Annotated in this window: 56 protein-coding genes and 1 pseudogene (2 of these 57 cut by a window edge); 36 read left to right on the forward strand and 21 right to left on the reverse strand. The window is 55.7% G+C overall.

Annotated elements, in window-relative coordinates; translation table 11 throughout:
- The 8 genes from U1140_RS00245 to rpmB form a co-directional block, all read right to left on the reverse strand.
- Positions 1-1,293 carry the 5' portion of a cytochrome b/b6 domain-containing protein gene (locus U1140_RS00245; RefSeq protein ID WP_369845405.1) on the reverse strand. It extends 246 nt beyond the left edge of the window, so only the first 1,293 of its 1,539 coding nucleotides appear in the window; its start codon is at positions 1,291-1,293; its stop codon lies off the left edge, out of view.
- A 4-nt stretch (positions 1,294-1,297) separates the two neighbouring features.
- Entirely contained in the window at positions 1,298-2,269 is a 972-nt protein-coding gene (locus U1140_RS00250) for an electron transfer flavoprotein subunit alpha/FixB family protein (protein WP_369845407.1), read from the reverse strand.
- Positions 2,270-2,281: 12 nt separating this feature from the next.
- The gene (locus U1140_RS00255; RefSeq protein WP_369845410.1) at positions 2,282-3,103 is read right to left on the reverse strand and encodes an electron transfer flavoprotein subunit beta/FixA family protein; all 822 of its coding nucleotides are present in this window, start codon (positions 3,101-3,103) and stop codon (positions 2,282-2,284) included.
- A 220-nt stretch (positions 3,104-3,323) separates the two neighbouring features.
- Positions 3,324-3,989 carry a TetR/AcrR family transcriptional regulator gene (locus tag U1140_RS00260; protein ID WP_369845412.1) on the reverse strand — a complete coding sequence of 222 codons (666 nt, stop codon included), beginning with the start codon at positions 3,987-3,989 and terminating at the stop codon, positions 3,324-3,326.
- A gap of 309 nt (positions 3,990-4,298) precedes the next feature.
- Positions 4,299-4,553 carry a 30S ribosomal protein S18 gene (rpsR, locus tag U1140_RS00265; RefSeq protein WP_306515506.1) on the reverse strand — a complete coding sequence of 85 codons (255 nt, stop codon included), beginning with the start codon at positions 4,551-4,553 and terminating at the stop codon, positions 4,299-4,301.
- A 15-nt stretch (positions 4,554-4,568) separates the two neighbouring features.
- The gene (gene rpsN, locus U1140_RS00270; RefSeq protein ID WP_306515507.1) at positions 4,569-4,874 is read right to left on the reverse strand and encodes a 30S ribosomal protein S14; all 306 of its coding nucleotides are present in this window, start codon (positions 4,872-4,874) and stop codon (positions 4,569-4,571) included.
- A gap of 2 nt (positions 4,875-4,876) precedes the next feature.
- The gene (gene rpmG / locus U1140_RS00275; protein ID WP_018121214.1) at positions 4,877-5,041 is read right to left on the reverse strand and encodes a 50S ribosomal protein L33; all 165 of its coding nucleotides are present in this window, start codon (positions 5,039-5,041) and stop codon (positions 4,877-4,879) included.
- 2 nt (positions 5,042-5,043) lie between these two features.
- Entirely contained in the window at positions 5,044-5,280 is a 237-nt protein-coding gene (gene rpmB / locus U1140_RS00280; protein WP_018121215.1) for a 50S ribosomal protein L28, read from the reverse strand.
- Between the two features lie 464 nt (positions 5,281-5,744).
- Here rpmB and U1140_RS00285 point away from each other — a divergent pair, with 464 nt between their 5' ends.
- The 5 genes from U1140_RS00285 (at position 5,745) to U1140_RS00305 (ending at position 8,814) form a co-directional block, all read left to right on the forward strand.
- Positions 5,745-6,011 (forward strand): type B 50S ribosomal protein L31, encoded by a 267-nt coding sequence (locus tag U1140_RS00285; RefSeq protein WP_369845415.1) that lies wholly within the window; start codon positions 5,745-5,747, stop codon positions 6,009-6,011.
- A 16-nt stretch (positions 6,012-6,027) separates the two neighbouring features.
- Positions 6,028-6,201: a 50S ribosomal protein L32 gene (rpmF, locus tag U1140_RS00290; RefSeq protein WP_018121217.1), complete on the forward strand. Its 174-nt coding sequence runs from the start codon at positions 6,028-6,030 to the stop codon at positions 6,199-6,201.
- A 319-nt stretch (positions 6,202-6,520) separates the two neighbouring features.
- Entirely contained in the window at positions 6,521-7,861 is a 1,341-nt protein-coding gene (locus U1140_RS00295; protein ID WP_369845417.1) for a S1C family serine protease, read from the forward strand.
- 68 nt (positions 7,862-7,929) lie between these two features.
- On the forward strand, positions 7,930-8,523 hold the full coding sequence (locus U1140_RS00300; RefSeq protein ID WP_369845419.1) for a MogA/MoaB family molybdenum cofactor biosynthesis protein: 594 nt from the start codon (positions 7,930-7,932) through the stop codon (positions 8,521-8,523).
- Positions 8,524-8,535: 12 nt separating this feature from the next.
- Positions 8,536-8,814 carry a hypothetical protein gene (locus tag U1140_RS00305; RefSeq protein ID WP_369845421.1) on the forward strand — a complete coding sequence of 93 codons (279 nt, stop codon included), beginning with the start codon at positions 8,536-8,538 and terminating at the stop codon, positions 8,812-8,814.
- A gap of 29 nt (positions 8,815-8,843) precedes the next feature.
- On the opposite strand, the gene mscL is transcribed toward U1140_RS00305, so the two are convergent.
- The 3 genes from mscL to U1140_RS00320 all read right to left on the reverse strand — a co-directional run bounded on the left by mscL (position 8,844) and on the right by U1140_RS00320 (position 10,945).
- Positions 8,844-9,302: a large conductance mechanosensitive channel protein MscL gene (gene mscL / locus U1140_RS00310; protein ID WP_369845423.1), complete on the reverse strand. Its 459-nt coding sequence runs from the start codon at positions 9,300-9,302 to the stop codon at positions 8,844-8,846.
- Between the two features lie 35 nt (positions 9,303-9,337).
- On the reverse strand, positions 9,338-10,216 hold the full coding sequence (locus U1140_RS00315) for an SAF domain-containing protein (RefSeq protein ID WP_369845425.1): 879 nt from the start codon (positions 10,214-10,216) through the stop codon (positions 9,338-9,340).
- 75 nt (positions 10,217-10,291) lie between these two features.
- Positions 10,292-10,945 (reverse strand): 5-formyltetrahydrofolate cyclo-ligase, encoded by a 654-nt coding sequence (locus U1140_RS00320; protein ID WP_369845427.1) that lies wholly within the window; start codon positions 10,943-10,945, stop codon positions 10,292-10,294.
- 103 nt (positions 10,946-11,048) lie between these two features.
- Here U1140_RS00320 and U1140_RS00325 point away from each other — a divergent pair, with 103 nt between their 5' ends.
- The 4 genes from U1140_RS00325 to sepX all read left to right on the forward strand — a co-directional run bounded on the left by U1140_RS00325 (position 11,049) and on the right by sepX (position 15,857).
- Positions 11,049-12,056 carry a UTP--glucose-1-phosphate uridylyltransferase gene (locus U1140_RS00325; protein WP_369845429.1) on the forward strand — a complete coding sequence of 336 codons (1,008 nt, stop codon included), beginning with the start codon at positions 11,049-11,051 and terminating at the stop codon, positions 12,054-12,056.
- A 21-nt stretch (positions 12,057-12,077) separates the two neighbouring features.
- Entirely contained in the window at positions 12,078-13,445 is a 1,368-nt protein-coding gene (gene glp / locus U1140_RS00330) for a molybdotransferase-like divisome protein Glp (RefSeq protein WP_369845431.1), read from the forward strand.
- Positions 13,446-13,460: 15 nt separating this feature from the next.
- A complete protein-coding gene (locus U1140_RS00335; protein WP_369845433.1) occupies positions 13,461-14,153 on the forward strand; it encodes a GNAT family N-acetyltransferase in 693 nt (230 codons plus the stop codon).
- A 243-nt stretch (positions 14,154-14,396) separates the two neighbouring features.
- The gene (sepX, locus tag U1140_RS00340; RefSeq protein ID WP_369845435.1) at positions 14,397-15,857 is read left to right on the forward strand and encodes a divisome protein SepX/GlpR; all 1,461 of its coding nucleotides are present in this window, start codon (positions 14,397-14,399) and stop codon (positions 15,855-15,857) included.
- On the opposite strand, the gene U1140_RS00345 is transcribed toward sepX, so the two are convergent.
- Complete coding sequence (locus tag U1140_RS00345; protein WP_369845437.1) at positions 15,826-16,527, reverse strand: DNA-3-methyladenine glycosylase I; 702 nt, start codon at positions 16,525-16,527, stop codon at positions 15,826-15,828. The genes sepX and U1140_RS00345 overlap by 32 nt on opposite strands.
- 155 nt (positions 16,528-16,682) lie before the next feature.
- On the opposite strand from U1140_RS00345, the gene U1140_RS00350 reads away from it, so the two are divergent.
- Together U1140_RS00350 and U1140_RS00355 are read left to right on the forward strand one after the other, a co-directional pair.
- On the forward strand, positions 16,683-17,093 hold the full coding sequence (locus tag U1140_RS00350) for a DoxX family protein (RefSeq protein ID WP_369845439.1): 411 nt from the start codon (positions 16,683-16,685) through the stop codon (positions 17,091-17,093).
- Positions 17,080-17,790, forward strand: coding sequence for a zf-HC2 domain-containing protein (locus U1140_RS00355; RefSeq protein WP_369845441.1), 711 nt, complete (start codon positions 17,080-17,082; stop codon positions 17,788-17,790). Before U1140_RS00350 ends, U1140_RS00355 begins: the two co-directional genes overlap by 14 nt.
- On the opposite strand, the gene U1140_RS00360 is transcribed toward U1140_RS00355, so the two are convergent.
- Positions 17,757-19,421 carry a dolichyl-phosphate-mannose--protein mannosyltransferase gene (locus U1140_RS00360; protein ID WP_369845443.1) on the reverse strand — a complete coding sequence of 555 codons (1,665 nt, stop codon included), beginning with the start codon at positions 19,419-19,421 and terminating at the stop codon, positions 17,757-17,759. The two genes, U1140_RS00355 and U1140_RS00360, sit on opposite strands and share 34 nt — an antisense overlap.
- A gap of 47 nt (positions 19,422-19,468) precedes the next feature.
- On the opposite strand from U1140_RS00360, the gene rsmI reads away from it, so the two are divergent.
- The 8 genes from rsmI (at position 19,469) to U1140_RS00400 (ending at position 29,785) form a co-directional block, all read left to right on the forward strand.
- Positions 19,469-20,365 (forward strand): 16S rRNA (cytidine(1402)-2'-O)-methyltransferase, encoded by an 897-nt coding sequence (gene rsmI / locus U1140_RS00365; protein ID WP_369845445.1) that lies wholly within the window; start codon positions 19,469-19,471, stop codon positions 20,363-20,365.
- Between the two features lie 83 nt (positions 20,366-20,448).
- A complete protein-coding gene (locus tag U1140_RS00370) occupies positions 20,449-22,302 on the forward strand; it encodes a BCCT family transporter (RefSeq protein ID WP_369845446.1) in 1,854 nt (617 codons plus the stop codon).
- A 79-nt stretch (positions 22,303-22,381) separates the two neighbouring features.
- Positions 22,382-24,223, forward strand: coding sequence for a methionine--tRNA ligase (gene metG, locus U1140_RS00375; protein ID WP_369845448.1), 1,842 nt, complete (start codon positions 22,382-22,384; stop codon positions 24,221-24,223).
- A 24-nt stretch (positions 24,224-24,247) separates the two neighbouring features.
- The gene (locus tag U1140_RS00380) at positions 24,248-25,552 is read left to right on the forward strand and encodes an MFS transporter (protein WP_369845450.1); all 1,305 of its coding nucleotides are present in this window, start codon (positions 24,248-24,250) and stop codon (positions 25,550-25,552) included.
- A gap of 18 nt (positions 25,553-25,570) precedes the next feature.
- Complete coding sequence (locus tag U1140_RS00385; RefSeq protein WP_369845452.1) at positions 25,571-26,407, forward strand: TatD family hydrolase; 837 nt, start codon at positions 25,571-25,573, stop codon at positions 26,405-26,407.
- A gap of 227 nt (positions 26,408-26,634) precedes the next feature.
- A complete protein-coding gene (locus tag U1140_RS00390; RefSeq protein ID WP_369845454.1) occupies positions 26,635-27,792 on the forward strand; it encodes a transglycosylase family protein in 1,158 nt (385 codons plus the stop codon).
- Between the two features lie 19 nt (positions 27,793-27,811).
- Positions 27,812-28,726 (forward strand): 16S rRNA (adenine(1518)-N(6)/adenine(1519)-N(6))-dimethyltransferase RsmA, encoded by a 915-nt coding sequence (gene rsmA, locus U1140_RS00395; protein ID WP_369845456.1) that lies wholly within the window; start codon positions 27,812-27,814, stop codon positions 28,724-28,726.
- Positions 28,727-28,732: 6 nt separating this feature from the next.
- Complete coding sequence (locus tag U1140_RS00400) at positions 28,733-29,785, forward strand: 4-(cytidine 5'-diphospho)-2-C-methyl-D-erythritol kinase (RefSeq protein WP_369845651.1); 1,053 nt, start codon at positions 28,733-28,735, stop codon at positions 29,783-29,785.
- 18 nt (positions 29,786-29,803) lie between these two features.
- On the opposite strand, the gene U1140_RS00405 is transcribed toward U1140_RS00400, so the two are convergent.
- Positions 29,804-31,123, reverse strand: coding sequence for a hypothetical protein (locus tag U1140_RS00405; protein WP_369845458.1), 1,320 nt, complete (start codon positions 31,121-31,123; stop codon positions 29,804-29,806).
- Positions 31,124-31,272: 149 nt separating this feature from the next.
- Between U1140_RS00405 and U1140_RS00410 the strand changes: the two genes are divergently transcribed.
- The 5 genes from U1140_RS00410 (at position 31,273) to U1140_RS00430 (ending at position 36,113) form a co-directional block, all read left to right on the forward strand.
- Positions 31,273-33,204, forward strand: a complete 1,932-nt coding sequence (locus U1140_RS00410; RefSeq protein WP_369845460.1) for an ABC-F family ATP-binding cassette domain-containing protein — start codon at positions 31,273-31,275, stop codon at positions 33,202-33,204.
- A 94-nt stretch (positions 33,205-33,298) separates the two neighbouring features.
- Positions 33,299-33,775: a hypothetical protein gene (locus U1140_RS00415; protein ID WP_369845462.1), complete on the forward strand. Its 477-nt coding sequence runs from the start codon at positions 33,299-33,301 to the stop codon at positions 33,773-33,775.
- Between the two features lie 91 nt (positions 33,776-33,866).
- Positions 33,867-34,190, forward strand: a complete 324-nt coding sequence (locus tag U1140_RS00420) for a putative quinol monooxygenase (protein WP_023019748.1) — start codon at positions 33,867-33,869, stop codon at positions 34,188-34,190.
- A 137-nt stretch (positions 34,191-34,327) separates the two neighbouring features.
- Entirely contained in the window at positions 34,328-35,374 is a 1,047-nt protein-coding gene (locus U1140_RS00425) for an enoyl-CoA hydratase/isomerase family protein (RefSeq protein WP_369845464.1), read from the forward strand.
- Complete coding sequence (locus U1140_RS00430) at positions 35,358-36,113, forward strand: DUF1648 domain-containing protein (protein WP_369845466.1); 756 nt, start codon at positions 35,358-35,360, stop codon at positions 36,111-36,113. The genes U1140_RS00425 and U1140_RS00430 overlap by 17 nt, the downstream gene beginning before the upstream one ends.
- 169 nt (positions 36,114-36,282) lie before the next feature.
- Here the strand turns inward: U1140_RS00430 and glcB are convergent, their stop codons facing one another.
- The gene (glcB, locus tag U1140_RS00435; protein WP_369845468.1) at positions 36,283-38,466 is read right to left on the reverse strand and encodes a malate synthase G; all 2,184 of its coding nucleotides are present in this window, start codon (positions 38,464-38,466) and stop codon (positions 36,283-36,285) included.
- Positions 38,467-38,920: 454 nt separating this feature from the next.
- On the opposite strand from glcB, the gene aceA reads away from it, so the two are divergent.
- The gene (aceA, locus tag U1140_RS00440; RefSeq protein WP_249620516.1) at positions 38,921-40,213 is read left to right on the forward strand and encodes an isocitrate lyase; all 1,293 of its coding nucleotides are present in this window, start codon (positions 38,921-38,923) and stop codon (positions 40,211-40,213) included.
- Between the two features lie 2 nt (positions 40,214-40,215).
- Positions 40,216-40,716: a ribonuclease E activity regulator RraA gene (gene rraA, locus U1140_RS00445; RefSeq protein WP_369845470.1), complete on the forward strand. Its 501-nt coding sequence runs from the start codon at positions 40,216-40,218 to the stop codon at positions 40,714-40,716.
- A 164-nt stretch (positions 40,717-40,880) separates the two neighbouring features.
- Here rraA and U1140_RS00450 read toward each other — a convergent pair whose 3' ends face one another.
- Complete coding sequence (locus tag U1140_RS00450; protein ID WP_369845472.1) at positions 40,881-42,149, reverse strand: DUF6882 domain-containing protein; 1,269 nt, start codon at positions 42,147-42,149, stop codon at positions 40,881-40,883.
- A gap of 35 nt (positions 42,150-42,184) precedes the next feature.
- Between U1140_RS00450 and U1140_RS00455 the strand changes: the two genes are divergently transcribed.
- Positions 42,185-42,838, forward strand: a complete 654-nt coding sequence (locus tag U1140_RS00455) for a hypothetical protein (protein WP_369845473.1) — start codon at positions 42,185-42,187, stop codon at positions 42,836-42,838.
- Positions 42,839-42,864: 26 nt separating this feature from the next.
- Here the strand turns inward: U1140_RS00455 and U1140_RS00460 are convergent, their stop codons facing one another.
- Positions 42,865-43,236 carry a hypothetical protein gene (locus tag U1140_RS00460; RefSeq protein WP_369845474.1) on the reverse strand — a complete coding sequence of 124 codons (372 nt, stop codon included), beginning with the start codon at positions 43,234-43,236 and terminating at the stop codon, positions 42,865-42,867.
- A gap of 75 nt (positions 43,237-43,311) precedes the next feature.
- Between U1140_RS00460 and U1140_RS00465 the strand changes: the two genes are divergently transcribed.
- From U1140_RS00465 to U1140_RS00475, 3 genes are all read left to right on the forward strand, one after another.
- Complete coding sequence (locus U1140_RS00465; protein ID WP_023019740.1) at positions 43,312-44,181, forward strand: patatin-like phospholipase family protein; 870 nt, start codon at positions 43,312-43,314, stop codon at positions 44,179-44,181.
- A gap of 203 nt (positions 44,182-44,384) precedes the next feature.
- Positions 44,385-44,810 (forward strand): hypothetical protein, encoded by a 426-nt coding sequence (locus U1140_RS00470; protein ID WP_369845475.1) that lies wholly within the window; start codon positions 44,385-44,387, stop codon positions 44,808-44,810.
- A gap of 77 nt (positions 44,811-44,887) precedes the next feature.
- A complete protein-coding gene (locus U1140_RS00475; RefSeq protein ID WP_369845476.1) occupies positions 44,888-46,468 on the forward strand; it encodes an alpha/beta hydrolase in 1,581 nt (526 codons plus the stop codon).
- A 28-nt stretch (positions 46,469-46,496) separates the two neighbouring features.
- Here U1140_RS00475 and U1140_RS00480 read toward each other — a convergent pair.
- The 3 genes and pseudogenes from U1140_RS00480 to U1140_RS00490 all read right to left on the reverse strand — a co-directional run.
- Positions 46,497-46,742 (reverse strand): annotated as a pseudogene (locus U1140_RS00480) (peptide chain release factor 3); the annotation flags it as partial.
- Positions 46,743-46,784: 42 nt separating this feature from the next.
- Entirely contained in the window at positions 46,785-47,132 is a 348-nt protein-coding gene (locus tag U1140_RS00485; RefSeq protein ID WP_369845477.1) for an integrase core domain-containing protein, read from the reverse strand.
- Positions 47,083-48,486 (reverse strand): IS30 family transposase, encoded by a 1,404-nt coding sequence (locus U1140_RS00490; RefSeq protein ID WP_049168789.1) that lies wholly within the window; start codon positions 48,484-48,486, stop codon positions 47,083-47,085. Before U1140_RS00490 ends, U1140_RS00485 begins: the two co-directional genes overlap by 50 nt.
- Positions 48,487-49,286: 800 nt before the next feature.
- Here U1140_RS00490 and U1140_RS00495 point away from each other — a divergent pair.
- On the forward strand, positions 49,287-49,394 hold the full coding sequence (locus tag U1140_RS00495) for a hypothetical protein (RefSeq protein ID WP_369845652.1): 108 nt from the start codon (positions 49,287-49,289) through the stop codon (positions 49,392-49,394).
- The gene (locus U1140_RS00500) at positions 49,391-49,708 is read left to right on the forward strand and encodes a DDE-type integrase/transposase/recombinase (RefSeq protein ID WP_369845478.1); all 318 of its coding nucleotides are present in this window, start codon (positions 49,391-49,393) and stop codon (positions 49,706-49,708) included. Before U1140_RS00495 ends, U1140_RS00500 begins: the two co-directional genes overlap by 4 nt.
- Positions 49,709-50,057: 349 nt before the next feature.
- Here U1140_RS00500 and U1140_RS00505 read toward each other — a convergent pair whose 3' ends face one another.
- A complete protein-coding gene (locus U1140_RS00505) occupies positions 50,058-51,062 on the reverse strand; it encodes an ABC transporter substrate-binding protein (RefSeq protein ID WP_369845479.1) in 1,005 nt (334 codons plus the stop codon).
- A gap of 234 nt (positions 51,063-51,296) precedes the next feature.
- Here U1140_RS00505 and U1140_RS00510 point away from each other — a divergent pair, with 234 nt between their 5' ends.
- The 4 genes in view from U1140_RS00510 to U1140_RS00525 are tightly spaced (at most 3 nt apart) and all read left to right on the forward strand, a layout consistent with a single transcriptional unit that may run on beyond the window.
- Positions 51,297-52,580: an aspartate aminotransferase family protein gene (locus U1140_RS00510; protein WP_369845480.1), complete on the forward strand. Its 1,284-nt coding sequence runs from the start codon at positions 51,297-51,299 to the stop codon at positions 52,578-52,580.
- Positions 52,573-54,000, forward strand: coding sequence for a pyridoxal phosphate-dependent decarboxylase family protein (locus U1140_RS00515; RefSeq protein ID WP_369845481.1), 1,428 nt, complete (start codon positions 52,573-52,575; stop codon positions 53,998-54,000). Before U1140_RS00510 ends, U1140_RS00515 begins: the two co-directional genes overlap by 8 nt.
- Entirely contained in the window at positions 53,990-55,303 is a 1,314-nt protein-coding gene (locus U1140_RS00520; RefSeq protein WP_369845482.1) for a lysine N(6)-hydroxylase/L-ornithine N(5)-oxygenase family protein, read from the forward strand. The genes U1140_RS00515 and U1140_RS00520 overlap by 11 nt, the downstream gene beginning before the upstream one ends.
- A 3-nt stretch (positions 55,304-55,306) precedes the next feature.
- Positions 55,307-56,255, forward strand: partial view of an IucA/IucC family protein gene (locus tag U1140_RS00525; RefSeq protein ID WP_369845483.1) — the 5' portion only. Its footprint extends 944 nt past the window's final position; only the first 949 of its 1,893 coding nucleotides appear in the window; its start codon is at positions 55,307-55,309; its stop codon lies off the right edge, out of view.

Genomic DNA, 56,255 nt, shown 5'->3' on the forward strand with positions numbered 1-56,255 from the left:
AATCGGGAAGTGCATTTTACGCGCGATGCCCACGGGATAGATTTTGTTGAGCGCATCCGATTTGGGCCAGAAGTTCGACAAGCGGAAACCGGTGAGAATGGCCAAAGGGGCGACAACAAATACGGTGACGAAGTAAAGCAACAGTTGCAACCCGTTGTAATGCACCCATCCGTTTTCCGTCGGCCAGTCTAACGACGCGTACTGCACGGCAGCAGAAGCCGCGTGCGGGAATACATCAAAGCTGGTGGGAACGATGCGCGCCCACTGTCCGGTGGCGAAAAGCAAGATAAAAAAGATTGCACCGTTGATCACCCACAACAGGTCAATCATGAGGTGAATCCAGATTGTCAGGCTCATCTTTTGCCCCGACTTCTTCGCTGCCCAATATGCAGGGGCTTTGCGCTCGTAGCGAATCGACACGCCAGTTTTGACGATGAGCGCCATGAAAAAGAAGTTCAAAAAATGCTGCCAAGACATCCAAGCCGGGATACCGGTGGGAGTACCGTCTGGCAGCTCTGGGTGCCCATCGTAGGTTGCGACGAAATCTGCACCCGTGCTGGTTCCCAGGAACCAGCGTGCGGAGAAAACGACTATCGCGGCGAGCACGATGATACCGCCGAGTACCAGCAGACCACCGCCGAGCCACTGCCTTAGGCTGAATGGACCGTACTCGCGGTCGAGTACGCTGTGTTTCTGCGGTTCTGTCTCAGTTTTCTTAGCTGGGGACGATGGCTTTGTCTCCGCCTTCGTCTCCGAGCCCGGCTTTGTCTCCGGCTTAGTCGCCGGATCTGGCTTTGGCGTGGGTTCCGACTTGGACTCTGGTTGTGCTTGCGCTGGTGCTGCAGAACCCGCGGCGGAGCCGACCCCTGCAGAACCCGCGGCGGAGCCGACCCCTGCAGAGACAGTCGCCGTAGCCACCGTCGGCCACGGCTCGCCACCGACAACACGGGGGAGTCCGCGTCGTAAAGCCACGCTCGTGGCATCAGCAGATGCAGCAGAAACGGCACCGGTGGCCGAGGTGGCCGACTGGCCAACCGCCGGAGTGGCAGTGGTGGAAGCGGTGCGTGACCCATTTTGTGGCGTGCTGGCTTGAGCTAAGGCTGCGCCAGCATAAGCTATTGGAGGCCACGGCTCGCCACCCTCCGTGCGCGGCAGGCCCTGGCGCAAGCGAATCTGGTTGGTGTGCTTAGCCGCTGTGCTGTGAGAAGCATGCCTGGCGATGCTGGCAGGAGGCCACGATTCGCCACCCGCAACGCGTGGTAAACCGCGGCGAAGGACTGGCGTAGACGTCACTGACTTACCCCTTTCGCTGCTCAAGCAGTGTGGTCAGCTGTGGAATGACATCAAAAATGTCTCCGACGACACCAAAATCTGAAATCTCAAAAATGGGTGCTTCGGCGTCTTTATTCACCGCAATAATGTGCTTTGAGGTCTGCATTCCTGCAAGGTGCTGCATAGCACCCGAAATTCCGAGCGCGAAGTAGACATCCGGCTGGATCGAGACACCGGTTTGGCCGACTTGTGCAGCATGATCCACGTACCCAGCGTCTACTGCAGCACGCGAAGCACCGACTCCGGCGCCGAGTACGTCGGCGAGTTTTTCGACGATCTCGAAGCCTTCCTTCGAACCGAATGCGCGCCCACCCGAGACGACTGTTTTTGCGCTAATCAATGCAGGGCGCGTAGAAGTCTGTTCAATCACGCTCGAATCGGTGATCTCGGCTACGTGAGTGTTCGCAGCGAGATCTATTTTCATCACGTGCCCGGCGCCGGCCTCAGCTCGCTGATCGACGGCACCTCGACGCACCGTGATAACCGGCGAGCCGAAAGTCGCAGCGGAGGTGACTCGGTAGCTGCCGCCAAGAACAGAATGATAGGCAATGATTCCTTCATCATCTTGGTCGATGCCGGTAACGTCGACAAGCAGGGCTTGTTTCAATCGCACAGAAGCGCGGCCCGCGAGATCGCTGCCATCGGCATCGGCCAAACACAGCGTGGCAACTGGGGATACTTCTCCTGCGGCCTTTTCAACCGCATCGATCGCCGCCCCAAGCGATGGTTTATCAACCTCGACAACGGCGATATATTCGGCTCCGGCCTGTGCTACAGCGTCCGTGGTTTCTTGGTTCACTTCGGTGCTCGCAATGAGCAGCACAACCGGGGTGCCTATAGCGCTGGCTGCACCGCATAATTCAGCTAGGAAGCCGGGGACCTCGCCAGTCGGTGGTAATTCGCAGGCAACGAGAACACTGTTATCAGGGTAAGTCATGGGATTTTACTCCTAAATTAGCTTATTGCTTTCGAGGTATTCGACAATCTGTTCTGCGGCATTACCCTCATCGGTGATCTTGGTGCCGGCTTCGCGGGGTGGTGCTTTCTGCACTGTCGTCATAATCGCGCGTGGGTGGGAAAAATCTTCTGCGTCGACGTCGAGGTCTTCGAGACTGAAGTTGGTGACTGGCTTTTTCTTACCCGCCATGATGCCCTTGAAGTTGGGGAAGCGAGGGTCGGCGAAAGCCTCGGTAATCGAGACCACGGCAGGGCAGGTGGCCCGCAAAGTTTGTTGCGCGTATCCGTTGGAGCGGGAAGCAATAATGGTGGGTGAATCCGGTGTTTCACCGGGCTGTAGTTCTAACGAAGACAAGTGGCTCAAAAGAGCAGCATCTAAGTGTTCTGCCAGCATCGCAGGTAGTGCGCTTGAGGCGCCGTCGGTTGATTCATCGCCAGCGATGATTAAGTCATAACCTTGTTTGCGGATCGCGGCGGCGAGGACCTCTGCGGTAACGGTGAGATCAGCACCAAGCAGCGCGTCGTCGTGAATATGCACGGCCTCATCTGCGCCCATCGACAGCGCCCGACGAATGGAGGTGAGCGCTTCTTCCGGGGCCATGGCAACAGCATCGATAGTGATCTCGTCGTCAAGAGCTTCTGCATATTTTTCTTTGAGCTGCAGCGCTGCCTCGACTGCGCGCTCGCTAATTTCGTCGAGAACCAAATCGACGTCCGTATTGCTGTCTCGTCGTTGTAAAAGTCCGGTTTCTAAGTTCAAATCTCGTTGCTTATAGGTATCAGGTACTTCTTTGACGAGGACTGCTATACGCACGATCTATCCTTTCAGCGAAAACTTTCGATACTAAGAACTGTAGAGGCGAACTATTGCTCCAACGCAATCGGCCGCGGGGCACAGCCCGGGCTATGGCCTATAGCCATGGTGCGACGGAGTGAATATATATGCCGCAATTTAGCCAACAATTAAATAAGCAAATAACTTTCGTAAATTATAACCTGCATCACAGGTGGTGGCTGATTTGGGTGCTCTCTGATTAGTCGTCGTTCATCAGTAGGTCGAGGGTCCGCTGTTCACGATCGTTCGGTACCGGCGAACCGAGGACCGTCAGAGCTGCGTCGGCAAGCATAATCGATTGCGCCGGTAGTCTATCGTCGCGTAACGGCTGCGGGGCGATCCCGTCGTTGGGGCGCATCTCGATCGCAGATAGTGCCAAGTGAAAGGGAAGATCGACGCGAAGATCTTGCTTGCCGACGATTTCTGCGGCGGATTGCCGAAAATAATCTGCCAGCCGGGCTTTCTGCTGGTGGTAGTCGTCGAATTCTGGCGAATTGGCTACAGGGAGCTGGTACAAGCGGCCGACATTCCACCGACTCGAAAGCAAAATGCGAGATTCCGCGGCAACCAAGGCCCAAAGACGCAGCGTGACCGGGTTGTTGGAGGTTGATAAGAACTGAGCGAGCTTCAGTGAAGGCTCGATCGTGGAATTAAGCAGGGTCAGAAAGATCTTGGCCTTCGACGGGAAGTGGTAATACAACGATGCTTGGCGGATACCAACTGCATCGGCGATCTGATGTGTTGAGGTCATCGCAAAACCCTGTGTAGTGAAAAGCTCGGACGATGCGTCCAAAATCTCTTCGCGAGCGTTCGCGCCTCGTCTCCGTGGTCTATTTTTGCGCGGTCGACCAACAGTCCCCGTCATTAATGACCTCCCTAATGGGTTCAACGATATTGCAAGGTAATACCGTCAAGATTACACAAAACTAAGTGCCGCCTGATGGCCGTCGTGCTAGAAGCAAGCCAACACGACGGGGGCGGGTCTGGAGTATCCGGCCTGGAAAATATGGGCTGGAAAATTTGGCCTGGGAGAAACCTGGTTCAGCGATTCTGGGGTTGGTAATTGCTCAGGGAGATAGATACGCAAAATCCCCGGTGCGTTCACCGTCGTGAGACGGGAAGCCCGAGGATCTAAACATTGATGGCTGCTGTTGTTGCCTTGTTCTCGCCCGTATTAGCGGGTGGTGAACGGCAGGAGTGCCATCTCGCGTGCGTTCTTGATTGCGGTAGCAACCTGGCGCTGCTGCTGCGGAGTCAAGCCGGTAACGCGACGGGAACGGATCTTGTGACGATCCGAGATGAACAGGCGCAAGGTTTCAGTATCCTTGTAATCTACCTGAGTGATGCCACGTGCCTTCAAAGGGTTCTTCTTTGGGCGACGGGACTGTTCCATGCGGAACTTCTTTTGGTTATTGCGCTTCGAAGCCATGGTGGTGTCCTCCCTTTACCAGCTGGACTTACGAACGCCAGGAAGCTCACCGTTGTGGGCCATCTGACGCATACGGACACGGGACAAACCGAACTTACGCAGGTAGCCGCGTGGGCGACCATCGTGGGAGTCGCGGTTGCGAACACGCACCGGCGAAGCATCGCGTGGCTGCCGGTTCAGCTCGAACTGGGCGTCCAGGCGCTCTTCTTCGGATTTGGTCTGGTCTTTGATGATTGCCTTGAGTTCAGCGCGACGCTCCGCATAGCGGGCAACGATTTGCTTGCGCTGCTCATTCTTGGCGATCTTTGACTGTTTAGCCATTTCTATCGCTCCTCGCGGAATTCGACGTGCTTACGGGCAATCGGATCGTACTTCTTCAAGCTGATGCGATCCGGGTTATTACGCTTGTTCTTGCGGGTCACGTAGGTGTAACCAGTGCCCGCGGTGGACTTCAGCTTGGTGATTGGGCGAATGTCATTACGGGCCATCGTTATACCTTCTCTCCCCGTGCGCGAATCTTCGCGACTACGGATTCAATTCCATCGCGGTCGATGATCTTGATTCCTTTGGTGGACACGGTCAACGTGATGGTCCGGCCTTCAGAAGGCAGGAAGTAGCGCCGACGTTGCACGTTGGGGTTCCAACGGCGGGACGTGCGGCGGTGCGAGTGCGAGACTTGCTTGCCAAATTCTGGCTTGCGTCCCGTTACCTGGCAAATAGCCGACATGGGTAATCTTTCTCCTAGCCGCCCACATCGTGACTGATTGCTTGCAGAGCTTGAGCTGGCTTTCTCAGTGTGAGGGTGTGAGGGTTGAAAGCCTATGCGCTGCGTATCACCAGTTGACGGGGCGTTTGCGAACATTTCGACAACAGCACTCAGAGACGTTACACCTTCTTGCAGGAAAAACCAAGTGTAGAAGATGTTTATGACGGTGAATGCTGTCGTGGCTCGGGTGCACCGTCCATGCAGATTGGTTAGCATCCGGCAGGAATTATCGAGGTTTCCGGCGCTTGGTTGTGTCTAGGCGTCTAAGTCTAGGATTTTCCAAAATGTGTTGCTGGCTGTAAGATATCCAGAGTTGTCCGTAATCGAACCCAACCTGGGTGCGATCTTCGGCGGTTGCACCGGCAAGCTTAGTAGTGTGAGTGCCCGAAGAACCGGCCCAGATACAAACCTTAGGGAATCGACAGATGAAAAAAGATATCCACCCGGATTACCACCCAGTGGTTTTCCAGGATGCCGGTACCGGCACCCAGTTTCTGACCCAGTCCACCGCGACCTCTGATCGCACCACTGAATTCGAAGGCAAAGAGTATCCACTCATCGTGGTGGACGTAACTTCTGAGTCCCACCCGTTTTGGACCGGTGCACAGCGTGTCATGGACACCGCTGGTCGTGTGGAGCGTTTCCAGAACCGTTTCGGTGCAATGGCGCGCCGTCGCAAGAAGAATTCATAAAGGAGGGTAGAAGAACATGGCAGTTCCTAAGTTTAAGAAGTCCCGTGCGAACACCCGCATGCGTCGTTCGCAGTGGAAGGCCGACAATGTCGCCCTCCAGGAAGTCAAGATCGACGGCCAGACCGTACGTATCCCACGTCGTTTGGTGAAGGCCGCTCAGCTCGGTCTCGTTGACGTTGAAGAATTCTAAATAGACCGAATTTCTTCGCACATTCGGCGGTAGTCGTTATTGGCTGCTGCACGAATTCATAGTCGAATTCCCCGGCACTGCTTTCCGTTAGTTCGGAACCGGTGCCGGGGTGTTTTTATGCCCACAGTTTCTGCTACTTAACCCCTACTTAACTCGTAACCCCAGTTTTCAAAGGTGGCGAAAATCTGGGAATTAACTGAATGCTGGTTGGTAGGGTAGGACGAGGAATTATTTAGTAGAGCTTATTGTTACGAAGCCGGCAGAGATTCGAAACCAGCTATACAGCGAGCAGACAGTCAGGGGTTCCATAATGTCCTCTATGAACGAAAACGGATCGCACGGTGGGCACAGGCAACCGGATTATGATCAGCAACGAGCTCAGCAGCAAGCACCGTATCAGTCGTGGAATGAACAGCCACAGAACGAGCAATCACAGAACGAGCAAACGTGGCACAACGCGCATGCCCCAAACAGTCCTGCGCCTGAAACAGCCGCTCAGCCAGTAACAGAACCTGTGACTGCACAGTTTGGTCAACAACCGGTTAGCCCAGTCCACCAGGCACCGGTACTAGGGAAGAAACAAAAGCGCAGCGTCGGTCTGGTTCCTGCGCTTGCGCTGATGCTGGCAGGCTCGGTTGTCACTGGTGTCGTTACCGGTGTGGTGGTTTCGTCTGGGTCTGAAGCTGCGCAGGAACCTAGCACTTCAGTGAGCGAAAACTTAAGCCACACGGTGTCGAGTAACAAGGAACCTGCTGCAGAAGGTTCTGTAGAACAAGTGGCAGACCAGGTTGTGCCCACGGTGGTTTCGATCCGCGTTGCTAATCAACGACAAGTCGCCGACGGCTCCGGTTCCATTATTTCTTCAGACGGTTATGTGCTGACCAACCACCACGTGGTTGCTAATGGCATCAACGGCCAGATTCAAGTCAGCATGAGTGATGGCACGCGACACGCTGCAGATTTCGTCGCCTCCGACCCCGCTACCGATATCGCCGTAATCAAGATCCGTGATGTGGCAGACTTGCCGACGATTGGGTTCGGTAATTCTGACGAAGTCCGTGTTGGCCAGGAAATCGTCGCGATTGGTTCGCCACTGGGGCTGAGTTCGACCGTAACCTCCGGTATCGTTTCGGCAGTCGACCGTCCGGTGCGGGCATCGCAGCAAGGTGGCGAGTCCTCGCTGATCGACGGTATCCAGACCGATGCTGCGATTAACCCAGGCAACTCTGGCGGCCCACTTGTCGATATGCAAGGCAATTTGATTGGGATGAACTCGGTCATTGCCTCTCTGAGTTCATCGAATGATCAGGCAGGATCTATCGGTCTTGGCTTCGCAATTCCATCGAATTTTGTCATGCGTGTTGCACAGCAGCTTATCGAGACTGGCGAAGCTCATCATCCTTTGCTCGGTGTACAAGTGGATGCACGTAATCCGGTCAACGGTGCATTGATCGTAGCGGTGGAGCCTGGGACCCCAGCTGAAGCAGCTGGATTGCAACCCGGTGATATTGTTACGCGGCTGAATGATCGCCAAGTCGATGATTCGGACACCCTGATTGCCGCCACCCGTTCGCACCAGTTTGGTGACACCGTGACTCTTGAAGTGACATCAGAAGGATCACAAGAGAAAAAACAGGTAGAGGTAACGCTGTCGAACTAGTAAATTACTAATAGGTCTTCGACTACAAGTATTTGTTCACCATCACTCGATAAGCATCTGGAGTTTACATGTCAGATAAGTCTGATTTGCGCGCGACGAGCGCCAGCCGGCCATCATTGCTGGATTTAGATGATCCAGACGCGGAATTCTTCCTGGCCGCAGAAAAAGAAGGTGATCTTCCTGCTTATCGACGTGCACTGGTGGTCATCGTTACTGACCGGGAGCCAGAAGCCTGGGAGGATACCGGACGTCTGGTCACCGAACTATTGGCCGAAGACGATTTCACTGTCGACGGCATCGTGATCGTGCGCAATGATGAGGCAGAAATCCGCCAGGCGATCGAAACTGCCGTCATCGGTGGTGTAGATCTGGTCGTGTCGATCGGTGGAACCGGCGTCGGTGCTCGTGACTGCACCCCGGAAGCAACCGGCAGCTTGGTAGACATGCAAGTTCCTGGCGTGGCGCAGGCGCTACGCTCATCAGGGCAAGCCTGCGGAGCTGTTGATGCCTGCACTTCACGTGGTATCTGCGGCATCTCTGGTTCGACGGTGGTCGTCAACTTGGCATCCTCCCGCGCGGCCATTCGCGATGGCATGGCAACGTTGGGCACCCTGGTGCACCATCTCATTGATCAGCTGCAAAAGCACTCGTTGGATTCTTAATTCGTCGCAACGATGTCTGGTAAAGAAGCATCCAGCCGCGGCGAATTTTCCGATCGCAGGAGTCAGAAAAGGCGTCGTCGGCGGGTAGTCCGAATCTCGGATACTGCGGACTACGACAGAACCGCGGACGATATTCGTGCGCAACCACCCGTCGCAGGGGATTCTGCTGCGACGGGTGGCTCACGGGGTGTTGCGGCGTCGTCAAGCAACCGCAGCAGTGAAGGGGAGCCGGAAACCGGGTTTAGCGATGAGTATTGGCGGGAACAACGCCCACCCCACAGTGTTTATTAGACGTTTATTAGACCCCGCGGTCTGCGGTATTAATCGGTTGCTGGATCGTTAATTTTGGCGTGCTTCGACGTGCTGGAGCCTTGATCTTTTAACAGATCGCGGATTTCTGCCAACAGTTCATCAGTCGTCGGCTGTGGTTCTTTGTCTTCGTCTTCGGAGTCGTCACCGAGACCCAAGCTGCGCTTCCGAGCTTCTTCCAGTTTGTTGATCGGGGTGATGATGATGAAGTACACGATGGCGGCGACGATCAAGAAATTGATGACCGCGGTGATGACGGCACCGAAATCGAGGAAAGTCGCATCGTTGTCAGGATTCAGGTGAAAACCCAGCCCGGAGACGTCTGCGCTGCCCAAAGATGCGATCAGCGGATTGATGACGTGATCGGAAATCGAGGTGACGATAGCGGTAAACGCTGCACCAATGATGACCGCCGTGGACAACTCGATGACATTGCCGCGCATGACGAAATCTTTAAAACCTTGCAACATGAGCGTAAATGTTAGCGCAGTTCATGCAATTCTGTTTATGCGTCACCTTTTCCGGTGGCACGCTCACCGGTGAGCACGACTGTCAGAGGTGTGGTCAGCGATGCTACCGCCACGCGTTGGGCGGCGCTGCTCGGCAATGCAAGCATCACCGTAGCCCTGTTACCTGCAGAACTTGCCTCTCGGGCCATAATGACACGGGCGCCTTCAGCGATGACGGTGGAATCGTGCGCTGTTGTCATGTAGTCGGGAGCAGGGTCGGTGAGTTCTTCATCAACATGGCTGTCGTTTTCCGCGAAAGCGCCGTCGTGCGGAATGGCTTCTGGTGTGTTCTTGCCTTCCGAGATCACGCTTACGGTATCGCCGTGGTTGAGCAGCGGAATCACCTCTGGGTCCGCTAAAGAAATGGGCACCATGTGTGCTGACTCCGTGGAGGCTTCTGCGTTCTCATCGCCTGCATGACCATGCACCAAAGTCGCTGTCAGCTCTGAACTAATAAACCTCGCGCTAGTGACCACTTCACCTGGTTCTGCAGCCGATACGGCGACCGTGCCTAGTACGTCATCTGGGGTGGCAAAAGCGCCATCGGGCGTGAATTCCGCTGGTTGTTCGCGTAGTCCAACGTCATCGTTGGTGATCATGTTGCCTGCTTCCACCGGGCGAACAAAAACTACTACCTCTGGATCGTTAGTCCGACTCTGCAAGGCCAACAGCGCAGCAGCGCATACCAAAACGCCGGCGAGTGCCCTGCGCAAAAGTACTGAACGTTGATGGCCTGGAGTGCACAGCCGCTGCCACATCCCCGAGATCCCAGTAGAGCGAGTCTGGCCAGCCCTGGATTTTTTGCCCAGGGAGTTCTTGCGTGGAGAAACCTGTTGTGGGGAAACCGGCGACGGGTTCCGCGATAGTTGCGACATGCAGCATTAGACGGTGCAACAACCCCAAAGGTTCCGATGAGCAGACAAGATTACGACGGCTAAGGCCGATGCCGGCTACTGCGGCGCTGTTTCCAGGCTGCGCACGCCGCATTCTGTGATGATCTTGTCTACCGCACGGTCGTGTTCATCATGTGGCACAGAATTACAAATCTCGTCTGCAAAGACCACCCCGACGAGCTCCGGCATTGTGGTTCCTGCATTATCGGCGACATGTTCATGGGCGGCGGTAATCGCGCGATCATAAAAGCCAGCGCCTTTGCCTAGCCGAAAGCCATTGCGTGAAATAGCCAGTGCCGGAACAACCATGAGATCGAGGTTGGGTATACATTGCGCACTCGGCAGGCCTTCGGCAATCGGCTCGGAAACGGGCAAGCGTGGATTGCGTACTGTCAGTGAATCCGGGCCTTCGTAGAGCGCCCAATGCAGCTGGAAACCGGGCTTACAGATCGGCAGCCAGAGTTCGTCAGCGCTGCCAGCTAAAGCGTCGAGCAAAAATTCGGCTCCGGGTTCGTCGGCAAGCGGTACATAGGCAGCGATGCGTAGCGGCTGTGCACCGTGGTGTTGCGCATGCACGTAGCGTGCGACCTGCTGGGACAATCGCGTGTTTGCGGCCTGCCAGCTGTCGCGCTGCCTGGCAGCACGCAGACGTAATGCGTGGTGATGTGCGCGCAGTTCGGCTTTGGCAAGTGCAAGGACAGAAGAACTCATGGGTTTAAGGATAGATCGTGTGGCAATGGTTGCTGACAATATTCGATACTTGCTACGGAAAGCCGTGGCCAATTACAAACTGCAAGCAGGTAGTCTTTTGGGCATGTCTCAAGATTCTTCCGGGCTTACACAAGACTTCTCATACGCAGGTAGTGCTGCGGCAACCACGTCTGCTGCAGCAGGCACAGCCGCTGACTCGGTGCACACCGTCGTGGTACCTGCAGCTGGGCTGGGAACCAGGTTTTTGCCCACAACGAAGACTGTCCCGAAAGAACTTTTGCCGGTGGTAGATACTCCCGGTATCGAATTAATTGCCGAAGAAGCCGCTGCCTGTGGTGCACAACGATTGGCAGTTATTACCGCACCGAATAAGCAAGAAATCATGCGGCACTTCGATAGTTTCCCGGATCTGACCCAAACGCTGCAGGCGCGCGGGAAAGATGATCAAGCCAGCAAGGTCGAGCGTGCAGGACAGCTCATCCAACCAGTTGCTGTGGAACAAGAGCAACCTTTGGGCCTTGGGCATGCTGTCGGATTGGCCGAAGAGCTTTTGGGCGAGGATGAAGAGGCTTTCGCGGTGATGCTTCCCGACGACCTCGTGTTGCCAATGGGCGTGATGGAAAAAATGGCTCAGGTCCGCGCCCAGCTCGGCGGATCAGTGCTGTGTGCATTCGAAGTAGCACCCGAAGAAACCGTGAATTATGGCGTTTTTGATGTCGAGCCTGCAGAAGAAGTCGCAGGGCTTCCCGCTGAATGCGTGCAAAAGGTCAAGGGCATGGTGGAAAAACCTGATGCCGGAAAGGCACCGTCGACGTTGGTCGCCGCAGGCCGTTACTTGCTTGATCGAGAGATTTTTTCTGCGCTCGCGCGTATTACGCCAGGCAAAGGTGGCGAGCTGCAGCTGACTGACGCGATTGAGCTGTTGATTCAAGAAGGCCACCCGGTGCATGTGGTGGTGCATCAAGGCACCCGGCATGACCTCGGTAACCCCGGCGGTTTCATTCCGGCGAATGTAGATTTCGGTCTGCAGAATGAGAAGTATGGGCCAGCGCTGTATCGGTCCTTGAAGAAACTGCTCGCTGCTTATGAAGCAGAGCATGAAACAGCCTAGGCCCAGGAAGGTAGATCTCAGATGCGTTCGGTTGAAGAACAGCTTGCGCTGATTACTGATGCTGCCATGACCCCAGAACCGGTTCGCATTGCGATCACCGATGCGCTCGGGCTGATGTGTGCAGAAGAAGTCCAGGCGACCCAGCCGCTGCCGGGCTTCCCGCAGGCAGCAATCGATGGATATGCGGTGCGCGCGGTCGATATTGGCGGCGAACGCGCACTCCGGCCTGCACAACCACGGGTCAATAAATACGGCGAAGCCTCTGACAACCCGCGGGCGAAATCGTCGGCAAGCCAGGAAGCTGCCAACGCAGCGCCTGGCGGCGAATCCCCACTTCCGCCGAGCGCCCCGGCAGCAGAAAAATCCCTACCGGTCGTAGGAGAAGTGCCGGCGGGCTCGCGCCAACCACTACGCCTGCAGCCCAAACAAGTTGTCCGCGTACACACAGGCGCCCCCTTGCCGACACTCTCAGATGCTGTTTTGCCATTGGAATGGACTGATCGCGGCCGCAAGCGCATGACTCCGCACCGCGCGGTGCGCTCCGGTGATTTCGTTCGCCGCGTCGGTGATGACATTCAGCCGGGCGATGTTGCCGTGGCCTCGGGAGCGATTTTGGGGCCGGCCCAGATTGGTTTGTTGGCAGCGGTGGGGCGCGAAAAAGTCCTGGCGTACCCGCGTCCGCGTGTGTCCATCATTTCTTTCGGTCGCGAGCTTGTCGACGTCGACCGCGACCCGGGGCTGGGCCAAGTATTTGATGTGAATTCCTATTCCTTGGCTGCCGCAGCAAAGGATGCAGGTGCCGATGTGCACCGCGTGGGTATTGCAGAAGGCGAGCCCCGGCGGATCAAAGAAATGCTGCAATCGCAGATTATGCGCAGTGAAATCATTGTGATTTCCGGTGCGATTGGCGGTTCGGGCGCACAAATCATGCGAGAAGTTCTGGAAGATCTTGGTGATATTGATACCAGTCGCGTCGCGATGCATCCGGGTTCTGTACAAGGATTTGGGCTGATCGGTGAGCAACGCGTCCCAGTCTTTCTGTTGCCGTCGAATCCGGTGTCATCTTTGGTGATTTTTGAAGTATTCGTCCGCCCGCTGATTAGACTGTCGCGGGGCAAAGGGAGCGCGCACCGTCGTCTTGTACGCGCTCGTTCGATCAATCATTTGGCCTCACGCCCTGGTCGGCAGGGCTTCATTCGCGCACGCCTGATGCGGGACGCACAAACCAGTGATTATTTGGTCGAAGGCTTAGGCGGAGCCACCGGAGCTCCCGCGCACCTGCTGGCGGGGCTATCCCAGGCGAACGCAATGATCCGCATTCCAGAGGATATCGACGAGGTGCGCCCGGGCGATGTCGTTGACGTGATGTTCTTGACGCAACGGGCATAGCCCGGCCGTATCCTGATGCTGGATCCATTTGGCTTGATCTCTCGGCGCCTACGCGCCCCCAGCGTCGGCAAGCCTCATCCGGTGCATCCTGGGTGGCCGGAACTTACACCTGCGGTGACCACGGTTGCCGGAATCCGGGTTCAACTCCGGCCGTTACGACGCGGCGATGGCGAGGATTGGTGTCAGCAGCGGTTGCTCGACGAATCCTGGCTACGGCCAGTGGAACCGACTGGCGTCGACGACTGGGAAACTGCGCACACGAAAGCTGCGTGGCGTGAACATATCTATCTGCTCAATGCCCAAGCTCGGGCGGGTGAAATTATCCCGTTCGCCATTGATGCAGACGGCCAATTCGCAGGCCAATTAACACTGGGCGGGATTCAACACGGAAGCGCTGCGAGTTGCTGGGTGGGGTATTGGGTGGCCTCGCCGTTTATGGGGCAGGGCATCGCAACTGCCGCCGTTGCACTCGGTGTCGATCACGCGTTTGCTCGTGTGGGGCTGCATCGGGTCACCGCTTCGTATTTACCAGAGAACGCTGCGAGCGGTCAGGTGCTGGTGACTAATGGTTTTCGTCGTGAAGGCCTGTTGCGCGGATTTTTGCATGTGGCAGGAGAGTGGCGGGATCACTATCAGGCTAGTGTGCTCGACGATGATTATTCTGCCGCTGCGGTGGAGCGGTTGCGGCAAGCAGGCAGGCTGCGGTGAAGATTCGCGCACTGTGAAAATTCGTGTTCTGATGAAAAATTGCGCACTGGCGAATACTCACGCGCGGTTGACAAGTTGCGCGTTGCAGCGCATTGCGTAGCTAAGCGCACGGAAGTCAGCACGAGAGTCTGTGAGTTTTCTGAGTTCTGCGCACTTGCGGCGTGCCTGGGGGAGTAGTCACATGATTCCCATTAGTCTAAAGCGATAACTAGCGTCTAGTTGCTGACTTCGGAAGGTGGCAAAATGTCAACAACCCTGATCATCGTGTTGATCATCGTCGTCTGGCTCGTTGTGCTTGCGCCGTTGATCTTCCGGGGGCAAAAGCCGATCCGCCACTCGGGTGACGGTTTTAACGACACCCGCGTGGTTTTCTCGGGTGGCAAGGACGTGTTGCAGGCACCGCTGCGCCCGCGGATGAAAAACGCCCGCTCTCACGGTGACGTCGCCAATGATCAGGCTGGCGACTATGAGCTGGTCGAGGCTGAAGAATATGAGATCATCGACGAGCCCTGGCACAAGCGCGACGAAGCCGACGCTGATACCGTAGCTGCTGATCCTGCAGACATTGATTCTGCTGCTGACACTTCTTCCGATGTCATTGACGGCGAAGTCATCGATGGCGACGTCATTGCCGATAACATGCAGGACGCTGCGGAGGTAACCGGTGCTACCGAGTCCGCTGATCGCGATGAAGATCGTCTCGCCGCTGACGACGCTGAGATGGCAGCTACTGAGACAGCCCAGGACAACGCACCGGCGCAACCCCGTGTGGTGGTTACTGAGCTCCCACCGGAGGAAATGTATGACCACGATGAGACCTACACGTCTCCGGTGGACTTGCTGTATCCCGGTGTGACGGATGCCGATGCCGTGATTACGCGCAGCGCAACCGAGCCTGGTGACAACGATGAAGAAGTAGCAGAAAACGCTAGAGGCGTTGCTGATACTGCTGAAGTCACTGCTGACGAGCCTGCGCAGAGAAAGCGGGAGTCGGAGGAATCCGTCCTCGACGACGCTGAGCAGGTTGACGACGCTGAGCAGGTTGCGGAAACAGCTGAGACCACCGAGACAACTACGCGCTCCGGATTTGGTGTCGGGGTCTACCGAGAGGGTGAACTTACTCTCACGGAAGACGAACTCGCTTTTGCCGCACGGCGTTCTGCACGCGGTGGGTGGAATCCAGAAGCAGAACGCAAACTGCAAGCCCAGCGCATTAAGCACCGGCGCAGGGCCTTGCTCACGCTAGTAGCCGCGATTGTCGTTACACTTGCTATCGCCATCCCGGTAGGCGGATGGTTCTGGGCGATGCCAGCAGCAGCCGGCTTGTCGGCATTGTGCTACGTGTTGGCTTTGCGCGGTCAAGTGCAACAGGAACGCGAGTTGCGGGCACGCCGGATTCGTCAACTGCGCCGCGCGCACATGGGCGTGCGCAACCGAGAAGATGACGATCATCGGCCGGCTCGTAGCCAGAATCTGCGTCGCCCGGGCGCGGTTGTTCTGGAAATCGACGATGAAAGCCCGGATTTTTCCGAACTACGCAACGTCGACTACCAACAGATCGAAAACCAGCCAGCGGACTATGCCGCGCGCACTCTGCGCAGGCCGCAGCAGGCAAGCGGTACAACCACCCTGCACCCAGTTGGCAGCGACGGCTCCCTCGAGGAGGGACGCGTCATCCGTTCTCGTGGTCGTCGGGTTGTGTAACTGGTTGCCCAGGGCCAACCTCATAATTGTGCAATCCAATTGCCTCGAATAATGCGAACATCGACGTTGGCCCGACGAAGCTAAACCCTTTAGACTTTAATTTTTTTGCTAAAGCCTTCGACTCTGCTGATTGCGTCGGAACCTCGGCGAGGTGGGAATAGGTCACCTTTGTAGCGCTCCGGGGTGCACCATCCGCGCTATCGCCCGCCGTACTCTCAGCAGCGTTGTAACTGGGAGCGAACTCGTTGATGAGTTCTTCCAACCCTCCCGGGTAGTCCGGATCATCGCGTAAAGCCAAGCACGCCTGGGCGTTCGTTACTACCGCGCGAATCTTACGCTCATTGCGGATCATGCCCTTGGTTGTCACGATGCGCTCGATATCACTAGCAGTGAAATCTGCCACCACGTCTGGCACGAAATTCGCAAATGCTTCCCGCAGGCTTTCGCGGCGTCGCAAAATCAGCTCCCAGGACAATCCTGCTTGAAAGCCCTCCAGACACAGCCGTTCATAATAAGCCTGTTCACCGTGCACAGGTCGGCCCCATTCGGTGTCGTAATAATCCCGCAGCAGGTCGTTGGCGCACGCCCAGGGTGGTCTGGCGATGCCTGCGCTATCGACGAGAAATCCGTTGCTCAACATTGTGTACTGCTCGAGGAGTTCTTCTTTCATATCGGTACCTTTCTTTGCTTTCCGTTGTGTTTTTCGTGCAGCGTGCGCGTCACTGCCCACGTCGCGGTGCACCGGCAGGTATTTCGGCCATAGTTTTTAGACCAGAGTAATGGCGTGTTCGGTTCCCACCGATGTGCCGGGGTAGTCTAGTGAGCATGCATAAGCCCGCAATCCGTGATGCCATGTTGCTGCTCGTACGCATAGTCGTCGGCATCATTTGCATTATCCGGGGGCTGGATAAGCTGTTTTTCCGCGGCATGGATGAAGTTATTGGTAGCTATTCCGCCCAAGCCGTACCGGCTCCTGCCGTGGTTGCCTGGGTCGTCATGTTGCTGGAGGTTTTCCTGGGGGCGGCTTTGGTCGTCGGGCTCTTGACGACGTTTGTTGCCGGGGTGTTGTTCGTCGCAGCCGCGGTCATGCAGTATTTCCTGGGCGGTATCGAGTTTTTGGGCGACCAGCCCAGCTACGAGCCGATGCTGATGTTTTTCACGCTGTTGTTGGTGATCGTCGTTTTCGGTGCTGGCCGCGCCAGTGTGGACGGGGTGTTGGCACGTGCCGAATCATGAAGAAATCCAAACTGCCTTGTCGGCTCGGATTGATGGGGAACCGACCGGCATTGACGACGAGATTCTGGATGCTCACCTTTCAGGATGCGAGGAATGCCAACGCTTTCAGTCTCGCGCTCTCGCGCTCACGCGCAGTATGCATCAGGCCAGCGATGCCACCAGAGCAGGTTTTAACCCGCCGCAACAACTCAGCGACAGTATTCTCGCCGGGGTAGAACCGGCTTGGCGTCGGTCCGCTCGCAAGGCTGCACTGAACACGATCATTGCGCGCTTGGTGTTGTTGGTCTGCGGCATCGGCTTTGGCGTATGGGCGGCGGTTCTGGTGATCGCATCCGGTGGGTTGATCCCGCAATCGCTTGATGTGCAGGGCGATGCGGTGTGGGATCCGTCAGCGGACCCAGAACTGGCTACCGCACTGATCGAGGGCGCGGCGCTGCGGGCAGGCGTTTCACTCGGCTTGCTCGCTGCAGCGTGGCGTCCTTATTGGGCAACGGGTGTGATGCCGGTGGTCGGAGCCATGGGCATGTTCCTGACCGGCTTCACTATCCGTGATGTTGTTCTTGGTGTTGCCAGCGGGCAACAAATTCTGCTCATCGTCATGTTGATCTGCAGTGCGCTGGCGACGGCGTGGCTGTGGGTGCGTTACCGCTATGTGCAGCACCGTTACGTCCAGCTGGGCAACCACATCAGCGAGTGATACCAGCCGTCGGTAATCGTTAAGGCGTAAAGAATCGGCGAGTAATAGATGAACATGCCGACGACCGTCGCCAAGTAAACAATGACGACGAGACTGCCGACGGTCAGTTCGCGTCCCGTCAAGTGCACTAGCAAACGCCACCGAACATACCGTCCGCGGTGTGCCAGATGGCCGAGAATGATCGCATAAATGACGATGACGAACGGAATAAAGGCCGCGGCATAAAAGAAATACATCTGCCGGTCATACGCTGCCAACCACGGGATAAACCCGGCGGCAAAACCAACCAGCGGCCAGGCAAACGCACGTTCGCCGCGCACGACAAGCGCCCAGACAGCCCACAGCAATCCGGGGACGATCAGCCACCAGATCGCCGGGGTGCCGAATAAGAACAACATTTGCCGGCAGCCCGCTTCACTACCGCCGAGTGGACAATCCAGTTCCGTGTTGGAGTAGTACAGAATCGGCCGTAGCCCTGCTAGCCAGGCCCATGGTTTGGAATCCCACGGGTGCGTGTGCCCGCCTGAGCTAGTCAGCGTGGAGTGAAATTCCAGCACCGATTGGTGGTAGTACAGCCAGCTGGCCACTGTATCTGGAAGCGAATGCAGCCAGGAGCCATCCTCGATGGTGCCATCGACCGCGGCGTGTCGATAGACCGCGGTTTCGCTGGCAAACCAGGCGCGCCAGCTCCAGAGGTACAGCAGCACCGGCACAGCGACCAACGAGGCCAAAGCAGCAGGAATGTCCCGGAACCAGACTGCCGAGTACGGGCGTGTGACTCCGTAACGTCGGCGAATTATGAGATCGCCAAGCACGCAGAACAAGCCAAAAAAGGCGATGTAGTACAAGCCTGACCACTTGATTGCGAGTGCGCAGCCGAGCATGATCCCGGCGCCAAACCGCCACCAGCGCACGCCGAAGCGTGGGCCGAAACGCGAATTCCAGGCGTTGTTTCCCGGCTTATCCGCCGAGGTGAATGTGCGGCCGTTACCAGCCGTTATGTTGTCGTCGACAAGTGTCTGCCAGGCGCGATGCATACGCGCGCGCATCTCGCGGTGATCGCGGGCGAGCATCCAAGCTGCGGCAATGATAAAAAACACCTGGAAAATATCCAGCATGCCAAACCGGGAACTCACCAGTAATACGCCGTCGAACGTTGCGATAATGCCGGCGAAAGCGCCGACCTTCCACGATTGGGTCAGTTCACGCGCCAACAGCATAGTCACGATCACAACGGCGGTGCCGAAAGCCGCGGCCATCGCACGCCAGCCCCACGGGGAATAGCCGAAAACGAATTCTGCTAACGCAATAATCTGCTTCGCCAGCGGGGGATGGACCACCAAGCCGTAGCCCGGGTTGGACTCAATGCCGCCGATCAGCAGGTGTTCCCAGCTGCGCACGATGTCCCAGGCCTGGGGTACGTAGTGTTTTTCGTCGAAAATCGGGGTTCCCGACGACACCGGGTGGGACAGTCCAATAAAACGGGTGATCGCGGCCAATATTCCGATACAGAGCAGTGCATAGCCATCGCGCCGGTCAAGCGGTGTTCGGTTGCGCTGCGACTCTGTGAAAGGTCGTAGACGACGCGCATGCGCGGGATTGGCGGTCGGGTGGTCAGCAACGGCAGTCACCCGGCTAAGTTTAGGCCAACGAGAAACTGCTGTGCCATTCTGGAAGTGTGAAACAACAACCCCACGACTCCACCGCACATCCTGCCGAGCAGGGCACCGAACAGCACTTGCCGCACGGTATCATCGTGGCGGCAACCCCGTTGGGAAATCTTGGCGACGCCTCGCCGCGGTTGATTAAGGCCTTGGAACAAGCGCACGTGATCGCGGCAGAAGATACCCGCAGGCTGCGCAACCTTGCCAACGCTTTGGGTGTGGAGCTGCGGGCGAAGGTGATCTCGAATTTTGATCACAATGAGGCTGGGCGCGTCGAGGAGCTATTGCGGGCGGCGCGCACATCGAGCGTGCTGGTGGTTAGTGATGCGGGGATGCCGGTGGTCTCAGACCCTGGGCACAATATCGTGGCGGCCGCGCACCAGGCCGGGGTGCCGGTGACGGCGATACCGGGGCCTTCTGCGGTACCGACGGCATTGGCTCTGTGCGGGCTGAACGTCGGCAAATTTATTTTTGATGGCTTCGCCCCGCGCAAAGATGGAACGCGTCGTAGTTGGTTGGAGTTGCTGCGTAGTGAGCGCCGGGCGGTGTGTTTTTTCGAATCTCCGCATCGGCTGGCAGACACGCTGCATCTTGCCGCGGAAATTTTGGGCCCGGATCGACGCGGGGCAGTATGCCGCGAGCTGACGAAGCTCTATGAAGAAGTCAAACAAGCTCCGTTGGCAGAATTGGCCGAGTGGGCGGCTTCTGGGGTGAAGGGCGAAATCACGGTGGTCATTGAAGGCGGGGAACAACCGGAGATCACGCTCGATGATGCGCTTGCTCGCGTCAGTGAGCTTGTCGACGGCGGCATGCGCTTGAAAGCAGCGTGCAAACAAATCGGTACCTGGACTGCGCATTCCAACCGCGAGCTTTACGACGCGTATGTGCGTGCACGCGACGAACGCGGATAAAATGATGCGCTGCAGCGCAGTTTGTGGAATTTCCAGCTTTTCCTAATTTGATTGCCGGGGATTTTTCAGTCACTCTAGACGCTATGACTAAACCCGAATCACCAGGCGCTGATGACGCCAAACGCGATGACGCTGATGTAGCTCAGGATGAGCCGCAGCTGACGACGGACGCAAATCTCGTCCGTGATGATCTCAATGAGCTATCTGCCACCCGGCAGATCGCTTTTATGCTGGAGCACGAAGACGAAGTTGCGGTCAGCCGTGTCGAGGATTCTGTGGAGCTTGCTTCCGAAACCAGCGACACCTCGATCGACTGGCGGGTCGTTCTTCCAGCAGGCATTTTGGTGCTGGCTACGGTTGTGTGGGGCTTGGCTTTTACCGAGTCCTTCAACGATTTTTCGAGCAGTGCTTTCGGCTGGATTATCGATAATTTCGGCTGGGCATTCATGCTGTTTACCACGATTTTCGTGATTTTCGTTGTGGCTGTCGCGGCCTCGAAATTTGGTGCGATCAAGCTGGGCTCGATTAACGAAGAACCCGAATTCAATACAATTTCTTGGATCGCGATGATGTTCGCGGCGGGCATGGGCATCGGTCTGATGTTCTTCGGCGCTGCGGAGCCAACGTTCTTCTACAACGACGGTGTACCGGGCATCGATAATGACCCAGTTGGTGGCGCGATGGCGCAGGCGATGTTCCACTGGACGCTGCACCCATGGGCGATTTATTCCATCGTCGGCTTGGCCATCGCCTATTCCACGTTCCGTGTGGGGCGTAAACAGCTGTTGTCCTCGGCGTTCGTGCCGCTTATTGGAGAAAAGGCCGCTGCCGGTGGCCTGGGGCGCTTCATCGACATCCTGTCGATTTTTGCCACCGTGTTCGGTACCGCTTGTTCGCTGGGACTCGGTGCATTGCAGATCCAGGCGGGGCTGTCGGCCTCCGGCATCATTGACGATCCTTCGATGTCCGTCGTCATCGGTATCGTTCTGGTACTGACCTTGGCCTTCATCCTGTCGGCATTGTCGGGCGTCGGCAAGGGCATCCAATACCTGTCGAACGCAAACCTGATTCTGGCTGCCATTCTGGCAATCTTCGTCTTCGTTGTCGGGCCCACCGTCGTCCAGCTGAACCTGATCCCAGGCTCGCTCGGCTCATACCTGGAAAACTTCCTCATGATGGCAGGCCGCACCGCAGAAAATGGTGAAGCAGCCGCAGACTTCAGCTCGTCGTGGACGATCTTCTACTGGGCTTGGTGGGTTTCCTGGTCGCCGTTCGTCGGTATGTTCTTGGCTCGCATCTCCCGTGGCCGTTCGGTTCGAGAATTCTGCGTTGGCGTGCTGTTGATCCCGTCTGGTGTCTCGACCATCTGGTTCGCGATCTTCGGTGGTACCGCCATCGACTTGGAGCGCGAAAACGAGGGCGTCGTCTACGGAGACGGCACCACGGAAAACATGCTGTTCAACATGTTTGATCAGCTGCCGCTGGGCTCGATCGCCTCGATCGTCGCGATGGTGCTGTTGGCAACGTTCTTCATCACCTCGGCTGACTCGGCTTCGACGGTGATGGGGTCGATGTCGCAGCGTGGTCGCATGGTTGCAACCCCGTGGCTGTCGGCTACCTGGGGTGTGTTGACCGCTGCTGTCGGTCTGACCATGCTCATTGGCGGTGGCGAAGACGCACTGGATTCGCTGCAGTCGGTGACCATCGTTGCCGCCTCGCCATTCCTGTTGATCATCATTGGTCTGATGTTCAGCCTGGTGAAAGACCTGCGTAACGACGTCATCTACGTCGAGCAGAAAGAACACCAAGCCTTCGCCCGGAAGCTGGCTCGTGAGCGTCGCTTGACCCGCGAAGCACACCGCACCGCAGAGTTGAAGGAGCGTCGTGCGCAGCGCCTGGATAGCTTGAAGCCAGACGCGATGCGCAAAAACCGCTAAAGCCCTTGTGCTGAAGATCCTGTGAATTCTATGAACCCCGGTAACCATGTGGTGCCGGGGTTCAATTATGCTGGAGGGCATGTCTGAAAATGTGCTTGTGAATGTTGCCTGGCCGTATGCCAACGGCCCCCGTCATATCGGACACGTCGCAGGATTTGGCGTACCTTCCGATGTATTCGCGCGCTTTCAGCGAATGCGTGGCAACAATGTCCTGATGGTTTCAGGTACTGATGAACACGGCACTCCGCTGTTGGTGCAGGCGGATAAAGAAGGCGTCTCCGTCCGCGAGTTGGCCGACCGCTATAACCGACAGATCGTCGAAGACCTGCGGGGGCTTGGCCTGTCCTATGACTGGTTTACCCGCACCGTTACCCGTACCCACTACGCCACCGTGCAGGAGCTGTTCAAAGGCCTGTACACCAACGGCTATATGGTGAAAGAAACCACCATGGGAGCGGTATCACCGTCGACGGGGCGCACACTGCCGGACCGCTACATTGAAGGCACCTGCCCAATCTGTGATGCCGACGGCGCTCGCGGCGATCAGTGTGATAACTGCGGCAACCAATTGGACCCGGCTGACCTGATCGACCCGGTCTCTAAGATCAACGGTGAGACCCCGGTCTTCCGCGAAACCGAACACTTTTTGCTGGATCTTCCGGCACTTGCCGACGCATTGCGCGAGTGGCTTTCTACCCGTGAAGGCTGGCGCCCGAACGTATTGAAGTTCTCGCAAAACCTGTTGGCAGATATGCGTCCGCGCGCGATGACCCGCGATATCGACTGGGGCGTGCCCGTGCCGATCGAAGGCTGGGAAAACAACAACGCGAAAAAGCTCTACGTTTGGTTCGATGCCGTGATTGGCTACCTGTCTGCTTCGCTCGAATGGGCGCAGTGCACCGGAGACCCTGATGCGTGGAAGCAGTTCTGGCTGGATCCTACAACCAAGTCTTATTATTTCCAGGGTAAAGACAACATCACCTTCCACTCGCAGATCTGGCCTGCGCAGCTGCTGGGCTATGCCGGCAAGGGTGCCAAGGGTGGCGAGGAACACCGTTACGGCGAGATCAACTTGCCGACGGAAATCGTTTCTTCGGAATTTTTGACGATGTCCGGTTCCAAGTTCTCCTCGTCGAAGGGCGTGGTTATCTACGTCAAGGACTTCTTGGAAGAATTCGGCCCAGACCCGCTGCGTTATTTCATTGCGGTGGCTGGCCCAGAAAATAACGACGCAGATTTCACCTGGGACGAGTTCGTCCGCCGCATCAACAATGAGCTCGCAAATGGTTGGGGCAACCTGGTCAACCGCACGGTGTCGATGGCGCACAAAAACTTTGGTGAAGTGCCAGAACCTGGCGAGCTGAACGATAGCGATCGTCGCATCCTGGATTTGGCGAACAACGCATTCGACGTCGTCGGTGATGCCTTGTCTCGCTCCAAGTTCAAAGCCGGTATTACCCACGCTATGCACATCGTCGGCGAGGCGAATGCCTATATCGCAGAAAACGAACCATGGAAGCTGGCGAAAGACGAATCCCAGCGCGAACGCTTGGCGACGGTTCTGTGGACAGCTCTGCAGGTTGTTTCTGACTGCAACGTGCTGCTGACGCCTTATTTGCCACACTTGGCGCAGCGCGTGCATGAGACGTTGGGACGTGATGATGTCTGGGCGGCACAGCCAGAGATCGTGGAAGTTGTCGATGACTACGACGTCGAGCTCGTCGGCGTGGGCGTGCCAGACAAGGGACAGAAATACCCGGCGATTACCGGCGATTATGATGCGCAGGCAGCGACCTGGAAACGCGTAGACGTTGCTCCGGGAACCGCTTTGGCTAAGCCGAAGCCGCTGATTGCGAAGCTGGACCCTGAGCTCGGCGAGACTGGCCCGTCGTGGACTCCGGTTGCTGATGCAGAAGACTAGAAAATTACAGCGCCGCGTAAGAAGGTGAGTACCACGAGCACCAAGCAGCCGAAAACTTCTTTAATTATCGCGCCTTTGGCTTTCGCCGCAGTGGTTTCCGCTGCGGCGAACTTGCGTGCGGGCATTTCTTCACTGGGTGCCGTGCTCGAGCCAGTGATGGCGGCATTCGCTGCACCGGCTTCGGTGGCCGGCGTGCTGACTGCGATGCCGGGATTCGCATTCGCGATAATGGGGTTGGCAGCAGTGCCGATCGCTCGCCGGTGTGGGCTGTCGACGACCTTGTTGGCAGGCATGGTTGCCATGTTTGTTGGTCTGTCGCTGCGACCGCTGATCGGAGAGTATGTCCCCGGCGGAATTGCCACGTTTATCGTCTTGACCGCGCTGGTGGTCGCCGGTATCGCGTTATTGAACGTGCTGCTGCCGGCGTGGATTAAACAGCATGCTCCGCGCCGCTCTGTGGTGTTGATGTCGTGTTATTCCGGTTTTTTGGGCTTGTCCGGGGCCGTCGCGCCACTGAGCGCGTTGTGGTTTTCCGGGGACAACGCCTGGCGCCTGGCGCTGGGAGCCTGGGCGGTGCTCGCAGCGATCCAGCTTGTGGTGTGGGTGATTGTCGTCGCTCGGGTCGGCGTCGATAAGCCTGCCAAGCCACAGCAAAAACAGCGCGGCCAAACAATCCAAGACGACCAAGACCAAGACAGTGAAGATCTTGCCCTGGAAAAAACCTCGCTATGGCGTTCGCCCACAGCGGTGGCCATGATGGTGCTGTTCGGTCTGCAGTCTTCGAATGCGTATGTGCAAATGGGTTGGTTGCCGCAGATGTACATCGATCAGGGCGTTGCCCCAGGACGAGCCGCGGTGGCATTGGCCGTGCTCGGCTGCGTCAACGTCGTCGGTGGTGTGAGCATGCCTTTTGTGGTGGCGCGCATTCGTGATCTGCGCCCGTTGATCGTTGTCTTTGGCGTGCTGACCACCGGTGGCTACGTGGGAATTATTTTCGCGGGTGCGCATGCCCCCGATCTCTGGGCGATTGTGCTGGGGCTGGGCGGGATGTGTTTCCCGACGATCCTCGCGTTGTTGGCAGCGCGCACACGCACACCAGAAGTCACCGCACGATTGTCGGGGTTCGTGCAGCCCTATGGCTATTTGATGGCCGGCTTGCTCCCGTTGTTGATCGGATTTGTCTACCAAGCCACCGGCCAGTGGCTGTTGATTTTGCTCGTGATGGCACTGACTGGCGTGGGCATGTCCGCGCTGGGCTACCGGGCAGGCAAGAAAGTCTTTATTGAAGACGAGTTGGTGCAGGCTGCGCAGTCAGAACCGGCCGTTTAACCGTTAAACTGGGAGATTATGTCGAAAAAGAAGTCGCGCCCCCAACCGTTTCCTGCCCCCGAAATCACTGGCATCGTTGATGCACACACTCACTTGACCTCATGCCGGGATGCCAGCGTAGAAGAGCTTCTGGAACGGGCGATCAGCGGCGGTGTCGGAGAGATGTGCACGGTTGGTGATGACTTAGCCGAGGCCGAACAGGCGCTGCGCGCGGCGCAAAAATATCCTAATCTGCATGCTGCCTGCGCGATTCACCCAACCAAAGCGGACCAGCTTGACGACGCAGCCAAAGCTCGCTTGCAGCAGATGGCACGTGATGAAAACTGCGTCGCGATCGGTGAAACCGGCCTGGATACCTATTGGATAACTCATTCTCCCGAGACCACTGCGAGTTTGGAACGGCAGGAAGCCTCTCTGCGCTGGCATACCCAGTTGGCGCGCGAGGTGGGGAAAACGTTGATGATTCATAACCGAGAAGCCGACGCAGATTTGTTGCGCATTCTTGACGACGAACCGGCGCCACCGCAGGTGATGCTGCATTGTTTTTCTTCGCCGGTAGCGATGGCGAAAGAAGCCATCGAGCGCGGGTGGATTCTGAGTTTCGCTGGCAATGTGACTTTCAAGCGCAACGAGGAATTACGCCAAGCTGCCGCGTTGGTGCCCGCAGGGCAGTTGCTGATTGAAACCGATGCTCCGTTTATGACGCCAGAGCCGTTTCGCGGTGCACCGAACGAGCCTTCACTGGTGGGGCATACTGCACTGTGCGTTGCGCAGCAGCGTGGGCAAACCCCAGAAGAACTCGCTGCCGAGGTTCGTGCGACGTACCACCGCGTGTACGGCTTAGCGGACGATTAGCACTGGACGTAGGTTGTGACAAATTACACAAGCTTGGTTGTGCCAGCGTAGCTGTTCTGAAAGTGGCGTTGGTGAACTGTGGGTGAGCTGTGAAATATGTGATGAATGAGATTTCTTCGCGTTTCGCAACACGCTGACTCGTTACCGTATTGTTACTGTCGTTGCATTATCTGTGAATCTTTCGTGTGCTCGAGGGTTCACATCACGTGAGAATTTTAAGGAAGCGCATGTCTACCACCAAGCAGGTCCAGCGGATCAACAACAACGCCTCAACGCCATTGCGTCTTGCCACCGGGGGCGTCGTAGGCGCGCTGTTGGTGGGTGGTGTCGTCGGGTTGAATGCCCACAAAGACATCGTCGTCGATGCTAATGGCGAGATGATTGAGCTTTCCACCTTCGCCAGCGACGTTGAAGCTGCGCTTGCCGACGCCGACCTGGAGCTTGGCGCGCATGATGTCATTTCACCGGCATTATCGGAGGATGTCCACGAAGGCGATACCATCACGGTGCGCACCACCAAGCCTGTCGCTGTCACCATCGATGGGGCAGATACTGAACTGACCACGACCGCAAGCACTATCGGTGAGCTGCGCAGCGAGATCGACGGTCTGCACCGCAACGCCAAATTGCTGGCCAATGGCAAAGAGGTGCTTGGCGACGATGAGCTGACTACCGGCATGAAGCTAGAAGCGGTTGTGCCGAAGATCGTTGCCATCACCGATGGCGGCAAAACCGTGTACACGCAGCAGGCAGTACGTACCGTCGGCGAGCTGCTTGACGCGCGCGATATTCAACTCGGCGAATTCGACCGCCTGCACCTGCCGGAAGACGCCAAACTCACCACCGGCATGGAAGTCGTGATCGATCGTGTGAACTTCGAAGATGAGCGCATCGGTGAGCCGATCGAACCCGAGGTGGTTTACCATGACGACGCGAATCTGCCCGAAGGTGATGAGCACGTCGTTGAAGCCGGTGTGCAAGGCCACCGCGAGGTAGTTCTGCGCAAGAAGTTCGTCAATGGTCACGAAGAATCCATCGAACGAGTCGATGAGCACGAAACCGTTCCTGCGCAGCCACGCGTGATTTCCCGGGGCACGAAGCCTGCGCCGTCGGCACCAGCAGCACCGGCGGTAGCTGGAGGATCGGTCTGGGATGAACTTGCCGCCTGTGAATCCAACGGAAATTGGTCGATCAACACCGGAAACGGTTACCACGGCGGACTGCAGTTCAACGCTGGCACCTGGGCCGCGTACGGCGGAACCGCATATGCGCCCACCGCAGATCTTGCCACGCGTGAGCAACAGATCGAGATTGCGAAGAAGACTCAAGCCGCGCAAGGCTGGGGCGCCTGGCCTGCATGCACAGCGAAGATGGGTCTGCGCTAACTGCTGTTAAACTACCGGCATGGCACATGATGAGGCGAGCGCCGACAATCTTGGCACGGTAGAGCTATTAGGCCCGGTTGAAATCCGGGCTCTTGCCGACGAAATCGGCATCGTCCCAACGAAAAAACTCGGGCAAAACTTTGTCCACGATGCCAACACTGTTCGGCGCATCGTCGATACGGCAAAGGTGCGCGCCGACGACCACGTGCTCGAGGTCGGTCCGGGGCTCGGTTCGTTGACGCTCGGTTTGTTGGATGTCGCTGCCCACGTTACGGCTATCGAAATTGATGAGCGCCTGGCGGCGAAGCTGCCCGAAACAGTGGCGACCCGTGCTGGAGAGCTCGCTGCACATTTTTCTTTGGTGACCACCGATGCACTGCGCGTTACTCCGGAGCAGGTGGCAGCAGCATCACCGGAATCCATCGGTGCACCCACCGCTCTCGTGGCGAATCTGCCGTACAACGTTGCAGTTCCTGTGTTGTTGCACTTGTTGGCGCAGTTTCCGAGCATTAGCCGCGTGTTGGTGATGGTGCAGGCAGAAGTTGCCGACCGTCTGGCGGCTCAGCCGGGGAACAAAATCTATGGTGTACCGAGTGTCAAAGCCAGCTTCTATGGCGAGGTTAACCGTGCTGGCACAATCGCAGAACATGTGTTCTGGCCTGCACCGACGATAAAATCAGGCTTGGTGCGCATCGAACGTTATCCCGCAGATTCGCAGCCCTGGCCGATCACCGATGATTCGCGGAAAGCCGTGTTCCCCCTGGTGGACGCGGCATTCGGGCAGCGGCGTAAAACGCTACGCGCAGCATTATCCAAGCATTACGGTTCTGCGCAGGCTGCCGAAGATGCATTGCGCGCGGCAGCTATTGACCCGAGTTTAAGGGGCGAGAAACTCAGCGTTGCAGATTTCGTGCGTCTTGGAGGGGAAGGCTAAGTCGTGGTGGGCGAATATTCGACACAATTCGCACGAGCAAATTCGTATACGGCCCGTGCATTTGCCAAGGTGAATCTGCATTTGGCGGTGGGGCCCGCACGTGCAGATGGCTTTCATGAGCTCGTGACGATTTTTCAGTCTCTGGATCTTTCCGATACGGTGCGCTTGTCCGTCGTCGACAGTAGTACCGACAGTGAGAGCGAATCTGGCGATCCTGCTTCCCAGGTGCACTCGCTGGTGGTAACCGGCAACGATTGTGCAGCAGTACCCACGGATTCTTCGAACCTTGCTTGGCAAGCAGTGGATGCGGTCGCAGATGCCCTGCGCGCTGCTCACGGCATTGAGCTCGCACTGCCGCAGGTGGCTGTTGCTATTGAAAAATCGATCCCCGTAGCAGGTGGCATGGCCGGCGGATCTGCTGATGCAGCAGCGGCATTACGTGCAGCCAATGCGCTGTTCGCCGATCATGCTGGGGTTGCCGAGCTCGATGAGAATGTTGTGCATGAGCTTGCAGCCCAGCTGGGATCTGATATTCCCTTCTGCCTGCACGGGCATACTGCTTTAGGGCAGGGCAGAGGCGAAAAATTACATGGCGTGCCCACCGTCGGCACTTTCTGTTGGGCTTTGGTGGCGCATGAGCAGGGCTTGTCGACGCCGCGGGTGTTTGGCGTCTTCGACGAACTTTCGGAGCACGGCCCACAGTCACAAGCTCTAGCTCAGGATAAGGCGTGCGCAACTTACCCGAGTCCAGAGGAAACGAGGAAGCTGGCGGCTGCGCTGCAGGAAGGAAATGTGCAGCGCGTCGCTGGGTTGTTACGTAACGATTTGCAAGCGGCGGCCGTGCACGTGCGGCCGGATTTGCGCGAGGTCTTGCGCGTGGGCATCCAAGCGGGAGCGCTGACCGGCATCGTTTCTGGGTCGGGGCCTACCTGCGCGTTTTTGTGCACCGATGTGGCAACTGCGCGCCAGGTTACACGCGAGGTAGAAAAGACAATAGCCGGTACCCGTGGCATTGTTGCCACGAGCCCGGCTGGTCGTGCAGAGCTCATAGAGAATTAACTCTGCTACGGGGCTACATTATTTCGCTACACCCATTTCGACTGGTGCGAAGTCGAGTTCAGTGCGGGTGACTACTTCGCCGTCCTTCAGGTCAACCATCAGGAATTCTTTGTTTTCGGCGTCGGTGACATACGCAATATCGCCATCCACCTTCAGGATCGGACCAGGCTCTTGCCACTCTTCCTTTTCTTCCCAAGGTTCGATGACTTCGATGCGGTCGGTTACCTCACCGGATTCGACATCAATGATGTTCAGGTAGCCGTCGTAGGTCAAGACAACACCGTCGCCATCGGCGGTGCGACCCAGCGAACGGAACCAGTAGGAATCTTCCAGATCAACCTTCTTGATCGAGTAGTCGCGGGTATCGATCAACGCGACCGAGGTTGGGCGTTCTTGTTCGGCGTCCTCGTCGGTCTTGTTATCGCCGAGGACAATAGGCGATGCTTCGCTGCCTGCCAGGTTGCCGGAGCGCTGGTAGCCGTCGGTCCAGATGTCGCTGGCATCGACCTTGTGGAATTCCTCGTCTTCCACGTCGAACACGACTGGTCCGTTGGTGCAGCCGAAGGCCACGTTGCCGCCTTCTGCAACTGCCTCACCATGGATGCCTGGGCAATCATCGGTGGAAGCCAGGACCTCGTTGTCCAGGCTGCGGTATTCGATGCGGTGGCGCTCATCTTCCGTGCCGACGGTGGTGAGGTAGCTACCGTCTTCGAAAGGAACTGCAACACCGTGGTGTGGATCGCCGGACTCTGCGGTGATCAGGTGTGCTGGGCGCATCGAGGTGGTGCCGTCTTGCAGCTCGTCATTGTCGAAGATGGTGATATCGCCGGTGCCGTCGTCGAAAAGCGCAGTCTTACCGTCGTGCTGGACGACGTGGCCTGGCTTCTCGGCGGCCAAAATGGCATCAGTCAGTTCTGGTGACTTCTCGTAGTAGTGGTTGTGATCGCCGTGCGGCTGGGTAACGGCACCGGTATCGAAGATGGTGAAGCCGTCTTTGCCGGAGACAAACAGGTGGCGGGTATCGCCGGCTGGGTTCAGACGGTGGAAGCCTTTAATTTCTTCTTCGTCAACGATTTCGCCGGTGGAAGGGTCGATCGTCGTCAAGCCTTTGTCGTGGGAGAGCACGATACGCTGCGGCAGGGAGGAGACTTCGGTGAGTTCACCATCGTCAGCATCGGGGCCGTCGTGATCGTGGCCGTGGGATTCAGACTCGCTGGCCTCAGAGGTGGCGGTGGTCTGATCGGCGCTGGTGGCGTCTTCGTCTGGGCTGGAGCAAGCAGCAAGAGCAAAAGACGTGGCTACTGCCATGGTCACAGTGGAAAAAATACGTCGTTTCATATATTTCACAGTAATGAAAATGATTTTACTGTGCAAAAACTCGCGGAGGTGACAAGGCGGGGGCGAGCTGGGGTGCCGCGCTGGAAGAAGATTGCTGGAAGAAGATTATTGTCTGTGCGGGCGGCACCGTGATTTAAGATGGAATGATTATGGTGAACCTGTTGAATGCAGAAAATATCTCGCAATCTTTCGGCCTGAAAACGCTTCTCGACGGCGTCTCGCTCGGTGTGCAATCCGGCCAGCGCATTGGTGTCGTCGGCGTTAACGGTGGCGGAAAGACCACCTTGCTGGAAGTGCTCACCGGATTAGTAGAACCAGATAGCGGCCGTGTTGCGCGCAATTCTGATCTGCGCATGGCTGTGGTCACTCAACGCGCAGAACTAGATCCTGCCGCCACCATCGGCCAAACGGTCGTCGAACCGCTTGGGCTGGATACCTTCGAATGGGCATCGAATGCGAAAGTACGCGACGTCCTCGGCGGGCTGGGGGTTGCTCAGCTGGGGCTGGATACTCCAGTCGGGCAGTTATCAGGAGGGGAGAAGCGCCGGGTGAACCTCGCAGCTGCACTCGTGCAGGATCTCGACCTGGTGGTACTCGACGAGCCCACCAACCACCTGGATGTCGAGGGCGTGCAGTGGCTGGCCGATCACCTGTTGCGTCGTAAAGTTGCGGTCCTGGTGGTCACCCACGACCGCTGGTTTTTAGATACCGTCGCCCAGCTGACCTGGGAAGTCCACGATGGCACAGTAGACGTTTACGACGGCGGTTACAACGACTGGATTTTCGCACGCGCCGAACGTCAACGCCAGGCAGAGGCAGCCGAACAACGCCGGCAAAATCTGGCGCGGAAAGAATTAGCGTGGCTGCGCCGTGGTGCTCCGGCACGTACCTCGAAGCCGAAATACCGGATCGCTGCTGCCGAGGCATTGATCAAAGACGTGCCACCGGTGCGCAATAGCGTCGAGCTGATGTCGTTTTCCAAACAGCGGCTGGGACGGAAAGTCATCGAATTGGAAAACGCGCGGCTGGAAACCCCTGACGGGCAGGTGCTTGTCGACGATCTCACCTGGCGGCTCGCGCCGGGCGAGCGCGTCGGGTTGGTCGGGGTGAACGGTTCCGGCAAGACGACACTGTTGCGCGCACTAGCCGGCGAGCACGAGCTGGCGGCCGGTAAACGCATCGAAGGCCAGACCGTGCGACTGGGCTGGCTGCGGCAGGAACTCGATGATCTCGATCCGCAACGTCGTTTATTGGACGCTGTCGAAGACGTTGCGGCCTATGTGCACATGGGCAAAAAGGAACTCTCTGCTTCACAGTTGGCAGAACGTCTTGGGTTTAGCCCGAAGCGTCAGCGCACTCCGGTGGGCGATCTTTCTGGTGGTGAACGCCGACGCTTGCAGTTGACCAGGGTGTTGATGAGTGAGCCGAATGTCTTGCTGCTCGACGAGCCGACGAACGATCTGGATATCGACACTTTGCAAGAGTTGGAGTCGTTGTTGGATGAGTGGCCGGGCACGTTGGTCGTGGTCTCGCACGATCGCTATTTGATTGAGCGCATCACCGATGCGGCCTACGCCTTGTTTGGCGATGGAAATCTGCAGCACCTGCCGGGTGGAATCGAGCAATATTTGCAGGTACGTGCGGCGAGTGGTGACGGTGCACCCCGTGGAGCATTAGATCTCGGGCCGAATAAAACCGGCGGATTCGCGGCAGCGGGTGCCGCCGATGACGCGGGTTCGGGAAATGCCGCTGCGCGTGGAACCGCGCAAGCAGACACGGCTCGTGCTGGGGCTAGTGCTAATGGAGCCGGTGGAGCCAGTGGAGCTGGTGGCGTCGGCAAGTCTGGTATTTCTGCCCAGCAAGAACGCGAGATCACCAAGGCTATGCGTGCGCTGGAGCGCAAGATGGATAAGTTGGAGAAGTCGGAAGCGCAGCTCGACGAGAAAATGGCGGCGGCTGCTGAAGACGTCGACACGCAGCGGTTGACGGAGCTCAATGAAGAGAAATCTGCGGTGGCAGGGCGCCGGGAAGAACTCGAAGCCGAATGGTTGGAGCTGGCTGATAAGTTGGATGCACAATAATTGCCGCGTCGACGTGTCGTTGATTCGGGGGAGTCCGGCCAACACGCTGGGCTAAAGGTGCGATTATGCCCGAAGGGTATGTCACCATGAAGGCATGGCTTTCTCACGTAAATTCTTTACCGCGCTCGCAGCGACCACAGTGATCGGCGCGGGAATTCCTGCGGCGGCATCGGCGCAGCCTGCTTCTTTTGCTTTGCCCACGCCGCAACAATTGACGGCTGGGTCCTCGGATGCCAGCGCTGGCGTAGCGTCCTGGAGTTTGGAACAGGCCACGAAGTTGCACCTCATGGCGATGGGCCACCATCGCAATGAAGAAGCCCAGCGCATTGCCCAGGACTGGGCTAACCAGGCCGCCCGTGGTGAGGTGGAGTTCCACGGGAACGTAGGACGCGGAAATACTGCGCACGATCGTGGTACCGGCAATATCTACCGCATGACTCCGAGGGAAGCTGCCCAGCGCATCGCATGGCTGCTGAACCCGACCAACCGCACTGGTGATGGTAAGGGATTTGGTGTTTCGGGCGTTGATGCGCACGGCAACGTGTACTTGGCGGAATTTTTCTTGCACTAGAATGTGCGTAGTCACACGTTAGCGAAAAATGTGCGTAGTCACGCGCTAGCGATGTGTACACATCAACTACATGAAGCGTATGATCGAGAACATGATCTTGATTAACGTTTCTTACCAAGTAAAGCCAGAGTACGCCGAAAACTTCCTGGAAGAGGTTTCCTGGTTCACGGAAGCTACTCAGGCAGAAGAAAAGAACCTGTTCTTCGACTGGTACCGCGACCCCCAGGATGCCAACCACTTCATGCTGGTGGAAGGCTTCACCGATGATGGTGCGGAAGCCCACGTCACCTCTGAGCACTTCCAGCGTGCCACCGAAGAGATGCCAAAGTACCTGGTTGAAACCCCGAAGATTATCAACACCCTGATCGAGGGTAAGACCGAGTGGGACGAAATGGCTGAATTCCAGGTCAAGTAGTTCCAGGTCAAATAGTCGTAGTGTAGCTTTCATACTACGCGCTGTACCCGAGGGCTGTAGTACTAATCCTGTCTCCGTAGAGAAGCGGGAGTGCTACAGCCCTCACTTTATTGCGTTATCTGTGCCACAATGGTGTTATGACTGATGCACAGGATCGCCAAGTAATTACTTCTGTTCGCAATGGAACGGGAATTCTTGAACTCAACCGCCCGAAGGCGCTGAATTCCCTGAACCTGGAGATGGTGGAGATTATTCACCAAGCGCTTTCTTCGTGGGCGGAGGATGATTCCGTCGCACAAGTGCTGATTTATTCCAACAATCCCAAGGGTTTCTGCGCCGGTGGTGATGTACGCGCGGCACGTGAACAAGGTCTCGGGGGTAATAAGGCCGGTGTCGACGAGTTCTTCCACAAAGAATATGCACTCAACGATGCCATCGATAAGTTCCCGAAGCCGTTCATTGCACTCATGGATGGGGTGGTCATGGGCGGAGGAACTGGCATTAGTGCCTTCGGTTCACACCGCGTGGTTACCGAAAAGACCTTTGTGTCGATGCCAGAAATGCTCATTGGCTTTATCACCGACGTGGGCATGACCTATTTCTTCCAGCGCATGGTCGGCTCTCGAGGCAAGGCGTCTCGTGCCTTGGCGCTGTACCTGGCGACGACCGCCTATCGCATGAAGGCCGCGGATCTGCTCTGGACCGGCTATGCTACCCACCAGATCGCTTCCGACGATGCAGATGCTTTCCGTGAAGCAGTTATTGAATCCGGATACGCGGCTGCGCTGGAAAAATATGCGAATACCAACCCGGATACCGCGCCGTTGGCAGAGCACATCGAGACCATCGAGGATGTATTCGCGCACGACACCTGGGAAGAAGTAGTAGCCGCACTGGAAAACTGCGACAACGAAGAATTCGTCGCAAGCGTCAATGAAACGTTCCAGCATGCATCGCCGACCTCGCTGGTGGCAGCTGCGGAAATCTTCCGGGCGAACGCCCAGGTTGATTCGCTTGCCGACGCCTTGGATAACGAATACCGAGTTGGTGAATATCTACGCGGCCGTCCGGATTTCGACGAGGGCGTGCGCTGCGTGCTGGTCGATAAAGACGACGAACCGCAGTTCCGGCCGGATGCGGTCTCCGAGGTTGATGTGGAGGCGATCCGTGCACTCCTCCGGTGACACCGATGGTCACAAAGCCGACCGTCTGCCACCCCCGAAATTTCAGTTCGGCTGGTACCTAGCGTGTACAGCAGTCATTGTTGCCACGCTGGGTTTTATTTGGATTAACTGGCATGCCGTGCCAGACCCGATGTTTACGCACTTCGATGCTTCGGGGACGGCAGATGGTTTTAGTGCGAAATCTTTTCCGGCAGCGATAGCCCACGTTGGCCTTGGGCCAGCGATTACTACGGCAGTATGCGCGGGAGCTGGCGGGTTTCTGGTGGGAATCGCGAACCAGACCAAAGATGGCTTGCACGATAAACCAGAACGTGCGATTAATCGGCAGCGTTTACTGGTGCAGCTGATGCAGCCGATGTTGGGCAAGTTTAGCTTCGCGCTCGTGGTGGTGCTGTTGGTCAGCATCACCACCGGATTGTTTGAGTTTCCTGTTGTGGGCACCGGGGCAATTGCCATTTGGTTGCTTATCGGTGCGTTTCTCGCAGTCGGTTTCGGCATTGTGGTGCGCAGCGCGCGGATCATGCAGGAATTGGATGAGCACTATCCACCGGACGATCCCCGAGACAAGCTCAAATACGGATTGTTTTATCACAACCCGGATAACCCGAAATTATGGGTTGAACTGGAATCGGGGATGAATTTCACGCTGAATTTTGCGCACCGCGCTGCCTGGTGGATCGCAGGAATCTTTACTGTGTTTCTTTTGGCGATGGTGGCGCTGCCGACATTCCTAGCCTAATGATTCCGAGGCTAATAATTTCTGGCCCGGCATTAGCACAAGAAGACGGATAAGGCCCAGGCACTTCATCATGAAGAAGCCTGGGCCTTAGCTTTAGAGTGCTGCGAGCCGTGGTGCCTTAGCGCTTAGTGCCGGGCCTGCGTGCACCCGGCTCGCGCACAATTACCAATTACTTGTTTTTCGCTTTGAACTCACGACGACGAGCGTGCAAGATCGGCTCAGTGTATCCGGATGGAGATTCGGTGCCCTTGAAAATCAGGTCGCGAGCCGCCTGGAACGCCACCGATTCGTCAAAGTTCGGAGCCATATTGCGGTAGGCGTCGTCGCCAGCGTTTTGCTTGTCGACGACCTCTGCCATCTTCTGCAGCTCTTGCTCGACGAAATCGCGGCTCACGACGTCGTGCTCAATCCAGTTAGCCAGCAACTGGGAAGAAATACGCAGGGTAGCGCGGTCTTCCATCAGGGAGACGTCGTAAAGATCTGGGACCTTGGAACAACCAACACCCTGTTCTACCCAGCGGACAACATAGCCCAGGATGGACTGGCAGTTGTTGTCGACTTCTTCTTTCTTCACCTCATCGGACCAGTCTGGGTTTTCAGCAACCGGGACGGTCAGAAGGTTGTGGAAGTTGTCGCGTTCGCCGGCCTTACGGAATTCTTCCTGTACCTGCGGAACGTTGACGTGGTGGTAGTGGGTGGCGTGCAAAGTTGCGCCGGTAGGTGATGGGACCCACGCGGTTGATGCGCCTTCGTTCAGCTGGCCAATCTTTTTCTCCAGCATGTCTGCCATCAGCTCGGTCATCGCCCACATGCCCTTACCGATCTGTGCCTTGCCCGGCAGGCCGAGCGCAACACCAGTATCGACGTTGATGTCTTCGTAAGCCTGCTTCCATGGTGCGGTCTGCATATCAGCCTTGCGCACCATCGGGCCAGCCTGCATGGAGGTGTGGATCTCGTCGCCCGTGCGGTCCAAGAAACCGGTGTTGATGAAGGCAACGCGCTCGCTGACCGCGGTGATCGCAGCAGCCAGGTTGGCCGAGGTACGACGTTCTTCGTCCATAACGCCCACCTTCAGGGTGTTCTTATCCAAACCGAGCAGCTTTTCGACGGAGGCAAACAGGTCGTTGGTGAACGCGACCTCGGCAGAGCCGTGTTGCTTTGGCTTTACGATGTAGATCGAGCCAGCACGCGAGTTTTTGTGGGTGTTATCGGCAGCCAGTCCTGGGATGGCACACGCACTGGTGAGTACGGCGTCCATGATGCCTTCGAAGACTTCTTCGCCGTCGACCAGGATGGCTGGGTTCGTCATCAAGTGTCCGACGTTTCGGACCAGCAGTAAAGCGCGACCGTGCAGGGATTGCTCGCCTCCGGAGAGGTCGGTGTATGTGCGGTCGTCGTTGAGCTTACGGGTGATGGTCTTGCCACCTTTTTCCAGCTCTTCTTTCAGCTCACCGGTGTTCAGGCCGAACCAGTTGTGGTAGCCCAGAGTCTTGTCCTCGCCGTCGACAGCGGCAACGGAGTCCTCGAAATCGATGATGGTGGAAGTCGCCGATTCCAGGATGACATCAGAAACGTCCGCCTTGTCGCTCTTGCCGACGGGGTGGTCTGGGTTGATCTGGATCAAGATGTGCAGACCGTTGTTGCGCAGAACCACCTCGGATGGGGAAGACTTGTCGCCGTTGTAGCCGACGAGTTGCTCTGCCTTCGCAAGACCGACGGTGGAGCCGTTAACGGTGACGGCCAGTTTATCGCCGTCAATTGCATAGGATTCTGCGTCGGCATGCGAGCCGTTTTCTAGTGGGGCAACCTCGTCGAGGAAGTTGCGTGCCCAGGCGATGACTTTGTCGCCGCGCACCGGGTTATAAGAATCACCCGGTTCCGCCCCGCCCTCTTCGGAAATGGCGTCGGTGCCGTACAAGGCGTCGTAGAGCGAACCCCAGCGGGCATTCGCCGCGTTGAGGGCGAAGCGCGCGTTGAGGACAGGAACGACCAGCTGTGGGCCGGCAACCTCGGCGATTTCTGGGTCGAGATTCGCGGTGGTGACATCGGAGGCAGCTGGCTTGTCTTCCAAGTAGCCGATCTCGCGCAGATATTTTTCGTGTTCGGCTGGATCGGGCTGTCCCGGGTTAGCGCGGAAGTGCTCGTCGAGAGTCTTTTGCAGTTCATCGCGGCGTGCCAGCAGCTCTTTGTTGCGCGGGGTGTGGGTGCGGATGATGTCTGCGAACCCATTCCAGAATTTCTCCGAATCGAGTCCGATGCGTGGCAGCACAGTGCCGTTGACGAATTCGTAGAGGGTGTTGTCGACGTTGAGGCCTGCAACCTCTGTGCGTGGGGTGGTGTCTTCGATAGTCATAAAACTCCTTCTAATCCTCGCGGTCAGACCCTTAAGGGGCGTGGAGTGCGTGCAACTCAGTGACAAGCTGGGTGGCATGCGCGCTCTCTACATCTTTGCTGAAAATGTGCGCCCCGGGGCATGACACCACAATAAGTGAATTGCCTCACTGTGTGTAGTGCGGCGGGAGAAAGTGGGATTTTCACCCCTGTTCGAAGTTCGAAAATGAACTGAGAAAACAGTCCAATCGTACTGTTTCAACAGTATGAACGTACTGTTTATGTTCGGAGTTCACACACCATAAACGGCATTTTTGACAAAGACCTGCGGTTTAACCTCTTTTTGGGTCTCGAACATTTATGTGAAATAGGGCATTACCCCCGAAATTTAGTGACCGGGGTCAAATCTTGACGTGACTGAATTCATCGAACAAGATGTGAATCACCTCATAAGCCAAACGAGAAAGGGAGTTGCGATGACTACTACCGGTCAAGCACGTACCGCCGCTGAAATCCAAAAAGATTGGGATGAAAACCCTCGCTGGGCCAACGTCACCCGTGACTACACCGCAGAAAAGGTAGCCGAGCTGCAGGGCAACGTCGTCGAAGAGCACACCCTGGCACGTCGTGGCTCCGAGATCCTGTGGGACGAGGTCTCGAAGGGCGATGGACACTACATCAATGCCCTGGGCGCCTTGACTGGTAACCAGGCCGTTCAGCAGGTCCGCGGTGGCCTGAAGGCTGTTTACTTGTCTGGTTGGCAGGTTGCCGGCGATGCCAACCTGTCCGGACACACGTACCCAGACCAGTCGCTGTACCCAGCAAACTCGGTTCCGCAGGTCGTTCGCCGTATCAACAACGCGTTGCTGCGTGCCGACGAGATCTCCCGAGTCGAAGGCGATAACTCCATCGACAACTGGCTGGTTCCCATCGTTGCAGACGGTGAGGCAGGCTTCGGTGGTGCACTGAACGTTTATGAGCTGCAAAAGGCCATGATCAACGCTGGTGCTGCCGGTACGCACTGGGAAGACCAGCTGGCTTCCGAAAAGAAGTGTGGCCACCTGGGCGGTAAGGTTTTGATCCCAACCCAGCAGCACATCCGCACCCTGTCGTCTGCACGTCTGGCTGCCGACGTCGCCGGTGTTCCCACCGTCGTTATTGCTCGTACTGACGCCGAGGCTGCCACCTTGATCACCTCGGACATCGACGATCGCGACAAGCCGTTCATCGAAGGCGACCGCACCGCAGAAGGCTACTACCGCGTACGTCCAGGCATCGAGCCTTGTATCGCACGTGCGAAGTCCTATGCTCCATACTCTGACCTGATCTGGATGGAAACCGGTGTCCCAGACCTGGAGGTTGCCAAGAAGTTCGCGGAATCCGTCAAGGCCGAGTTCCCAGACCAGAAGCTGGCCTACAACTGCTCGCCATCGTTCAACTGGTCCAAGCACCTTGACGACGAGACCATCGCGAAGTTCCAGAAAGAACTGGGCGCCATGGGCTTTACCTTCCAGTTCATCACCCTGGCTGGATTCCACTCGCTGAACTACGGCATGTTCGACCTGGCTCACGGCTACGCACGCAACGGCATGACCTCGTTCGTCGAGCTGCAGAACAAGGAATTCGCTGCAGCCGAAGAGCGCGGCTTCACCGCCGTCAAGCACCAGCGTGAGGTCGGTGCTGGTTACTTCGACAACATTGCCACCACCGTTGACCCAACCTCGTCGACCACCGCACTGAAGGGTTCCACTGAGGAAGGCCAGTTCTAATCATGGCCATCCAATTCGTTCCTACCGCTGATATCGGAGACATCCACGGTGAACAGCTACGCAGCTGCGATAAGCAATTCACCAACTATGGAGGCAAGACCGAGTTCTGCGGAAAGATTTCCACCATCCAAGCCATCCAAGACAATGCCTTGGTGAAAGAAGTCTTGAACCAACCGAACGAAGGCGGAGTCTTGGTCATCGATGCCCAAGAAAATCTGCACACCGCGATGGTCGGCGACATGATCGCTGGCGCAGGCGTGGATAACGGCTGGGCCGGGATTATCGTCAACGGCGCGATCCGGGATTCCCAAGAAATCGGCACCATGGATATTGGTGTTAAGGCTTTGGGGACCAACCCGCGCAAATCTGCGAAAGATAAGGTTGGCAAGGTTGATATCACCGTACAATTCGGTGGCATCGACTTTGTGCCAGGCCAATATGTGTATGCAGACGCCGACGGCATTGTCGTCAGTGAAACTCCAGTAGAGGAACAAGATAGCTAGTTTTTGCTAGTCAGTGGCGCCGTGTGCGCGCCACCATCTGAGCCCGGTAGCTAGTACGTGTGAGAGCTAGTTACCGGGTTTAGTCGTGTTTCAGGCCCAATGTGTGTGGGGTGCGTGGGGGCTTCGTTGCGTGTGGGCTTTGTTGCGTGTGGATGCAGGAAGGGCTATGCAGAAAAGAGCACGATGCCCACGGTCTCTGCGTCCAAGACGTCGATTCGGTAGTCGTGGAAATCAGTGATCGGCGCGCATGCAGCAACCATCGTGGCGATTGCCTCGTTAAGGCCGTCGCCACGGGAGAGCAGATCCGCTCGTTGCAGATCGACGTGTGGGCGCACGAAATCAAGAACGCCGTTGCTGATGCCAAAATCCAACAGCGCGCGGCTTTCTTGCGCACCCGAAGTCCCGGCAAGTTTCGGGTCAGCCCACGCCCACGTCCAGGTTGTACCGGCAACGGTGGCGACCACCCATCCCGGTGAAGAGTTGTGCCGGGGTTTTGCTGCGACTGCACGATCGGCGACTGCACGATCGGCGGTGGAACTCGGCGCCGCATCGTCGTCATCATCAATGTCGCCGTTCTCGCCATTCTCATCGTTATCGGCGTGCCCGGTTGTCTCCCGGAGCAGGGCGGCGCCTTGGGCGCGCAGCGTATCAATCGTTGGCGATAGCTCGCGGGTAAACGGCTGTGTGGCGAGGTCAATGGCTGTGCCACCGCGCACATAAATCGTGTATGCGTCGTCCCCAGCGCCGATCTGGACGACGGCGTCTGTGTTCTCCGGTTGGTTCGCTACTGAGTGCTCTGCCGTCGAATAAGCTGACGTGTCTTCCGTCGTAGCGTGTTCGAACTCTAATCTGCGTACCACAGCGAAGGCCTGCAACGCTCTTAGCGTGTCATAGTGATCCGGCAGCTGTGCCAGACCGTTGCTGAGCGCGACGTGCACCGGGCCTTCGTCGACGAAGCCAGACACGATCAACACCGCGAATTGCGCAGCAGAGTCTTTACCGGAACGTTGGCGCGAGCTCCGGGGAAGTGGAACCAACACGGCCGGAGCATTGCGAAACAAGGTGCGGGTAGCTGCTAATAACTCGTCGTCGGCAGGCTGCGGGGCGAGCGGATCCAGTTGTGGGATATCGGAAAAATCATCGACCGCTGCGGTTTGCCAATGCCAGGTGCCATCAACGATGGTGGCGACCCACTGGGCAGCGAGCTCGACGCGTTGTGCCACCTGAGCAGAGGCAAAAGACAGCATCACTGGTTGATCGCGGACACGTCCGTCGGCAAGCATCGCGTCGTTGTCGTTGGCCGAGTTTTCGCGCACAGAAAGCTCCACCTTGGTGATCTCACCGAACCGGGCGCGAAACATTGCTAGGCGATCGGCCTGGGCCAAAAAGCCATCGGTAGCGATATCGGCGAGGGTGCGCGGGGCAGACAGCATGAGTGTTAGTGTACAAGCACTGTAGAATGACCAGCATGCTCTATGCCGTTAGTTACGCCTTCATGGATTCGATCAATGTTTTGTCCATTGCTGTGATCGTTGCCTTGGGCGTGCTGCTGCCAGCGGGGCGGTATAAAAAGGTCGCACCACTGTTGGTGACCGGCAACTGGTTCGGCGTTTTTGCGCTCGCGCTGCTGGTGACCGTCGTGTTTTCCGGCTTCGGCGAGCTCATGCAAAAAATTCTTGACTCGGCAGCCTTCGGGCTGACCTTGATCGGCGTCGGCGTGCTCACGCTCGTGGGCACCTGGTTATCGAAAGGCAAGCCGCCTGCTGTGGTGGGACGGTTATTAGGTAGGCTACAAAAACCATCGCCGATGACCTTCGGGATTGGTTTCGGCCTCGGCGTGGTGCAATCGGCGACTTCCGTGCCGTTTTTTGCTGGGCTGATTGTGCTCACCGCGTTGCATCCGGCACCAGCGACGTTGGGGGCGGGAGTGGTGCTGTATGCCACTATCGCGTTGTCGCTCCCCATCGTCTTCGCGTTGCTTGTTGGTTGGGTCCGAATCGCGCCGCATTCGCCGATTGGCAGGCTGTTTACTAAGGCATCACACAACACTGAGCTTTTGAGCAAGGCGGCAGGCTATAGCGTGGGCGTGCTGTTAATCGTGCTCGGTGCACTCGGAGTCTAAGTGTCTAAGCGTTTCTAGGTTGCGCTTTATTCAATAACGATGCCGACGCGGTCTGTGAGTTCTAACGCGCATGTTTTCGGTGCCAAGTGTTGGGTAATTGCAGAACGCAATGCGGGGCTTAGCGGAATCAGCCATCCATTGTTGGGGTCGTGTACCGGCAGATCATCGGTTTTCGTCGGCACTAGTACAATCTGCGCGTTGGGTCCTTTGATTACCGCCGCCTCGTTATGGCGGGCGGCGTCCAGAATGATGTCTGCTACCTGCACCGATCCTGTAATGATCACCATTTCTTCCGCCGTGTGCACTGCCAGCTTGTCGACGCCTACGTGGCGTGCAGCATCCGGAAGCTGGGTGAGCGCGGGCTTAGCAGAACCGCGTAGCAGGTCGAATAGTCCCATGAGGTCATTCTAACCGGTAAACGGTGAATCACTTTTAGTCACAATTTCGTGAACTCGCGACTATTATGGGCAAGGATGATCGACGCACGAGATACAGCTTTAGTGATTGAAGGCGGGGGAATGCGTAATTCCTATACCGCCGCCAGCATTGTGCACCTGCTGGAAAAGCAAGTGCATTTTGGCTGGGTCGGCGGTGTATCCGCTGGGGCCTCGCACACCGTGAATTTTTTATCCGGTGATAAAGAACGCGCCCGCAGTTCGTTCACGGATTTTGCGAATAACCCCTCGTTTGGTGGGCTGAGTCATTTCTTGCGCGGTCGGGGATATTTCAACGCAGAATTTATCTATGAAAAGGCCGCGGATAAAGATCTGCCCTATGACTGGGAGACGTTCACGGAATCGTCGGCACAGGTGTGCATCAGCGCCACGCGCGCAGATACCGGCGAGACCGTGAACTGGGGCAGGGAAGACATGCCAAGCTTGCCGGATCTGATGATGTGCGTTCGAGCGTCATCGACGTTGCCGCTGATCATGCCGATGCGCGTGATTGATGGTGTGCCGTTTGTCGACGGTGCTTTGGGTGATTCCGGTGGCATCCTCATTAACGAGGCCGAAAAGGCTGGATTCACGAAGTTTCTTTTCTTGGCGACGAAACCCCGCGAATATGTTCGTCCCGATACTCAGCGTGAAGGCTTTTTGCGGCGGGCGTTTTTCAAACACCCCGCAATTGCCACTGCGATGATAGAGCGGCCGGCGAAATACAATGCCGCGAAAGACCGCTTGCTGACGCTAGAAAAACAAGGTCGCGCGCAACTATTCTTCCCTACGGATTTGTCCGTGGAATCAACTGAACGCGATGCCGAAAAGCTGTTGCACAGCTACCGGATGGGCCAGATCCAAACAGAAAAAGAATGGCCACAATGGGAAGAATTTTTGACCGGTTAAAGGAAAACGAATTTAGTTTAAGAATTATCTCCCACGACTAAATTGTGCCGGTTTTGTTCCTCGTCATGTGCTCTCGGTGTGAGAAGAATCATAAAGGTGTGCCTAGTTATTGTTAGGTGGGACTATATAAACTCTTATCTGCCGAATGAATTCAATGGTCAAGCATGAAATGTTGGATCATATAAATAGATAAGGGGCCTTTTATGAAGAAACTGTTCACCGCAAGCTTGGCTGTTCTCACGCTGGCAGGCCTGGCAAGTGGCGGGGTTGCTCAAGCGATGCCTGTGCAGAAACAGCTGGTGCAATCGTCGTCGGATCAGGACAATTCAGTGTCGAATCAGCTCAAGTCGGCGCTGTCTATTGGCAGCTCCGTGCTCTGGAACGACCCGAGAGGTAACCGGCCAAGCAACCTCCGCGCATTGGTGGCGTGGCTTAAGAACGTGGATGACAAGCATTACAATGCCTTAAATTATGGTCTGACAACCCCGCAGCAGGCTGCGGATTGTCGTTACCGTATCGATGGTAAGCCAGGTGAGCCACGTCCGGACATTTATGTCTCGCAGGATTGTTCCAAGGTTGAGGTCACTCAAGACGATTACGATCAGGCTCTGCGCGCCATCGGATTCTGATTACCGTGAGTTGGTGACTTCCTGGCCCTGTCCGGTAAACACGACCGGAACCCACCGTGCCGGTAGAATTGTCTGTCATGCGTTCGAGTATTTTAGCTGTGTTGACAGGTACTACTTTGTTGCTCGGGGCCTGTTCGGCTCCGTCTGATGACGACGCGTTGAAGGCAGCGCCAGAACAGGCAACAACAGGGCAGAATACGGCTGCAGAAACTACCACGGCCACGGAAAAAACAACTGCCACCACCCATGAATTTGCGCTGGAAGATTACCAGGTTTCTCCAGACATACATTTACCCGTCCGCGGCAGTGTGACAACGGCGGGGCATAGCAATGCTCCGCTGGTGGTAATGAACCATTTACGCACGTTTAATTGCGCTGATGATACTTTCGCCTATCCGTGCGCAGATGGGGTAGATGAGGTACGTGCAGATCGCGGAATGCACTATTTGGCAGAGGATCTCGCAGAGGCGGGATATACCGTCGTCGTCCCTGATTTAGGCCCGTTGTGGGCGCCAGAAAGCCCCACGCAACCGTACGACCAGGTAGAAGCCTGGGCGGGTGTGGTCAGTGCCATTCGTGGGGAACTAGAAGCAGCGAACCAGGGCCAGTCGCAGCACTTAGATGACAGCCTTGCGGGCATGACGGATTTTTCTCGCACTGGTGTGTTTATGCACTCGCGTTCTGCATTGTTAGGAAATAAGGCTGCAGAAATGTGGCCTGAGGTATCTTTGGCCAGCTATGGCGGGTTCTACCATGTGCCAGAATCCCCGGAAGATAGTTTCTCTCCAGCTCCAGCTGATGTGCCGACTCTGACCATTGATGGGCAAGCGGATGAAGATACTTCCCAGGCCGCAGCTGACTGGTTACCAGAATACGTGGGGCAGGACAGGCAGACGGCAGCCTTAAACTTTATTGTGTCGGGGCTTGGGCACAACTACATCAACCGTGTTTTATCCAAGCGGGAATTTGACGACCGCATCGATGATGGCGAAATTGGCGACATTGGTGCCAAAGAACATGAGGAATTTTTAGCGGAAGCTCTCCGGCTTTGGTTTGATCAAACTCTCCGTGGCCAAGACGGGCCGTATCCATTGGACGCCGACGATGAATTACCCGCTGAGCTCGCAGGCAGAGAAGCGAGCGTGTATGCTGCCACCCCGGCCGCTGCAGAGCAATGGATTGCTTCAGAACCAGAAGCGCAACTGCCAGGGAGCGAGGCCAAATTCTGTCGGATTTATCCGTCTATGAATCCGGTGGATTATGAGGATCGTTGCGATTTCGTGGACATGGGAATCGTTAATTCCGCTTCTGTCAATGCCCGCGTGCAATTGACTAAATCCCCCGCGGTGGTTCCGGTGAGTTCTGCAGGCGCGGAAGCACTGAGCATGCACATGATGCCTACTGGCAGCCGGGAAGACGGCAAGAAGGAAACCAAGCTGGAAATTACCGCGATCATGGACGATGGTTCCCGACACTCAATCCCAGTGCCGACCCCCAACCCGGTACTGAAAGATGCCACCACGGAAACCAGCAACGGTGAATACTGGATACGCACCTTAAGGATTAGCTTGCCGGAACCAGTAAAGAACCGCCCGATTAGCCAATTGGAAATCACTGGTGATGGCAGTATCGACTTGCGGGCGGTCGACCTCTACTAGGTGATGTAAACGCAGCGCGGGCCGATATCTAATCGGCTACCAACGGCTCCATGGTCAGCTCCGGGTGTTCTTTTTGTACGAACGCGAGCTTCCATTTATCGCCGAACAGCGCAATCAATTCGCCGTCGGTGCGAGTGAAAATTTCCACTCCGCGCTGGCGGCCTAATTCTTCAGCTGAGGCCGCGTCGGTGCGTCGTGCTACCGAATAAGGTACGGGCTCGACGACAGTTTCCACGTTGTATTCGACCTCCATGCGGGCCTGCATGACTTCGAACTACGGGCCTGACCCCCGGAAAGTGGACACGTCGGGGGGTAACTATGCGACTTTAGCCAGTGTAGCTGAAGTCTCCGCTTCAAAAACATCAGGAGCTACAAGATTGCACCAGGAGTGCCGCCCGCGGGTGTTGTAGTGCATGCACCACCGTAAGACTTCCTGACGGCAGGCGATTGGATCGTCAAAGACTTTCCTATTACGCAAAACTTCCCGCTTTAACGTGGCGTTAAATGATTCTGCTAGGGCGTTATCGGCACTAGTTCCTACCGCGGCCATGGATTGGCGTACACCCAGCGACGAGCAGTAGTTTCTAAACGCTTGTGAGGTGTACACCTTGGATTCAATCGGTGGTTGCAACACTGTTGTTTTGAATTGATTGTAGTTGTTCATTGAAGACTTCGACTGGGGTTCGAAATCCAAGGACTTTTCTTGGTCTGTTGTTGAGCGTGTAGGCGATGGCGGCGAGGTCTTGGGCTGTCCATCGAGACAGGTCGGTACCCTTGGGAAAGTACTGGCGTAGGAGTCCGTTGCTGTTCTCATTCGTGGGACGTTGCCATGGCGAGTGTGGGTCCGCGAAGAACACTTTCGTGCCCGTGGCTAGAGTGAAAGCGGCATGGTCAGCGAGCTCGGTTCCGCGGTCCCAGGTCAACGTTTGACGCAGTTGTAACGGTAGATCTTTCATCACGGTTTGTAGGGCGGTGTTCATCGCTTCAGCACCGTACCCACCCAAGGCAGGTCCGTTCTTCGTCCTTGGTTGTTCACCCCAGCCGTCCAACCGGGGCAGGTGCACCAGCAGGATCGACCGGCTGTAGCGTTCGACCACGGTCCCGATCGCTGACCTGCCGGTACCGATGATCAAGTCTCCTTCCCAATGCCCGGGCACCGCCCGATCCGAGGCTTCCGGGGGCCGGTTAGAGATGACAACATCGGCGGTGACATGACCTTCAGGCTTGCTCTTGGACCGGGCGCGGGGTTTACGCAGGGCCCGCCCAGTCCGCAGTGCGGCCACGAGTTCACGCTTCAGCGCCCCGCGCCCCTCGATATAGAGCGCCTGGTAGATCGCTTCATGGGAGATTCTCATACTCTCATCATCAGGGAAGTCGATCCTTAACCGCTGCGATATCTGCTCCGGGCTCCACGCGGTCAACCACCGTCGGTCTGCCCTGTGAGGTTTGCTCCGGCCCTTCCACGCAGGCGTATCAGGCCCCGCCATGACGACCCCGTTTTCATCTCGGACCGTCCCAGCAAGACGCTCCTGAACATAGTCCCGCAGGCGCGGATTATCCACGAGTTTTGCTTGTTTGGGACGCTTAGCGGCTTCCTGAGCTTTCCACTGGGCCACCCCTGCCCGATAAACCTGCTTGCCACCACGGGTGGCAGCATTACGCCGTAGCTCACGAGAAATCGTCGCCGGATTGCGGCCAATCCGTCGAGCGATCTCACGCACACCCGTCTGTTTCTCCCACAGGATCGCGATTTCCTCTCGTTCAGCAAACGATAGATACCGCCCCGAGGGCTCGTCCAAAGCTAACGGTCTCATTCCACCAGCATGACGGAACCACCTCGTTCCCACCGGTACGGACACCCCCACCTGAAGGGCGGCCTGCGCAGTGGTGATTCCCGTCGCGATCAGACCCCAGAACTGGCGTTGCACTGCCCGTGACGGAACCGGCCTACCCGGGGAACGCATCGCAGGCCGCAACGCCCGATCCGCACGCCACTGACGCCGCACCCCCACCGGCATATCACTGGTCTTCTTACTCCAGTCCTTGGTAGCCACCTTCTCATACCTCCATGCTCAGGGTGTTGCGACAACCAATTGAATCCACCCACGCTGCCGTGATCGGAATGGAGAACAGCCTCATCAAGACTGCCACGCACACCATGTGCGTGGGCTAAAGCATCAATGACCAGTGAAACACGCATGTGGTCTGCGAGTGCATAACCTGCAAGTTTCCGTGAATATGGAGTGTCCAAGGTTTTGTTCTGTCTGAGTAGATGGAAAAATTTGGACCATGCCCAAAAAATTTGACCAGGATGCCAAGGACTGAGTTGTCCGATTAGTAGAAGATCGCATCTTGGCGGAGAATCTTTCAATGCAACAAGCGTGCAAGATTGTGGCGCCGAAACTAGGGGTCTCGGCACACAGCAAGACAATGGACGCAAGCCGTTCGACGTGAAGGACGTGTTGTCGAACGCATGCCAGAGGATATGCAAGCCGAAATCTCCAGGCTGCGACGTGAAAACCACAAGCTACGAGATACCAACGAACTGTTGAAGGCTGCTTCAGCTTTTTTCGCATCGGAACCAGACCCAAATCCTCAGTTACGATCCGGTTCATCGATGAATATCGGGATCTTTTCTCAGTCGAGTTCATCTGCAAGACGTTGAAGAATAACTGGGTTGGCGGGTTTATCACCTCGCGTGGATAACGCCAGTCCAAGGCCCGTGGGCTAAGTGCTCGTCGCCTTCGCGATAACTGTTCCGGTTGAGCGTATTAGTGCTATTCATCAAGCTAATTACAGTGTCTACGGTGTGCGAAAAATGTGGCATGCCTTTCGCCGTGAAGGAATCGATATTGGTCGTGAGCACACTGCCCGGCTGATGCGCCTGGCTGGTGTTTCAGGCAAAATAAAGGCCGATCACCGGTGACCACTTGTAGGCCAAAAACGGTGGATATGCGTCCGGACTTGGTGGGGCGTGAGTTCACAGCTTCGGGTCCGAACAAGTTGTGGGTGGCTGACATTACCTATGTGCGCACGAACAATGGCTTTGTGTATGCCGCGTTTGTCACCGACGTTTGCTCCAGGCGGATCGTTGGGTGGGCGTTATCAGATTCCATGCGGACCGAAGTTTTACCGCTGCAAGCTCTCAACCAAGCGATTGTGAGTGCGAGGGAAACAACAGGTTTGGTACACCATTCGGACCACGGTTCGCAGTATGTCAGCGTTGTCTACAACGAGTAGGTCTCTGAATTCGGGATCCAATCTTCCACAGGAACGGTTGGCGATTCCTATAACTACGCTCTGGCGGAAAACGTGAACGGATCTTACAAAAATGAGCTGATCCATACCAGAAGCTGGGGTGATGTTCTCGAGGTGGAGACCGCAACGTTTAAGTGGGGGCATGGTGGAATGAATCCAGGCTCCACCAAAGCTTGGGGTGCCGCACTCCGGTCGAGGTTGAAGTCGGGTTTTGGGAACAAGATGAGTCCCGGGAAATGAAGTGCTCCCCACTAGTCAGAAACTGATTTTTCAGTCCAACTAATGGGGAGTACTTCATTTATTATTCCGATTGTTCTCGATCCAGGGGGAGTTAATCGGCGTCCACGCCAAAGGTCTCGGCGATATCGTCTAAGACTGCATTAGCGCCGTAGAGACCAACAGCACTCATCCAGATGCCATCTTCAACTTCGCTGACTTCTCCTTCTAGACGGTCCCACAGAGGGTTGCGCTTAAATTCTTCTTTTGTACGCTCGCTGATTCCTTCATCATCTGCATACGTGGTGATGAAAATGTGGTCAGCGTCGATCAAGCTGATTTGTTCTTCAGAGATTTCTTCATTAAAGCCAGTACCGCTGGCGGCTTCGTTCGTCTCGAATCCCAGGTCACTCATCACCACGCCGATATAGGTGTCTTTCTTATACAGCCGGGTAGGCTCGTCTAGGAAGCGAACCACGGAGATCGTCGGGTTTTTCCCGAGCTTTTCACGCACGCGGTCGCCGATGCGCTGAGCGCGATCTTCATATTCTTTGATCAGAGAGGTTGCTTCGTCTTTCTTTTCGACAGCCTCACCAACTAGTTTTAAGTTTTCTTTCCATGGCTCGCCGGTTTTTTCGGTGAAGATAGTCGGAGCAACTTTATCTAGCTGATCGTAGATTTCTTCGTGTCGGACTTTCGCTGACAAAATCGCGTCTGGTTTGAGGGAGCTGATCTGCTCTATTGAAGGTTCACTTAGACTACCGACAGAAACAGCATCAGCGGCACACTTTTTGCCGTCTTCACCAAAGTATTCCGGGATACCATCAGAGCCAGCAATTTCGGTGAATCCCACAACGTCAAGGCATAATGCGATGGCTGGGTCCAGCAGGCCGCGATCGAGCGCCATCACAGTTTTGATTGGTTCGCTGAGCTCGGTGGTGCCCATTGCGTGTTCAATCGTGCGAGTATCGCTGGTTGCGGTATCCGTGGTGCTGGATGCGGTTGTGGATGACGCAGTGTTTTCTGCAGCGGAATCTTCTGCCGAAGATGAACAGGCGGCAAGCAAGCTTATGCTCAGCGTCGATGCAATGACGGCCGTGGAAATGCGGAGTTTGCGCATAATTTTCTCCTGGTGATAGAACCGAAAAAGCTTGAAAGGTTAGGCTTGTATATTGAGGCTAGCCTCAATGACAAAGTTATGTTATCGTCATGAAAGTGAGAATGCAACAAAGGGTTGATGCACTCGAGATCTTTCTATCTAGAGTGGTCCTTTGGGTCTTTTGCATCTGTAGGAATATAACGATTGCCGAGACTTCGTATAGAACGGGAATCGCACCATGAGAAGAGGAACAGCATGAGCGAAAAGCTAACACTTTCGGAGCCTGATGCTTTGAGTTTTCAGGATGCTGTGGAATCTAGTGCTAGGTCTTATCCGCGTAGTTTCCCAATGGCACCTGTGGCAGCTTCTGGGGCTTGGATAGAAAGTGCAACAGGGGAGAAATATCTTGATTGTTTGGCAGGGGCAGGCACTCTAGCCTTGGGACATAACCATGCATCAATTAATCAGGCGGTAGAGGGTGCATTGCATTCAGGGACGCTTTTGCATGGTCTGGATTTTATGACTCCGGAAAAACGTAGGTTTATTGAACTTTACCGAGGGGTGTTGCCGGGTTCTCTAAAGAATCGAGCAAAATTGCACTTTTGTAGTCCAGCAGGAACAGATGCAGTAGAAGCTGCGCTTAAACTTGCGCAGCAGGCTACCGGACGAAAGGGAATATTTGCTTTCACCGGTGCCTATCATGGTATGACGTTGGGTGCTTCTGGTGTATCAGCTTCGCCAGGCATGAGGCTGGGGCCAGCGTATGAATATCAGCCGGTGACACGATTTCCGTTTCCGAATCAATCTGCAGAAGGGCAATCATTCGATGCAGTGGCATTGATGAGGTCTTACCTGGAAGATAGCCACAGTGGCGTTGGCGTACCGGCTGCGATCATACTTGAGCCGATTCAAGGCGAAGGTGGCGTGAATGTAGTTTCGGATGATTCGTTGAGAGCTATCCGTGAACTTGCTTCAGAGTTTGGGATTCTGCTTATTTTCGACGAAGTTCAATGTGGTGTCGGCCGTAGCGGCAAGATTTGGGCTTGTGAGCATGCTTCAGTAGAACCCGACATTCTCGTAGCTTCTAAGGCTATTGGTGGTGGGTTGCCGTTAGCTGTTATCGCATATAAACAAGAATTGGATGCCTGGGCACCAGGAGCACACACCGGAACATTTCGAGGCAACACACTGGCGATGGTTGCTGGACGGGAAGTTCTGGTAGAGCTGAAAGCAGGCGAATTGCTTGGCAACGTCCAACGCCAGTCAAAAGCGATTTTGGAAGGGCTAAATAACATTCGTGACTGCGCGGGAGTCGTAGACGTACGTGGTCGTGGATTAATGATTGGTATTGAAACAGCCGGGAAAGAGCTGGCCCAGAAAATTCAGCAAGAATGTTTTAACCGGAAGTTGATTGTAGAACGAGGCGGCAGAAACGATACTGTGATCCGTTTGCTGCCACCACTCAATATTGGTGATAGCGAAGTCCAAATAGTGGTGGATAAACTTGTCAAGATTATTGGGGAATCATTGAATGATTGAGCAGACAGCAAAAACAGATTTCGCTTTCGCCTCTAGTGAAGAAGTATCGCAGCTGGTTCCATTGATCGTTGAACTGATGTCCGCGAACAGTCAGCGCTTTGACGCTCTCGCACAACTGGATCCCCTGGTTATACGTGAGAAAGTACGAAGCGTCGTGCCGGATGAGTTGCCTTGTAACGGTGTGGGGGCAGCACAAGCACTTCAGCAAATTGTTCCGCTGTTGGTACGAAATAGTGTGGTTCCGTTCAATAAACGTACGGTGGCGCATCTGCATGCTTCGCCTCTCGCAGTCGCCGCAGCTATGGACTTGGTTATCAGTTCGATGAATCAATCGATGGATTCTTGGGACCAAGCACCAATAGCTTCTGAATTAGAAGCGGTGGTATCTCGCTATATTTCGCGAACAGTCTACGGCTGCACCAAATCTGACACCCTGATAACTGGGGGAGGTACTGAGTCGAATCTGGTAGCGCTGTTGCTAGCACGAGAAATGCTAGGGAATGATGTACAGGTTATCTGTGGGGACAATTGCCATCACAGTATTCAGCGTTCAGCTTGGTTGCTGGGGCTAACAGAGCCTGTCGTTGTCAATACAGTGTCGGGCAGATTAACCTCATCCTTAGTAAAGGAATGCTTGAAAAAATATCAGGGGCCCAAGCTCGTAGTAGCGACTGCTGGAACTACTGATGCTGGGGAGATAGATCCGATTGAAGAACTTGCGTTGCTATGCCAAGAAACAGGATCTAGGTTGCACGTTGATGGTGCATATGGTGGATTGCTTGCTTTCAGTGACGTCAATAGACATAAAATCTCTGGGATACAGTTGGCGGATACGGTATCCATGGATTTCCATAAGTTTGGCTGGCAACCAATCGCCTCAGGTACCCTGTCAATTAAAAATAGTTCAGATACTAAAGCTTTATCTTTTGTTGCCCACTACCTGAACGCTACTGATGACACGGATGCTGGTATCCCAGACTTGTTGGGAAGATCGATAAAAACTTCCCGAAGAGCTGATGCCGTGAGGATGCTGGTATCTTTGCTTAGCTTGGGAAAAGAAGGTTTAGCACGGGGAATTGATGCCTGTATTAAATTGTCGGATGAAGTGGAGGAAAGTCTTAGCACGGATGAGAGATTCGAAGTGCTTAGACCACAAAATGGAATCTCGACGTTACTATTTCGACCCAGCAATAAGCTGTGGGTAGGGCGAGATAAGTCTGTAATTGTTGCTAAAATTCGTCGTTCACTTATGGAATCTGGAAAAGCATTGCTGGGTAGAGCGCTCGTATCGTGTGACGAGGAAAGTAACGCTTTGTGGTGGAAGATCACTTTATTGAACCCATTATTAGAAAGAAAGGACATCGAGAAAATTTTTGATGATATCGAAACTGAGACAAAGGAGCTAGCAAATGGGCAGTGAACAGTTGTCTGCGAAGAACGCAACGCAAAACATATACGATATCTTGGGAGTCGGGATAGGGCCATTTAATTTATCATTGGCAGCGTTGGCGGATGACACGGAACTGGACTGTATCTTCCTAGATGAAAACAATAGGTTCGATTGGCACCCTGGGTTGATGTTCGAGGATGCTAAGCTGCAAGTTCCTTTTTTGGCAGACGCCGTTAGCCTGGTGGAGCCACGTTCGAAGTGGTCGTTTTTGGCATATCTCAAAGAAAGACATCGTCTGTTCCCTTTCTATTTCAGGGAACAATGGCATATTGAACGAGAAGAGTATAACGATTACCTGCAATGGCTGAGCACTTCTCTGAAGAATTGCTTGTTCAACACTAGGGTGTTAAGTATTACCTGGATTGAGAGCCATAATAGCTTTCAAGTATGTACAAGTGGCGGAGAAGAATATTTTGCTAGAAATATTTCTTTGGGTATTGGAACTCAAGCTGCGTTGCCATCTCCGGTTCAGTCATTTTTGAGAGATGGCTTATCTGCACAGGTTATTCATAGCGGCCAGTATTTAGATAACCTAGACTCAATCAGCCGCTTGGGCAGCGTAACAGTTCTCGGATCCGGACAATCCGGTGCGGAGATTGTGCTTGATTTGTTGCAGCGTAACCGTATACAGCGACAGAACATCAGCTGGTTCACCCGTAGTAGTGCATTCGCGCCTATGGAGTACTCAAAACTTGGGTTGCAGCATTTCACGCCAGACTATACGAAGTTTTTCCACGCATTAAAATTTGAGACGCGGGAAGAGCTTATTCAAAAACAATGGCAACTGTATAAGGGAATCAGTGCGGACACGATTTCTGATATTCATGACGAGCTGTATCGCAGAGACAGATATGGAGCTGAAATGCCTGTCTTGCAGCCCAACATGGAACTGGACAGTGTAGAAATCAAAGGCGAAAAGTTGTGGTTAACGTTCCAACATACTTTAAAAGATCGGAGGGAATCGGTAGAAACAGATGGCCTGATCTGTGCAACAGGGTACCGACCACGTGACTGGGAAAGTCTATTTAAGAATGTGACTTTTGAGAAAAACAATGGTGTAGCAGCCGTGGACCTGGATCAGCGGTTGCAGGTATCCGCGAATGGAAATTCGATTTCGGGTGATGTTTATGTACAAAACGTCGAGCTCGCAACTCATGGAGTTGGCACTCCAGATCTGGGTTTAGCTGCATGGCGAAGCGCTGTGATCATAAATACTGCACTTGGATATCAGTTTTATGATCTTCCATCGAGAACTTCATACACCAAATTCTGATGAATGACTGAAAGAAAGAAAGATTGCACTGTGGATACTCAGACTTTCTCGTATAATGCGTGGGTTCAAGCTGGAAAACTGTTGTGCCAAAAAATTCTGTCTGAATTGTCTTATGAACAGATAATTTCTCCAGAGCCTGTAGCACAGCACCCTTCTCAACCGGAGCCTCCGACGAAATATAAGGGTATGGCGCCCTGGCAGGTGCTGATTGGTAGGTATCGGTATGTATTTTGGGCTCGCGAAGGAGTTTTAGGTACCTGGGTGGTCGACGAAGCATCTATTATCTGTTTTGATACCGATACAGAAGATAAATGCCTGCTAAAGGTTGAGGACCCAACCGAACTGATAATAAACGCGCAAGAAATATTAGCTTTAGAAGGAGTGCGGCTCGGCGAATTATTGCGGGAGCTAATTGATACGAGACACTATGAAGCTATGCGTCTCGAACGGAAACCCAGCGTAGAGAAGGCTTTAGAACTTGACTACAATGTGATGGAAAAGCATCTTCCGGGTCATCCTCGAATTATTATCAATAAAGGCCGCGTCGGCTTTTCTTTCGAGGATATGCTCCGTTATTCTCCAGAAACTCAAAATTCGTTTCCACTTCGATGGATCGGTGTACACAAGACCATTGCTGAATTTGGCAATATGGATGGTTTGAGCGCGTGCAATTTTTATGAGAAGGAACTGGGCCCCGTCCAACACCAAAAGTTCCGTCAGAAAATTTCTGCGCGCTGCGCTCAGTCTGAGGAGCGTGTTGCTTCCGACTATATTTTGGTTCCTGTGCACCCCTGGCAGTGGCAGAATATCATCGCTGTTTGGTATGTAGAACAACTGGTTAATGGCGATATTATCGACCTAGGAGAAGGCGAGGACCTGTATGCTCCGCAGCAAACAATTCGCACCTTATATAATCGGACTTCCTCAGCAAAAGCGGATGTGAAAACTGCCT

Origin of the sequence: Corynebacterium drakensteinense (assembly GCF_041224285.1) — a bacterium.
GTDB lineage: Bacteria > Actinomycetota > Actinomycetes > Mycobacteriales > Mycobacteriaceae > Corynebacterium.

What these genes read in the sequence shown, in the direction of transcription:
- U1140_RS00305 (WP_369845421.1), top strand. Translation starts at nt 8,536, where the DNA reads ATGTCTGGTAAAGAAGCATCCAGCCGCGGCGAATTTTCCGATCGCAGG.
- U1140_RS00250 (WP_369845407.1), bottom strand. Translation starts at nt 2,269, where the DNA reads ATGACTTACCCTGATAACAGTGTTCTCGTTGCCTGCGAATTACCACCG.
- U1140_RS00405 (WP_369845458.1), bottom strand. Translation starts at nt 31,123, where the DNA reads ATGAAACGACGTATTTTTTCCACTGTGACCATGGCAGTAGCCACGTCT.
- U1140_RS00295 (WP_369845417.1), top strand. Translation starts at nt 6,521, where the DNA reads ATGAACGAAAACGGATCGCACGGTGGGCACAGGCAACCGGATTATGAT.
- U1140_RS00300 (WP_369845419.1), top strand. Translation starts at nt 7,930, where the DNA reads ATGTCAGATAAGTCTGATTTGCGCGCGACGAGCGCCAGCCGGCCATCA.
- rsmA (WP_369845456.1), top strand. Translation starts at nt 27,812, where the DNA reads ATGGCACATGATGAGGCGAGCGCCGACAATCTTGGCACGGTAGAGCTA.
- aceA (WP_249620516.1), top strand. Translation starts at nt 38,921, where the DNA reads ATGACTACTACCGGTCAAGCACGTACCGCCGCTGAAATCCAAAAAGAT.
- mscL (WP_369845423.1), bottom strand. Translation starts at nt 9,302, where the DNA reads ATGTTGCAAGGTTTTAAAGATTTCGTCATGCGCGGCAATGTCATCGAG.
- U1140_RS00315 (WP_369845425.1), bottom strand. Translation starts at nt 10,216, where the DNA reads ATGTCGCAACTATCGCGGAACCCGTCGCCGGTTTCCCCACAACAGGTT.
- glcB (WP_369845468.1), bottom strand. Translation starts at nt 38,466, where the DNA reads ATGACTATCGAAGACACCACCCCACGCACAGAGGTTGCAGGCCTCAAC.
- metG (WP_369845448.1), top strand. Translation starts at nt 22,382, where the DNA reads ATGTCTGAAAATGTGCTTGTGAATGTTGCCTGGCCGTATGCCAACGGC.
- U1140_RS00335 (WP_369845433.1), top strand. Translation starts at nt 13,461, where the DNA reads ATGCTGGATCCATTTGGCTTGATCTCTCGGCGCCTACGCGCCCCCAGC.
- U1140_RS00520 (WP_369845482.1), top strand. Translation starts at nt 53,990, where the DNA reads ATGGGCAGTGAACAGTTGTCTGCGAAGAACGCAACGCAAAACATATAC.
- rpsR (WP_306515506.1), bottom strand. Translation starts at nt 4,553, where the DNA reads ATGGCTTCGAAGCGCAATAACCAAAAGAAGTTCCGCATGGAACAGTCC.
- U1140_RS00325 (WP_369845429.1), top strand. Translation starts at nt 11,049, where the DNA reads ATGTCTCAAGATTCTTCCGGGCTTACACAAGACTTCTCATACGCAGGT.
- U1140_RS00410 (WP_369845460.1), top strand. Translation starts at nt 31,273, where the DNA reads ATGGTGAACCTGTTGAATGCAGAAAATATCTCGCAATCTTTCGGCCTG.
- U1140_RS00285 (WP_369845415.1), top strand. Translation starts at nt 5,745, where the DNA reads ATGAAAAAAGATATCCACCCGGATTACCACCCAGTGGTTTTCCAGGAT.
- U1140_RS00490 (WP_049168789.1), bottom strand. Translation starts at nt 48,486, where the DNA reads ATGCCGGTGGGGGTGCGGCGTCAGTGGCGTGCGGATCGGGCGTTGCGG.
- rpmG (WP_018121214.1), bottom strand. Translation starts at nt 5,041, where the DNA reads ATGGCCCGTAATGACATTCGCCCAATCACCAAGCTGAAGTCCACCGCG.
- U1140_RS00385 (WP_369845452.1), top strand. Translation starts at nt 25,571, where the DNA reads ATGTCGAAAAAGAAGTCGCGCCCCCAACCGTTTCCTGCCCCCGAAATC.
- sepX (WP_369845435.1), top strand. Translation starts at nt 14,397, where the DNA reads ATGTCAACAACCCTGATCATCGTGTTGATCATCGTCGTCTGGCTCGTT.
- U1140_RS00460 (WP_369845474.1), bottom strand. Translation starts at nt 43,236, where the DNA reads ATGGGACTATTCGACCTGCTACGCGGTTCTGCTAAGCCCGCGCTCACC.
- U1140_RS00425 (WP_369845464.1), top strand. Translation starts at nt 34,328, where the DNA reads ATGACTGATGCACAGGATCGCCAAGTAATTACTTCTGTTCGCAATGGA.
- U1140_RS00510 (WP_369845480.1), top strand. Translation starts at nt 51,297, where the DNA reads ATGAGCGAAAAGCTAACACTTTCGGAGCCTGATGCTTTGAGTTTTCAG.
- rpmF (WP_018121217.1), top strand. Translation starts at nt 6,028, where the DNA reads ATGGCAGTTCCTAAGTTTAAGAAGTCCCGTGCGAACACCCGCATGCGT.
- U1140_RS00475 (WP_369845476.1), top strand. Translation starts at nt 44,888, where the DNA reads ATGCGTTCGAGTATTTTAGCTGTGTTGACAGGTACTACTTTGTTGCTC.
- U1140_RS00345 (WP_369845437.1), bottom strand. Translation starts at nt 16,527, where the DNA reads ATGAAAGAAGAACTCCTCGAGCAGTACACAATGTTGAGCAACGGATTT.
- glp (WP_369845431.1), top strand. Translation starts at nt 12,078, where the DNA reads ATGCGTTCGGTTGAAGAACAGCTTGCGCTGATTACTGATGCTGCCATG.
- U1140_RS00350 (WP_369845439.1), top strand. Translation starts at nt 16,683, where the DNA reads ATGCATAAGCCCGCAATCCGTGATGCCATGTTGCTGCTCGTACGCATA.
- U1140_RS00485 (WP_369845477.1), bottom strand. Translation starts at nt 47,132, where the DNA reads ATGAACAACTACAATCAATTCAAAACAACAGTGTTGCAACCACCGATT.
- U1140_RS00390 (WP_369845454.1), top strand. Translation starts at nt 26,635, where the DNA reads ATGTCTACCACCAAGCAGGTCCAGCGGATCAACAACAACGCCTCAACG.
- rraA (WP_369845470.1), top strand. Translation starts at nt 40,216, where the DNA reads ATGGCCATCCAATTCGTTCCTACCGCTGATATCGGAGACATCCACGGT.
- rpmB (WP_018121215.1), bottom strand. Translation starts at nt 5,280, where the DNA reads ATGTCGGCTATTTGCCAGGTAACGGGACGCAAGCCAGAATTTGGCAAG.
- U1140_RS00465 (WP_023019740.1), top strand. Translation starts at nt 43,312, where the DNA reads ATGATCGACGCACGAGATACAGCTTTAGTGATTGAAGGCGGGGGAATG.
- rpsN (WP_306515507.1), bottom strand. Translation starts at nt 4,874, where the DNA reads ATGGCTAAACAGTCAAAGATCGCCAAGAATGAGCAGCGCAAGCAAATC.
- U1140_RS00420 (WP_023019748.1), top strand. Translation starts at nt 33,867, where the DNA reads ATGATCTTGATTAACGTTTCTTACCAAGTAAAGCCAGAGTACGCCGAA.
- U1140_RS00515 (WP_369845481.1), top strand. Translation starts at nt 52,573, where the DNA reads ATGATTGAGCAGACAGCAAAAACAGATTTCGCTTTCGCCTCTAGTGAA.
- U1140_RS00320 (WP_369845427.1), bottom strand. Translation starts at nt 10,945, where the DNA reads ATGAGTTCTTCTGTCCTTGCACTTGCCAAAGCCGAACTGCGCGCACAT.
- U1140_RS00450 (WP_369845472.1), bottom strand. Translation starts at nt 42,149, where the DNA reads ATGCTGTCTGCCCCGCGCACCCTCGCCGATATCGCTACCGATGGCTTT.
- U1140_RS00505 (WP_369845479.1), bottom strand. Translation starts at nt 51,062, where the DNA reads ATGCGCAAACTCCGCATTTCCACGGCCGTCATTGCATCGACGCTGAGC.
- U1140_RS00470 (WP_369845475.1), top strand. Translation starts at nt 44,385, where the DNA reads ATGAAGAAACTGTTCACCGCAAGCTTGGCTGTTCTCACGCTGGCAGGC.
- U1140_RS00260 (WP_369845412.1), bottom strand. Translation starts at nt 3,989, where the DNA reads ATGACGGGGACTGTTGGTCGACCGCGCAAAAATAGACCACGGAGACGA.
- U1140_RS00495 (WP_369845652.1), top strand. Translation starts at nt 49,287, where the DNA reads ATGTGGCATGCCTTTCGCCGTGAAGGAATCGATATTGGTCGTGAGCAC.
- U1140_RS00455 (WP_369845473.1), top strand. Translation starts at nt 42,185, where the DNA reads ATGCTCTATGCCGTTAGTTACGCCTTCATGGATTCGATCAATGTTTTG.
- U1140_RS00370 (WP_369845446.1), top strand. Translation starts at nt 20,449, where the DNA reads ATGACTAAACCCGAATCACCAGGCGCTGATGACGCCAAACGCGATGAC.
- U1140_RS00415 (WP_369845462.1), top strand. Translation starts at nt 33,299, where the DNA reads ATGGCTTTCTCACGTAAATTCTTTACCGCGCTCGCAGCGACCACAGTG.